Annotated in this window: 32 protein-coding genes; 10 read left to right on the top strand and 22 right to left on the bottom strand. The window is 65.1% G+C overall.

Features of this window, described 5'->3' with window-relative positions:
- Positions 1–554: 554 nt before the first annotated feature.
- From Q0743_RS02625 to Q0743_RS02585, 9 genes are all read right to left on the bottom strand, one after another.
- The gene (locus tag Q0743_RS02625; RefSeq protein WP_298240039.1) at positions 555–1,952 is read right to left on the bottom strand and encodes a tetratricopeptide repeat protein; all 1,398 of its coding nucleotides are present in this window, start codon (positions 1,950–1,952) and stop codon (positions 555–557) included.
- A gap of 454 nt (positions 1,953–2,406) precedes the next feature.
- Positions 2,407–2,799, bottom strand: coding sequence for a type II toxin-antitoxin system VapC family toxin (locus Q0743_RS02620; protein ID WP_298240038.1), 393 nt, complete (start codon positions 2,797–2,799; stop codon positions 2,407–2,409).
- Entirely contained in the window at positions 2,786–3,061 is a 276-nt protein-coding gene (locus Q0743_RS02615) for an AbrB family transcriptional regulator (protein ID WP_298240037.1), read from the bottom strand. The genes Q0743_RS02620 and Q0743_RS02615 overlap by 14 nt, the downstream gene beginning before the upstream one ends.
- Positions 3,062–3,207: 146 nt before the next feature.
- A complete protein-coding gene (locus Q0743_RS02610; RefSeq protein WP_298240036.1) occupies positions 3,208–3,957 on the bottom strand; it encodes a phosphorylase in 750 nt (249 codons plus the stop codon).
- On the bottom strand, positions 3,954–5,906 hold the full coding sequence (gene shc, locus Q0743_RS02605) for a squalene--hopene cyclase (protein ID WP_298240035.1): 1,953 nt from the start codon (positions 5,904–5,906) through the stop codon (positions 3,954–3,956). Before shc ends, Q0743_RS02610 begins: the two co-directional genes overlap by 4 nt.
- A gap of 65 nt (positions 5,907–5,971) precedes the next feature.
- Complete coding sequence (gene hpnE, locus Q0743_RS02600) at positions 5,972–7,228, bottom strand: hydroxysqualene dehydroxylase HpnE (protein ID WP_298240034.1); 1,257 nt, start codon at positions 7,226–7,228, stop codon at positions 5,972–5,974.
- Entirely contained in the window at positions 7,228–8,073 is an 846-nt protein-coding gene (gene hpnD / locus Q0743_RS02595) for a presqualene diphosphate synthase HpnD (RefSeq protein WP_298240033.1), read from the bottom strand. The genes hpnE and hpnD overlap by 1 nt, the downstream gene beginning before the upstream one ends.
- A complete protein-coding gene (gene hpnC, locus Q0743_RS02590) occupies positions 8,063–8,947 on the bottom strand; it encodes a squalene synthase HpnC (protein ID WP_298240032.1) in 885 nt (294 codons plus the stop codon). The genes hpnD and hpnC overlap by 11 nt, the downstream gene beginning before the upstream one ends.
- 187 nt (positions 8,948–9,134) lie before the next feature.
- Positions 9,135–9,368 (bottom strand): hypothetical protein, encoded by a 234-nt coding sequence (locus Q0743_RS02585; protein WP_028135323.1) that lies wholly within the window; start codon positions 9,366–9,368, stop codon positions 9,135–9,137.
- A 460-nt stretch (positions 9,369–9,828) separates the two neighbouring features.
- Here Q0743_RS02585 and Q0743_RS02580 point away from each other — a divergent pair, with 460 nt between their 5' ends.
- Together Q0743_RS02580 and Q0743_RS02575 are read left to right on the top strand one after the other, a co-directional pair.
- Entirely contained in the window at positions 9,829–10,326 is a 498-nt protein-coding gene (locus Q0743_RS02580; protein ID WP_100178900.1) for a hypothetical protein, read from the top strand.
- A gap of 94 nt (positions 10,327–10,420) precedes the next feature.
- Positions 10,421–11,254, top strand: coding sequence for a hypothetical protein (locus Q0743_RS02575; RefSeq protein ID WP_298240031.1), 834 nt, complete (start codon positions 10,421–10,423; stop codon positions 11,252–11,254).
- Between the two features lie 30 nt (positions 11,255–11,284).
- Here the strand turns inward: Q0743_RS02575 and Q0743_RS02570 are convergent, their stop codons facing one another.
- The 4 genes from Q0743_RS02570 to Q0743_RS02555 form a co-directional block, all read right to left on the bottom strand.
- Complete coding sequence (locus tag Q0743_RS02570; RefSeq protein ID WP_298240030.1) at positions 11,285–13,651, bottom strand: MMPL family transporter; 2,367 nt, start codon at positions 13,649–13,651, stop codon at positions 11,285–11,287.
- Positions 13,652–13,859: 208 nt separating this feature from the next.
- Complete coding sequence (eutC, locus tag Q0743_RS02565) at positions 13,860–14,645, bottom strand: ethanolamine ammonia-lyase subunit EutC (protein ID WP_298240029.1); 786 nt, start codon at positions 14,643–14,645, stop codon at positions 13,860–13,862.
- 6 nt (positions 14,646–14,651) lie between these two features.
- Complete coding sequence (locus Q0743_RS02560) at positions 14,652–16,238, bottom strand: B12-binding domain-containing radical SAM protein (RefSeq protein ID WP_298240028.1); 1,587 nt, start codon at positions 16,236–16,238, stop codon at positions 14,652–14,654.
- Positions 16,239–16,377: 139 nt separating this feature from the next.
- Positions 16,378–17,760, bottom strand: a complete 1,383-nt coding sequence (locus Q0743_RS02555) for an ethanolamine ammonia-lyase subunit EutB (RefSeq protein ID WP_298240027.1) — start codon at positions 17,758–17,760, stop codon at positions 16,378–16,380.
- 311 nt (positions 17,761–18,071) lie between these two features.
- On the opposite strand from Q0743_RS02555, the gene Q0743_RS02550 reads away from it, so the two are divergent.
- Both Q0743_RS02550 and Q0743_RS02545 read left to right on the top strand, forming a co-directional pair.
- Positions 18,072–19,811 (top strand): methyl-accepting chemotaxis protein, encoded by a 1,740-nt coding sequence (locus Q0743_RS02550; protein WP_298240026.1) that lies wholly within the window; start codon positions 18,072–18,074, stop codon positions 19,809–19,811.
- A gap of 228 nt (positions 19,812–20,039) precedes the next feature.
- Complete coding sequence (locus Q0743_RS02545; protein ID WP_298240025.1) at positions 20,040–22,082, top strand: patatin-like phospholipase family protein; 2,043 nt, start codon at positions 20,040–20,042, stop codon at positions 22,080–22,082.
- Between the two features lie 63 nt (positions 22,083–22,145).
- Here the strand turns inward: Q0743_RS02545 and Q0743_RS02540 are convergent, their stop codons facing one another.
- The 3 genes from Q0743_RS02540 to Q0743_RS02530 form a co-directional block, all read right to left on the bottom strand.
- Positions 22,146–23,108, bottom strand: a complete 963-nt coding sequence (locus tag Q0743_RS02540; RefSeq protein WP_298240024.1) for an alpha/beta hydrolase — start codon at positions 23,106–23,108, stop codon at positions 22,146–22,148.
- A gap of 141 nt (positions 23,109–23,249) precedes the next feature.
- A complete protein-coding gene (locus tag Q0743_RS02535) occupies positions 23,250–24,464 on the bottom strand; it encodes an acyl-CoA dehydrogenase family protein (RefSeq protein WP_298240023.1) in 1,215 nt (404 codons plus the stop codon).
- A gap of 162 nt (positions 24,465–24,626) precedes the next feature.
- Positions 24,627–25,838, bottom strand: a complete 1,212-nt coding sequence (locus Q0743_RS02530; RefSeq protein WP_298240022.1) for an ABC transporter substrate-binding protein — start codon at positions 25,836–25,838, stop codon at positions 24,627–24,629.
- Positions 25,839–26,033: 195 nt separating this feature from the next.
- On the opposite strand from Q0743_RS02530, the gene Q0743_RS02525 reads away from it, so the two are divergent.
- On the top strand, positions 26,034–27,551 hold the full coding sequence (locus Q0743_RS02525) for a M81 family metallopeptidase (RefSeq protein WP_298240021.1): 1,518 nt from the start codon (positions 26,034–26,036) through the stop codon (positions 27,549–27,551).
- A gap of 79 nt (positions 27,552–27,630) precedes the next feature.
- Here Q0743_RS02525 and Q0743_RS02520 read toward each other — a convergent pair whose 3' ends face one another.
- The 3 genes from Q0743_RS02520 to Q0743_RS02510 all read right to left on the bottom strand — a co-directional run bounded on the left by Q0743_RS02520 (position 27,631) and on the right by Q0743_RS02510 (position 30,591).
- Positions 27,631–28,527, bottom strand: coding sequence for an alpha/beta hydrolase (locus Q0743_RS02520; protein ID WP_298240020.1), 897 nt, complete (start codon positions 28,525–28,527; stop codon positions 27,631–27,633).
- 111 nt (positions 28,528–28,638) lie between these two features.
- Positions 28,639–29,466, bottom strand: coding sequence for an HD domain-containing protein (locus tag Q0743_RS02515; protein WP_298240019.1), 828 nt, complete (start codon positions 29,464–29,466; stop codon positions 28,639–28,641).
- 225 nt (positions 29,467–29,691) lie between these two features.
- The gene (locus Q0743_RS02510; protein WP_298240018.1) at positions 29,692–30,591 is read right to left on the bottom strand and encodes a LysR family transcriptional regulator; all 900 of its coding nucleotides are present in this window, start codon (positions 30,589–30,591) and stop codon (positions 29,692–29,694) included.
- Positions 30,592–30,743: 152 nt separating this feature from the next.
- On the opposite strand from Q0743_RS02510, the gene Q0743_RS02505 reads away from it, so the two are divergent.
- The 5 genes from Q0743_RS02505 (at position 30,744) to Q0743_RS02485 (ending at position 35,868) form a co-directional block, all read left to right on the top strand.
- Positions 30,744–31,895 carry an ABC transporter ATP-binding protein gene (locus tag Q0743_RS02505; protein WP_298240017.1) on the top strand — a complete coding sequence of 384 codons (1,152 nt, stop codon included), beginning with the start codon at positions 30,744–30,746 and terminating at the stop codon, positions 31,893–31,895.
- Entirely contained in the window at positions 31,888–32,835 is a 948-nt protein-coding gene (locus Q0743_RS02500; protein WP_298240016.1) for a carbohydrate ABC transporter permease, read from the top strand. The genes Q0743_RS02505 and Q0743_RS02500 overlap by 8 nt, the downstream gene beginning before the upstream one ends.
- A complete protein-coding gene (locus Q0743_RS02495) occupies positions 32,832–33,668 on the top strand; it encodes a carbohydrate ABC transporter permease (RefSeq protein ID WP_298240015.1) in 837 nt (278 codons plus the stop codon). Before Q0743_RS02500 ends, Q0743_RS02495 begins: the two co-directional genes overlap by 4 nt.
- Positions 33,669–33,696: 28 nt before the next feature.
- On the top strand, positions 33,697–34,977 hold the full coding sequence (locus Q0743_RS02490; protein WP_298240014.1) for an ABC transporter substrate-binding protein: 1,281 nt from the start codon (positions 33,697–33,699) through the stop codon (positions 34,975–34,977).
- A gap of 66 nt (positions 34,978–35,043) precedes the next feature.
- Entirely contained in the window at positions 35,044–35,868 is an 825-nt protein-coding gene (locus Q0743_RS02485; RefSeq protein ID WP_298240013.1) for a phosphodiesterase, read from the top strand.
- Positions 35,869–36,348: 480 nt separating this feature from the next.
- Here Q0743_RS02485 and Q0743_RS02480 read toward each other — a convergent pair whose 3' ends face one another.
- Genes Q0743_RS02480 through Q0743_RS02470 form a run of 3 tightly spaced genes read right to left on the bottom strand, consistent with a single transcriptional unit; the run spans position 36,349 to position 43,046 of the window.
- Positions 36,349–37,227: a transglutaminase family protein gene (locus Q0743_RS02480; RefSeq protein ID WP_298240012.1), complete on the bottom strand. Its 879-nt coding sequence runs from the start codon at positions 37,225–37,227 to the stop codon at positions 36,349–36,351.
- Positions 37,224–39,749: a circularly permuted type 2 ATP-grasp protein gene (locus Q0743_RS02475; protein WP_298240011.1), complete on the bottom strand. Its 2,526-nt coding sequence runs from the start codon at positions 39,747–39,749 to the stop codon at positions 37,224–37,226. The genes Q0743_RS02480 and Q0743_RS02475 overlap by 4 nt, the downstream gene beginning before the upstream one ends.
- Positions 39,750–39,776: 27 nt before the next feature.
- Positions 39,777–43,046 (bottom strand): DUF2126 domain-containing protein, encoded by a 3,270-nt coding sequence (locus Q0743_RS02470; RefSeq protein WP_298240010.1) that lies wholly within the window; start codon positions 43,044–43,046, stop codon positions 39,777–39,779.
- Positions 43,047–43,176: the final 130 nt, after the last annotated feature.

The following is a 43,176-nucleotide window of genomic DNA, read 5'->3' as shown; positions in this document are numbered from 1 at the left end:
GGTTGCCCGCCCTGTCATCATGCGTGTCGCGCCGGCGCTACCGCGTCCACCGCACCCCGGCCCGCATCTCGTGACGATCGCGAAGCGCCCCTCTGGCAGGGCCGGGATGAGCGCTTGATGCCATAAATCCGAAATTCGGTAAAGTGGAATATTTTTGCGGGGAGGGATTGACGGGGTCGCGGGTGTTTTGCCCGACGGGTCATTTTGACCAGCCGACTGGCGCGCCGAGGCTGCCTTGTCCCACGTCGCCAAGGTCTTCAAGACCGGCAACTCCCAGTTCGTCCGATTGCCCATGCATCTGCATTTCTCGTGCGATGAGATCGAAGTGGCGCGACAAGGTGACACCGTCCTTCTACGCCCCCAGCGCAGAGCCGCCGGAACTTGGATCTCGCTTCGAGAAGCCGTTGCGCGCGGCTTCAGTCCCGACTTCACAACCGAGAAACAGGCGAAAAGCTCGTAAGATGAAGCGCGAGTTCTTTGCGAAACCAAACACACCATCAAATTACGGTGACAGTGCGGGACTGTCACCGTAATCCCACCGTAATCCGTCCGGACTATGCGTCTCGTGCGCTAGGAGGCTGCGAGCTTGCCGCCGAGCCTGCCGGCAGCACGATGAGGGTAGACCTGTCGTGGCCGAGAAGAAGATCAACAACCGACCCCGCCTCGACAGGCATCGGCCTCGGCAAGACATGGAGAACCTGGAGCCAACCGCCATCATGATAGCCATCCGGATGGTTGGTAAAGACGACTTCGTCGATAAGGTCGACATGCATCCATTGAACGACGCCGACGGCGGTTCCGGAAGCGATCACGGGGATCGAGACGACCTGCAGTTCCGGTTCATGTGCGGCAGACGTCAAATTCAGTGATGCGATTTCAAAATCGTTCGAAAGCCTCGTCCATTCGGTCATCGTTCCATGGACGGGAAGACGCAGTGGTGCGAGGCTGTTGAACCGCGAGACGTCGAAACCGGACGCCATCTTGACGTGGCTATAGGCAGCGAGCGTTTCGCTTGCCACAAGGCAGCCAATGGCCGTTGCAGCCTTTGGAATGACGATCGCATCTTCGGCAATCAGCCGGCGCCGCGCATCTTCAAACGTGCTCAACACATCCTCAGCCAGGAGATCGCTGGACAGGATCTCGGAGATCAGGATGTCGGCCTTGGTCGGAATATCCTCGCCGACGGAAAGAGTCGTCGAGGATCTGCCGATAACCTTGATCTGCTCGCCATATCCGTTATCGGCGACGATCTCTCGCGCAACGCGCGCGATGGTCGGAACCGTTTCGCAGGTGACGATGTTGGTGGCGCCTTCGCGTGCCGCCATCATCGACAGCAGACCGCTGCCCGTGCCGATGTCGAGGATTTGCGCGCTCGAGCCGCGGATCGCCAAAGCCCGACGAATCGCCCGTTCGAAACAGTCGTTGCGCCGCGTGTCGTTCATCATGGCGATGTGCCAGAAGGGAACGATGGCGGACGACAACCGGCGCAGCTGGTGATAGGCGTTCACATTGTCAGGCTGAAGCCGAAGAACATGGCCGAACTCGATGATCGCTTCATCCTTTCGGCCGATATCAGCCAGTGCAACGGCGAGATTGTTGCGGATGAGCGGATCGTCGGGAGCGAGGCCGGCCGCGATTTCAAAACAGCTCAGCGCCTCGGTCAAACGCCCGGTCCTGTAGAGCAGCCCGCCCTTCGCAGCCAGGGCATTAAGGTGATGCGGCTCCATCGAAAGCAGCGTGTCCCAGTAATAGATGGCGCGGTCGATGTGTCCACGGTTCGCAACGACAATTGCAAGAAGCGGCAGAACATCTGCGCTGCGATAATCGTCTAACAACACCTCCAGATAATGCTGCTCGGCGCGCTCCCAATTGCCGGCGCCATGGAATTGCATTCCCCTTTCGAGCGAACGCCGCGCCGAATCCGGAGGCTCCCCAACGGTCTGTTTGCTCATCCCAACTCCGCGTGCCGTCTCAATCGATCAGAAAGCGGACTGAACCCGGCCGGTCTCGCTGCAAGCGAGAGCATTGCTCGGATGCATTCCAGATACGCGAGACGAGCATTCCCAGAGATCTCTACGGTGGCCATGCGGGAAGCGTTACGGTCGCTGGAAATGATTCGTCGTGAGTGAGCGGTCGCGTCGATATCTATGCCGTTTCGCAGCTTCGCTCCACCGGCCAGACATCAAGGAAAAGGCCCGGACGCCAATGGCGACCTGGCCTTTCGCATTTGTCCAGTTCGACGAACCGCCTCACGCCGCCTTCGACACCAGCGCCTCGCTCTCGATCAGCGCGCGATGGGTTGAGCTCCTCGCGAAACCCATCGCACTTATTTCGTGGTAGCGTCGCGTCATGACGGGGCACCGTCGCAATCTCCAGTCCCCGCACGTCGATGCGGCATCGCCGCGACTACCGCACCTCGCGCACCCCCTCACGCCTCGCCCTTTTCGCCGCCGTGACGAGCTTGCGATCAAACGTGACGAAGGCCTCGCAATGTCCGGATCGCGTCACATGCAGCGCATCGGCGAAATCCATCCCCCTCTCGGCAAGGTCGAGCGCCGCCGCGACCATCACGCCGTCCTCGACCGTGACGGTCGGAAGTCCCGCGAAGACACGAAGCGCGTGCACGATATCCGCAGCCTGATAGCCGTACGCGCTTCGCAGCACCCATTCGACTTCGAGGAGCACCGTGACGGCGACGAAGACGCTCTCGCCGTCGATCAAGGCACGAGCACGTGCGGATTGGGTGGCGTGATCGCCGGTCAGGTAGCGGACGATCAAATTGGTATCAATCGCGATCATGCCGGCGCCTGGCTTCGGCAAGCACGCTCGCGTCCATCTCTTCGAGCGTTTTCGGCTTGCCGCGATACGCCAGGACGCTGAACACATCCTCCGGCCGCGTCGCGGCAAAGGCCGGTGCCGGCTTCAACAGCACGCCCTCCGCCGTCTCCTCGACGGTGAGCCGCGTTCCCGTCCTCCACTCCCGCCGCTGGCGAATAGTGCTGGGCAGGACGACCTGTCCCTTGGTGGAGACGATGGTGGTGAGCTTGTCCGTGTCGGCCATGACCTGACCTTCCGATGTAAGACAAATGTAAGATAGGCGCAGCCGGACTTCCGTTCAAGCGGCTCGGACGACGATCCCGCAGGTCAAAGAAAAGGCCCGGTCACCTGACCGGGCCTTCTCTATATTCTCAGCTCTGCGTCCCCGGCTCACGCCGCCTTCGACACCAGCGCCTCGCTCTCGATCAGCTCGGTGCCGATCAGATAGTCGCGACAGCCACGCAAGGAGCGCAGGGCGCGGTTGAAGTCGATACCGGTCGAGACCAGGGCATGCAGCGTGGCCGGATTGCGCACGATGCCGCGCAGCACGGCGGCGAGGTCGATCTGGCCGTTCGGCTTGATGGCGGCGCGGGCGAGTGCCGGCAGCGCGCGGTGGGCAGGGTCGCTGATGACGCGAACCGCGGCAAACGGTAAGCCGGCCTCGGCGGCATAGGCAGCCGCGATGTGGCTTTCCATGTCGACGGCCGACGCGCCCGTCTCGGAGTGCAGCGCGGCCTTGCAGGAGCTCTTGGTGACCACTTCCTCGGCGCCGGCGAGGCTGCCGCGCACCACGCGGCGGCGGCCCGAGGTCAGGCGGTCGATGAGGTCGTCGCCGAGCGAGAGGCCGGCGGCCCAGCGGGTGTCGCCGTCCAGCACCTCGGTCGCCAGCACGACGTCGCCGGAGCGCAGGCTCGGGTCGAGCCCGCCGGCCACGCCGAACGAGATCACGCCGCGAATCGTCTCGGGATCCACCACGGTCAAAAGCGCCCGCAACTGGGTCGGGCTGCTGGATGAGCAGATGACGGCCATGCCGGGCCCGGCCGCAATGCGGGCCTCCTGCACCAATCCAGTCACGATCAAGATCGGCCGCGGATCAATGGCATTGCCCGCGGTAAGATAGTCCCCCGTCCCCAAAGTCACATTCCGACCCCTACCACCCTGCTGTTGGTGCTCCGCAAGTTCCGATACCGCGCCAGTGCCCACAGCGGAAAGAACTTTGGGTAACCATGATACCGCAGATAGAACACGCGGGGGAAGCCTGTGGCGGTGTACCGCTGCTCGTCCCACAATCCTTTTTTGTTTTGTGTTGCAATCAGGTACTCCACCCCGCGGGCGACGGCCGGGTGATCAACCTCGCCTGCCGCCATCAGGGCAAGCAAGGCCCATGCCGTTTGCGAGGCGGTCGAGGGGGCGGCCTCCCATCCCCGGTAGTCCAGCCGGTAGCTGACGGCGTCCTCGCCCCAGCCGCCGTCCTGGTTCTGGATCGAGGCCAGCCAGGCCGCGGCCTTGCGAATCATGGGGTCGTCGTGGCGGACGCCGGCCATGTTGAGGGCGCAGAGCACCGACCAGGTTCCATAGATGAAGTTCATACCCCAGCGGCCGTACCAGGACCCCTCGGGGTGCTGGGTCTTGCGGAGATATTCCACGCCGTCGGCGACGTGCTTGCTGGTCTTCTCGGTCTCCCCGAGCTGGGCCAGCATCGAGATGCAGCGGGCGGTGACGTCCTCGGTCGGCGGGTCGAGCAGCGCGCCGTGGTCCGAGAACGGGATGTTGTTGAGGTAATATTCGAGATTGTTGACGTCGAAGGCGGCCCAGCCGCCGTCGTCGCTCTGCATGCCCTCGATCCACTCCCGGCCACGGGCGATCGCGGCGTCGTAGCCGGTCGCGCCGTGCTCCCGGCGCATGCGGTCCATCGACATCACCACCACGGCAGTGTCGTCGAGATCGGGGTAATGGGCGTTGTTGTACTGGAAGGCCCAGCCGCCCGGGCGGACGTCGGGCCGCTTCACCGCCCAGTCGCCCTTCACCTGAAGCTCCTGCCGCGGGATCAGCCAGTCGAGGCCCTGCTTGGCCGCAGGCACCGCCTTGTCGCCGCCGGCCTCCAGCAGCGCATGCGCGGTCAGCGTCGTGTCCCAAACCGGCGAGACGCAGGGCTGGCAATAGGCCTCGTCGTCGTTGATGACGAGCAGCTTGTCGATGCCACGGCGCGTGATCGCGCGCGGCGGAAAACTCTCGTCCTTGCCGAGCGCGTCGTACATCATGACGATGTTGGCCATGGGCGGATAGATCGCGCCCATGCCGTCCTCGCCGTTGAGCCGCTCTTCGGTGAAGGCGAGCGCGGCGTCGATGGCGCGCTTGCGAAGGCTCTTCGGAAACATCGGCTCGACCACGCGCAGGATGCCGTCGAGCGCGCGGAACAGCACGAACCAGGCCATGCTCTGATGCGGCGCCTTCGCCGTCATGCCGATCGAGCGCGGGTCCTGCAGGAACAGTTCGTCGATGCCGACACCCTTCGGATTCTTGGCCAGCGGCTTCAGCGCGGCAAGCACCATCAGCGGCACCATGGTGGTGCGCGCCCAGTAGGAGATCTTGTTGAGGTGGAACGGCGACCAGAACGGCAGCAGCACGATCTCGATCGGCAGCACCGGCACCGCGCGCCAGGTCACGACGCCGTACATCGCGAGCAGGAAGCGCGTGAAGACGTTGCTGTTGATGGCGCCGCCGCGGGCGTGGATCGCCTCGCGCGCACGCACCATGTGCGGCGCGTCGATGCTGTCGCCGATCATCTTCAGCGCGAAGTATGCCTTCACGCTGGCGCTCATGTCGAACTCGCCGTCATGCACCAGCGGCCAGCCGCCATGGGCGCCCTGGATGCGGCGCAGGTAATTGGCGATCTTGGCCTCGAGCACGGTGTCGACCGGCTCGGCGAGATAGTGACGCAGCAGGACGTATTCGGCCGGAATCGTGCAGTCGGCCTCGAGCTCGAACACCCAATGGCCGTCCGCCTGCTGGAAGTCGAGGACGCCTTGGGTGGCCGACGCAATGCTCGATTCCAAGGTCTCGCGGCTGGTCGCGTTCACGGAATCCATGTCGCTCGATTGCTCCGATAGTCGATTGAAAGTTGACCGGGACATTTGCCCGTCAGGGCCGCCTCTCAGGATCCTTTGGCGGCCAGAACCAGATCGGCGGCGCGATCACCTGATCGCACCGATCCTTCGATGGTTGCAGGCAATCCCGTAGCAGTCCAATCCCCCGCAAGGAACAGGTTTTTCAGCGCCGTGACCGGCCCCGGACGCAGGGCATTCTGGGCCGGCGTCGCCGCAAATGTGGCACGGCGCTCGCGCACGATCTGCCACGGCGGCAGCTCGCCCGACACGCCACCAGCCTTGCAGACGTCGTTCCAGATCGCCTGCGCCAGTTCCTCGCGCGGCATGTCGACGAGACGATCGCCATTGCTGATGGTGACGGACAGGCGGTTCGGGAACGCGAACAGCCACTCCACGACGCCGCCGATCACGCCGAGGATCGGCGCCGAGCCCGGCGGCGGCTCAACGCGGAAATGCGCGTTGACGATGGCGCGGAATTCGGTCGGCGCCTTCAGGCCCGGCAAGAGGCTGGTCGCCGCGCGCGGCGGCACCGCCATCACGACGACATCGCCGTCGGCGAGCTGAATCACGTCCTCGCCGCCGAAATTCAACGCAGCCGCCCTGCCGTCGCTGGTCGTGAACGAGCGCAGCTCGTGGCCGAGCTGAACGGTGTGCCCTCGATCCTGCAGAAACTTCACGGCGGGCTCGATCAGCACCGCGCTGAGGCCGTCGCGCGCGATCAGGGGACGGCAGGCCTGCCCGCCCGCAAGCAGCGTCTCGCGCACGATGGCGCCGGCGAGGCCCGCCGAACCCTCGGGCGGATCGACGTTGAGGGCTGCGAGCAGCAGCGGCTGCACCAGGCGCTGATACAGGATGCCTTCGGTCGGGATCGACTTGCCGACCAGGGTCTCCTCCGACGCCCAGATCAGCGGCGCCAGCTTCAGATAATCGGTGAGACCGGTGTCGGGCACGCGGCGGCCCTCGTCGAGCACCCAGGTCGGCAGCCGGCCGGTGCCGAGATCGATCTGCCAGCGCTGCCCGGTCTTGATGTCGACGAAGGGAAACTGCGCGCTCTCGGGGCCGACGAGGCCGGCCTCGGTGCCGATCGCACGCGCATAGGCGCGCGCATGGCTGTTGCCCGACAGCAGCAGATGATTGCCGTTGTCGATGGTGAGGTTGGTGGCGCCGTCGAAATAGGACCGGCAGCGGCCGCCGGCCTGGTGCGTCGCCTCGTGCACGGCGACCTTGTAGCCGGCATTGGCGAGCCGCACGGCGGCGGAGAGGCCGGAAATTCCAGCGCCGATGATGTGAGCTGTCTTTTGCATCAGATGAAAGCGTAACGGAGCAGGATCAGGATGCGTGTGATCTTCGACACACGCACCGGCTGGCGCGGCGCGTTGAAGCCGCGCGCGATCAGGAGGTCCAGAATGGAGTGGTAGTATTTCGACATGATCCGCGGCGCGCGCACGGTGCGGCGCTTGTTGCGGTTCATGATCTCGTCCGACTTCTCGAAATGCGCCTTCGCCCGCTGCGTCAGCGGCATGCAGACCTTCGGCAGCGCGCGCTCGGCGATCACGCGGTTCGGATCGTCGGAGGTGATGCCGGCATGCAGCAGCGCCTCGCGCGGCAGATAGAGCCGGCCGAGGCCGGCATCCTCATCGATGTCGCGCAGGATGTTGGTGAGCTGGAGCGCGCGGCCGAGATGATAGGCGAGCTGGATGCCGTCCTCTTCCGGCAGGCCGAACACCCGCACCGACAGCCGCCCCACGGCGCTGGCGACGCGGTCGCAGTAGAGATCCAGCGTCGCCATATCAGGCGCGCGGATGTCCTGCGGCACGTCCATCTCCATGCCATCGACGATCGCCAGGAAATCCTCGCGCTTGAGCCCGAAGGTCTTCACCGAAGCGACGTAGTCCTTCAGCCGCGGCGGCGGATTGCCCTGATAGAGCGCGTCGATGTCGTTGCGCCACTCCTGAAGCGCGGCGAGTCGCTCGTCGCGCGGACCGTCGGAATCGGCGATGTCGTCGACCTGGCGGCAGAAGCTGTAGATCTGGAACATCGCTTCGCGCTGGTCATGCGGCAGGATGCGCATCGCGGCGTAGAACGAGCTGCCGGATGCGGTCGAGCCGTAATTGGCATTGGCGCCGGGCGCTGTCGCCTCAAGCGTCATGGGCAGTCCCCGGTCTGGAAATGGCCTTGCGTCCGATCGCGCGGCGGCCGGCCTCACTGAGCATTCCCGCAAGGCTGAAGACGAGCAGTTCGAACTTGTTCAGATGCACCCGCTCGCGCAGGGGATCGCGCACCTTCAAGAGGCGCACGATGCGGTCGGCATAGGCCTGGATCACCGCGACGTCGATGCCGAGACGGAAATCCCGGATCTCCGCAGCCAGCCGCCTGCCCTCGTCGAGCAGCGCTTCGTTGCGCGCGGCGAGCGACTGCAGGCAGGCTAGCATCGCCGGCGGCGATTGCGGCAATCCGAGCTGCTCGACCGAGGCGCCGTGTGCGGCCAGCGCATCGCGCGGCAGATAGACACGGTTGAGCTCGCGGAAATCCTTGCCGCAATCCTGAAGATGGTTGTTGATCTGCAGGCCCGCGCAGAGCGCATCCGACGCGGCCCAGGTCGAGGTGCTCTCGCCATGGACGTCGAGCATGAAGCGGCCGACCGGCATCGCCGAGTAACGGCAATAATGGATGACCTCGTCCCAGTTCTCGTAGCGCAGCTTGGTCACGTCCATGCGGAACGCGATCAGCACGTCGAGCGCGTGGCGCGGCGCCATGCCGCGCTCTGCCAGCGCACGGCGCAAGATGACGGCCTCGAGCTGGGTGTCGCCCTGGCCGAGCAGTTCCGCCTCGAGCAGGTCGAGATAGGCAAGCTTCTGGTCGGCCGGGAGCGTCGCGTGGTCGGCGACGTCGTCGGCGGTACGGACGAAATTGTAATAGGCCAGGATCAGGGCGCGATGACGCGGATGAATGATCCAGGACGCGACGGGAAAATTCTCGTCGCGGTCACCCTTGCCGGATCGCAATTCGCTCGCAGAGGTCATCGAGGGCTGGTTTACAATCGTTTGGACAGAAAGGGCTTCTTCGCTCGCGGGCTCATGCCGGCGATCCGCCGCGGCCCCCATATAGGGGAATACGGCCGCAAAACCAATCCTGTCTCTCGACGGCCGCCCTTCCGCGGATCGGGCCCGAAAAGGCGGCCCTCAAGGCCGCCTTTGGTGGGCCAGTGGCTTACTGATTGTGGTTCTTCAGGACCTGGTCGCAGGCCTGCGAGATCTTGGACCGGTTCTCCTTGAGACAGGCCAGGATGGTGAAATCGCCCTGGTCGATGACCGGACGGCAGAACTTCTGCACATCGCGCGTGCAGGCCTTCTGCTCGGCATCCGTGCCGCGTCCTGCCTGGGCGAATGCCGCGGTCGAAAGGGAAGCCGACAGCAGGGTGAGAGCGACGAGAAGCTTACGCATTGTATTCCTTCATTCTGGCGGCAGAATCGCACCGGACCCGGACCGCACGGGACGGACGACCGGAACGGATTGTTCTGATGGCAAGTCGCCGCTTCCAAAGCGGCCTCAGAGAAGGCACAAGCACTGGCAAATGCGGCCAAATTGGCGCCGCGCCCACCAAATCAGGACTTCCCTCAACCTTCATTGACAGATGTAAGCGGTTGATACTACGTCATAATTCAGACGCACCGCGTTTTAATGCAGACCTGTTGCAGCGCTGCATCTGTCCGCAGCTCGTTTCCGGCCAGAAACATGCCGAAACAAGGCAAATCAGCGGATTCGGGCCTGGCACGCGGCGACGTGAACCACCATCTCTGGCGCCCTGGCTTTGAACCTGACACTGGCTCGGAGCACTAAACTTTCGATGTGGCGAGACGTTATCGCGCGTAGGCGGGCGTCGTTCCAAAACGGGATATTTGAGATGACATTCTTTGGGCGATCTGGACTGGCAATCAAGGCAGCCGGCATTGGGGCGGCGCTGCTCTTCTCGATTTCGGCGAGCCACGCTCAGTCCTCCGGCCCGTTTGCCGGTTTCGACGGTGCATGGACCGGCACCGGCACGGTGTCGCTGTCCGACGGCTCCACCGAGCGCATTCGCTGCAAGGCCGACTACAAGGTCGCCGGCAGCGGCCTCAATCTGAAGCAGGCCCTGCACTGCGCCTCCGACAGCTACAAGTTCGACCTCACCAGCGACGTGACGAGCCAGGGCGAGCGCATCTCGGGCAATTGGAGCGAGTCCAGCCGCAACATCTTCGGCAATCTGCAGGGCACCGCCGGCGGTGGCCAGATCGACGTGTTTGTGGAGGCCAACGGCTTTGCCGCCAATCTCTCGCTGCGCACCAACGGCAGCAAGCAGACGGTGCAGATCTCCTCCAAGGGCGAGATCCGCGGCGTCAACATCACCATGACGAAGAGCTGAAACTCTCGTCTCGGCTGAGAGGCATACGGCCCCCGGTTCTCGCGAGCCGGGGGCTTTTTGCTGACACGAACTGATCCGGGACGGACCTGCCGAGATGGACCCGATACGCAGACATCTGATCAAGGCCGCCGGGCTCCTGATAGCCACCCGTGCCTTCGCCGACGATCCGCAGGGAGCGAGCATGCAGCCCTCGTCCGTCAAGCCGCGTCACGTGCTCTGTTTCCTCGGCAAGAATGAATGCCTGCTGCAACCGCCGAAGACCGTGGCCAAGACGATCGCCGATTTCGGCTTCGAGATCGACCGCACCTATTCGCAAGCAAAGCCCGATGCGACCATGGCGCGGTCGTTCGGCGTATGCTGGGACCGTGTCTTCCCGAAAGCATGGTCCGCGGCCGACGAGGCCGCCGTGGCCCATCACAAATCGGTGCTCTACGTGCTGAGCCCACGGATGGATCAGCAGAAGGCAACCGCCCATTCGGCCGCGGCGCTGCAGATCGTGGACGAGATGTTCGACGCGGGCGCCGTTGCCGCAAAAGGCGAAAGCGCCGGCATCGCCCACGGCGTGGCGCGGTGGCGCAGTCTTGCCGATCAGGCCCGCAAGGGCGCGAAGACCGGCCAGGGCCTCGGCATGACCCCGGCCCTCACCAAGGCTTGCCGTCTTGCCTTCGCCAAGCGCCCCCTCGCCGGCGATCGCTACTTCGAGACCGTCGGCTATCACCTCGTCGGCCTGCCGGAGGTCTATGTCGCGAAATCGCGCGGCAACGAATGGTCCGCGGTGATGCTGATGGACGAGATCGCTGGCGCCATGGCGGAGCACGGCATCGAGGCGACGCTGCGTGACCGCAAGCTCGCGCTCTCGCGCGAACAGGACTACGGCGAGAGCGATTTCAAGTTCAATCCGTACGGGATCGTCCGCGTCGATGCGTGAGTGCGCGGCGGCGTTCGCCGCCCGCCCCGCTCAGATTGCCGGCTTGTCGGGGCCCTGCAGCTTCGCGTGCAAATTGATCAGCCACATCGCCGTCGGCCTGAGGATGAAGAGGTCGGCAACGAGGGCCATGACCATCGAGAAGGCGCTGAGCCAGCCGAACAGCCGCAGCGACGGCAGGTCGGAGAACACGGTGACGACGAGGCCGCAGGCCAGCACCACCGTGGTCAGGATCAGCGCAGGTCCAACCAGCACGGTGGCGCGTTCGACCGCAAGCGCCGAACCCACGCCGGGCTTGTTCTCCAGCCGCAAGCGGTTGAGGAAGTGGATGGTGGCGCTGAGGCCGAGGCCGAACGAGACCGTGAGCGCAACGACGCTGGCGAATTGCAGCCCCTCGCCCATCGCCCACAGCACGGTGCCCGACATCACCACCGGGAAGATGCCCGGCAGGATACAGGCGAGCGTCACCACCCAGGAGCGGAAGGCCAGACCGATGAAGATCGCGACCAGCGCGAATTCGATCGTGAGGCCATGATTGAGCTTCTCGATCATGCCGGCCGAGTTGCGCGCCGCGATCGCAGCAAGACCCGTCACTGCGATTTCGTAACCGGGATGCTTGTTGCGGACGGCATTGAGCTCGGTATCGAGCTTGTCCACGATCGGCAGGAGCTGGCTGGAATCCTTGTCCGGCACGCGGCCGGCGACCACGACGGCGTCCTGCTGGGCGTCGATGAAGCGCCGCACCAGATGCTCGGGGATGACGTTGACATATTCCTTGAGGGTCGCGACGTCGGCGCTGCCGGCCTTCTCGGCCAGCCAGCGACGCAGCGTCTCCAGCGACCAGACGTTACCGACACCGGCCGCTTTCTCGACAGTCGCATGCACATCCGCGATGGTCTGGAGCGTCTCCGGCGAATACAGCGTCTCGCCCTTGGGGAACGCAATGAGCACGTTGACTGGGTTGGCTCCGGTGAGCTTGGCATCGAGCCGGTCGCTCGCGGCAACCGCCTGGCGCTTGTCCGGCACCTGGTCGGCGAGCCGGTAGCGCGGCTCCAGATTGGCGTAGATGACGCCAAGGCCGCCGACGAACAGCACCGCGATCAGGCTGAACAGGCCGGGCCGGCCCACCATGCGCACCGCGATCCAGTAGCAGAAATTGCGCAGCGCCTGGACGCCGGCATCGGCGCCCTGGAACTTGACCGCGAAGACCTTCTCGTTGCGCACGAACAGCACGCCGAACACCGGCACCAGCGACAGCACCGCGACCAAAGCGATGATGGTGGCGGCAAGGCCCGCCTCGCCGAACTTGCGGATCAGGTCGGAATTGGAGAACTGCAGCGCGATGAAGGAAATGCCGGCGGTGCCGTGCGTCAGCACGCAGGCTGGCCCCACCACCAGCACCGCGTTCTTGAACGCGGTGAACTTGTCCTGGCCCGCGATCAGGCGGTCGCGCGCGGCAAAGGTGAGCTGCATCGAGTCGGAGAAACTGATCACCATGATGAGCGGCGTCATCACGTTCAGGAACATGTTGAGATTGAAATTGGCCCAGCCGAGCGCGCCCAGCGCCAGCAGGATCGCGATCATCGGCGGGAACGCCGCCGCGATCATGAACGAGATCTTGCGGAAGAAGATGATGGCGATGACGCAGCCGGCGAGAATGCCGAGGATGTTGTAGGTCAGCCCGTCGCGCTCGACGGCATTGCGGATCTCGAGCTGCATCACCGGCACGCCGGAGAGCTGCACGTTGAGGCCGGTCTCGCCGAGATCCTCCTTCATCAGCGCGCGGATGTCGCCGACGGTCTTGGTCAGCTTGCTGGAGGCGACGACCTCCGGATCGAGCGACAGCACGATCAGCGCCAGCGTGCCGTCTTCAGACAACAGCTTGCCGCGGATGATCTCGTTGTTTTTGACGGTCTCGATGAACTTGTCGTAGGCGGCGCCTTCGGGCAGTTCGGCCGGAAACAGTGCCGCCGGCAGCTTGCCCGGCGCCGGCGCCTGGCGCGCCGAGAACAGCGAGACGAGGCCACGCGTACCCTCGACCAGCTGCATGTCCGTGACGAAGTCGCGCAGCTTCTCGAGATTGTTCCGCGCCAGCAGGTTCTTGCCTTCGACCACGACGAGGACGTCGAATTCCTCGGCCGGGAACTTCTTCGTTACCTCTTCGTACTGTTTGAACTCGCGGGTGTCGGAGCGGAACAGCTGCGACAGCGAATCGTCGATCTTGATACGGTGGATGCCGAACACCGCGCCGACGATCAGCGCGAGCAGGACAATGCAGGAGACGATCGGCGCCCGGACGGCGATCAGCCCGAGACGTTCCAGCCCGAAGGCGATCGAGGACGCAGGTCCCTGCTCGACCTTGTCGACATGAACCTCATTCTCGCTGTGCTTTTCGAGCATGCCTTATCCAGTTCCTAAATCGGCTCGGTGTTGAGAGCTTATTGCGCCCCGCGAACGGCTTGAAAACGCCATACCAATGGGAGGCTTGCCCCTTGAAAATGCGCGGAAAATCGCCGGCAGCGGTTTAGCAGGTCAATCACCCCTCTCGCAAGCAGGCGAAGTGTGGGCAAATCGATCAAGATGCGGCGATTTCGGGTCCTGCTCCCGGTCATCCGGGCGGGATTGTGCCAATTCGACGCGGCGCGCGGTCCGCGCTCTCGTCCTTCAGCGCCACGCCGCTGACCTCTCGGGCCAGCCCCTCGCGGACCAGCCAGGCAATCTTGAGCGCGGCCTCGTCATGGCTCAACCCGGCGTGGTGGATGTTGGACACGCAATTGCGCTCGGCATCGGTGCGGCCGGGCGTCGGCGCAAAGGTGAGATAGGCCCCGAGACTGTCCGGCGCCGACAGGCCCGGCCGCTCGCCGATCAGTGTCACGACCATGCGTGCGCCAAGAATGGCGCCGATCTCGTCACCGAGCGCAACGCGCGCGCCTGAGGCGACGACGACATGGCCGAGCACGACGTGCTCCCCTTCCGCGAGCAGCGGCAGCAGGCGCCGCACCAGGACAAGCGCATGGGCGTGGACCGCCGCCGCGGACAGGCCGTCGCCGATCACGAGCGCGAGCTGGCACGGCGCCGAGGCCGCTTGCCCCAGAGCTTCGACCGAGCGGGGCGCGAGCCTCCGTCCCAGATCGGGTCGTCGCAGATAGTCCCTGCGGTCGACCGCCTGGCTGCTCACCTCGGTGACGGCAAGGCCAAGCGCGCGGAGGTCGGCGGCCAATTGCGGTGCGTCGAAAGCGGCGTGCACCGCGTCGCGGGCGCGGGCATGGTCCAGCGTGAAATCGAGCAGCGCCTTCGTCGGCACGCTTGCGCCGCTGCGCCCGAGCGCGACGCGCGCGGGCGTGAACGTCCGTAGATCGAGGGTCGGACGGCGCGGCAGAGCCGGATCAGACACGGCGCGTCATTCGGCGGGAACGGCGGCTTCACGCAGCCGGATCGAATAATTCGAGGCGTTCTGCCTGCCGCTGGAGGCCGCCCGCGCAAAGGTGATGAGGTGGTGTGCGATCAGGGTGCAGCCGATCAGGCCCTCGAGATCGCCGCGCTTGATGCGCCCCAGCGCGAACTTCCAGAACACGCGCCTGTAATCGCCGAGCACGCCGACCTTCCAGAAGATGTTCCGCAGCATGACGAGGCCACGGCGGATGTTGGGCCAGGTCTTCATCTCGTCCGGCACCGGCATCTTCAGGCGGTGCACATAGACGTTGTCGCATTGATGCTGGAAGCGCGCGAAGACCTTCTCGGGCTCGTAGGCGACGGCCATGGCGTGCTTCCAGGACGCGACGACCTCGTCATAGGGCAACAGAAAGTCGACGTTGGAATCGCGCCCCTCGTCTTCGACCAGCCGCCCCTCGCGCTCCAGCCGGTCCCACAGCGGCGTCTTCGGCAGCGCCTGAAGCAGGTTGATCGTGAGCAGCGGAATCCGGGACTCCTCGACGAAGGCGAGCAGCGCCTCCGAGGTGTTCGGCTTGTCGGTGTCGAGGCCCATGATGATGCCCGAGACGACCTCCATGCCGTAGGAGTTGATGGTGCGCACGCCCTCCAGGATCGGGACCATCATGTTGTGGTCCTTCTGCATCGCCTTCAGCGCGTCGGGGTCGGGCGTCTCGATGCCGCAGAAGATGGTGATGAAATAGGCCTCGCGCATCTTCTCCAGGATCTCGGGCCGCTTGGCGATGTTGAGCGTTGCCTCGCAGGCGAGCCGCACCACATAGCCGGTCCGTTTCTGCCATTCGATCAGATGCGGCAGCAGGTCCATCGCCGCCTTGCGGTTGCCGATGAAATTGTCGTCGACGAAATAGACCGTGTCGGTCATGCCGCATTCGCGCAGGCGGTCGAGCTCGGCGATGATCTGCTCCGGCGACTTGATGCGCGGGTTGCGGCCGTAGAGGCCCGGGATGTCGCAGAACTCGCACTGATAGGGACAGCCGCTGGAATACTGGATGCTGCCGAGCATGTATTTCTTCACGTCGGCGAGTTCGTAGGCCGGGATCGGAAACTCCGTCATCGGCACGCGGTCCTTGGTCGTGAGGACCACTTGGCTCTCCGGCCGCGAGGTGTCGCGCGAAAGAATCTCGATCAGCTGGTTGGTGGCATCGCCGAGCTCGCCGACATGGAGATAGTCGAACGAGGGATAATAGTCCGGACAGGCGCTGACGGAGGGACCGCCGAGCGCGACGGCCAGGTCGAATTCATGCGCACGGCGGCAGATGTCGTTCATCTGCTGGCGCTGGATGTGCATGCCGCTGACAAAGACCGCTTCCGCCCATTCGAACTCTTCCCTCGTCGTGCGGCGGAGGTTCTCGTCGACGAACTTGACCTGCCAATCCGGCGGCAGATAGGCGGAGATCAGCAGCAGCCCCTGCGGGGGCATGAAGGCGCAGACACCGTCGGTCAGGGGATAGGAATGCTCGAACGTACCGAACGAGGACGTGTAGCGCGGAAACACGCAGAGAATCCGCCGGGCCGTTCCGTTGCTTGCAGCTCGCATCTAAGCTCCCCCGCCACGACTGATGTTGCGGAAATTGCCAGCCAGACACATAGCGTAATGCTGCCGCCGGAATTTCTCAATATTGTGGCACAAGCATAATTCAGGAGGATGCAGATAGTTTCAGACGCTTCGTACCGCCTCAGGCGATCAGCCGCGAGGCAAAATCGGGCAGCAGGCCGGAATCTCCGGCAATCCGGAAATCGGCGCCCGTGATGCCCGACCGCGCCAGCCAATCATCGAATTCCGGCGCGCGGCGCAAACCGAAGACGTCTCGGACATAGAGCGCGTCGTGAAAAGACGTCGACTGGTAGTTCAGCATGACGTCGTCGGCCCCGGGGACGCCCATGATGAAGGTGACGCCGGCGGCGGCGAGCAGCGTCAGCAGGTTGTCCATGTCGTCCTGGTCCGCCTCGGCGTGGTTGGTGTAGCAGATGTCGATCCCGAGCGGCAGGCCGAGCAATTTGCCGCAGAAATGATCCTCCAGCCCGGCGCGGATGATTTCCTTGCCGTCGTAGAGATATTCCGGGCCGATGAAGCCGACCACGCTGTTGACCAACAGCGGGGCAAAGGCGCGGGCGACCGCATAGGCGCGCGCCTCGCAGGTCTGCTGATCGACGCCGTGATGGGCGCCCGCCGACAGCGCCGAGCCCTGCCCGGTCTCGAAATACATCACGTTCTGCCCGACCGTGCCGCGCCGCAGCGACAGCCCGGCTTCCTGCGCCTCCTTCAGCAGGGCAAGGTCGATGCCGAAACTGCGATTGGCGGCCTCGGTGCCGGCGACCGACTGGAAGACGAGATCGACCGGCACGCCCTGCCCGATCAGCGACAGCGTCGTCGTGACATGGGTCAGCACGCACCCCTGCGTCGGGACATTCAGCCGCGCGATGATCTCGTCGAGCAGCCGCAGCAGCTGCGCGATGACGGCCGGATCGTCGCTCGCCGGGTTGATGCCGATACAGGCATCGCCGGACCCAAGCAGGATGCCGTCGAGGATCGAGGCGGTGATGCCCCTGATATCGTCGAAGGGATGGTTGGGCTGCAGCCGCGTGCTCATCCGGCCCTTCAGGCCGATGGTGTTGCGGAAGGCCGTGGTGACCGCGCATTTCCGCGCCGCCAGGATCAGATCCTGGTTGCGCATCAGCTTCGAGACCGCGGCCACCATCTCGGGCGTGAGGCCGGGCGCGAGCGTCTTCAGCACCTCGGGCGTGGCGGCGTCCGACAGCAGCCAGTCGCGGAAGCCGCCGACCGTGAGGGATCCCACCGGCGCGAAGGCCTTTGCATCATGGCTGTCGATGACGAGACGGGTGACCTCGTCGACCTCGTAGGGGATGACGGCTTCCTGGAGGAATTGGGCGAGCGGAACGTCGGCGAGCGCCATCCGCGCCGCGATCATCTGCTCGGCCGTGCCGGCGGCGATCCCGGCCAGCCGGTCGCCGGAGCGGGGCGGCGTCGCCTTGGCCAGGAGATCGCGCAGGTCCGGGAAGGTGTGGGTCGTGGCGTCAATGGTGTGGCGGTAGACCAAGGGCCTCTCCGGGGTTCGTCGGCCGGTGGCCGAGTCCAATCGACCCCGGCGGCCAGCATCAGGAAATACGCGCCTTGCGGCCGGCATGCACGCCGATGTTGGAAACAGTCCCGAACTTCCCGGCGCGATCTGCCGGATACCGATAGGCGCGCCGCAAATGACTGGAAAACCTCACTTTTTCGCTGCAGCGCGGCAAGTTCCGCTGGGCGGCATGTTAACGCGGCGTCCATCTTCGTTCTGCATAGTTTTGCATCAATTTGTACCGTCGCGCTCACCGGCCACTCCAGGCCATGTCCGGGCTCCTTTACACCATGACATCAGTTCGATCTGGGAATGCCGCCAGGCTCGCTGGCCGCTTCACGCTGGCCACCAAGCTCTACGCCATCTTCGCGCTGTTCGCGCTGCTGACGGCGGCGATCGCCATGCTGTCCGACTACAACAGCCGCCGCGGCGCCGACCTGACCAGCGCAATCGAGACGGCGAACGCCGCCGCGCTGAACGTCGAGCGCGTCAATTCGCTGGTCTATGCGGTGGTGATGGAATCGCGCGGCGTCTACATGTCGACCGAGCCGAAGGTTGTGAAGAAATACGGCGACGGCCTGCTCAAGTTCAACGCCCGGATCCTCGACGTCGTGAAGCACTGGGAGACCATCGTCAGGGCCGACGATGCCGAGCAGTTTGCCACCTTCAAGAAGCGCATCGAGCAGTTCGTCGAGTTCCGCAAGGAGCTGGTGCGCCGCGGCGTCGAGATCAACGCGGCCGCCGGCCGCGAATGGGGCGACAACGACGCCAACCGGGCCGTGCGTTCGGCACTGAACAAGGATCTCGAGGCGCTGTCCAAGGTCTATGCCGAACGCGCCAAGCAGATCGCGCGCGAGACGGAGACCAACCGCACCCTCTCCTTCGTGCTGACCTGCCTCGGCGGCGTGGCGCTGGCCCTGGTCGTGGTCGGCATCGTCATCATCGCCCGCTCGGTCGCCCGGCCGCTCGCCAAGATCACCGCCACCATCAATCAGGTCGCCGACGGAGCCCAGGACGTCGTGGTGCCGCACTCCGACCGCGCCGACGAGATCGGCGCGCTGGCCCGCGCGATCCAGGTGTTCCAGGAGGCCATGGGCCGCAACCGCAACCTCGCCTCGCAGGTCTCGCAGGACTCCGCCGCGCGCGAGGAGCGCGCCCGCCACATCGAGCAATCCGTCGAGCAATTTCGCGAGGCGATCGGCGCCATCATGCGCGGCCTCAGCGACAACGCCTCCACCATGCGCGAGACCGCGCAGACCATCACCCGCGTCACCGCGGATGCGAACAGCCGTGCCGGCACGGCGGCGGGCGCCACCGAGCAGGCCTCGCACAACGTCACGGCGGTGGCGGGCGCGGCCGAGGAGCTGTCGGCCTCGGTGGTGGAGATCGGCCGCCAGGTGCGGCAGAGTGCCAGCGCGGTCGAGCAGACCGGCCAGCGCACCGAGAAGTCGATCTCCGAGATCGAGAGCCTCGCCGCGGCCACGCAGCGCATCGACGGCGTGCTCAATCTGATCCAGGCGATCGCCGAGCAGACCAATCTGCTCGCGCTCAACGCCACCATCGAAGCCGCGCGTGCGGGCGAAGCCGGCCGCGGCTTTGCCGTGGTCGCCCATGAGGTGAAGGCGCTCGCGGGTCAGACCGCCAAGGCGACTGCCGAGATCAGCGAGAACGTCGCGATGATCCAGTCCTCGACCCGCAACGCGGTCGACGCCGTGCGCGAGATCGGCGGCGCGGTGCGCGAGATCAACGAGGTCACCTCGGCGATCGCCGGCGCCGTCGGCCAGCAGGACGCCGCCACGCGCGAGATCTCGTCCAACGCGCAAAGCGCCGCGCAAGGCAACGAGACGCTGGTCGCCAACATCACTTCGCTGCGCGATGCCATCGGCGAGACCGACACGGCGGCAGCTTCGGTGCTGACGGCCGCGAGCAGCCTGACCGAGACGGCGGACACGCTGTCACGGGAGGTGGAGACGTTCTTCCAGAACCTGCGCTCGGGCGCCCCGGACGGCCGTATCGCCAGGGCGGGATGACGGCGCGGACGGCTGCACCCGCAGTCAATGGGGCCGCGCCGACAAAAAGCGCGAAAACAACCCCATGCACAGTAGCCGGCGACAACTGAATCAATGGGTTAGCTGTCGCCGCAATTCCAATCGGATTCCATGAACGAGATTTGACGCGTCGGGCAAAGCAACCGCATGACGTCATGATGGCGATGGTGCGCTGGCAGCGCCCTCACGAGCTCGCCTTGCACGCCGGAGATGATTCAAGCTCCGCTTGATCTTGATCAACATGTCGCCCGCCCGGTGCCGAACAAGATACAAAAACTGCGCGGTGAAGGCATGGCTCGAACGCGTCGATTTCGGTTCGCACTGGCAATTTGGCTCATCACGACGCTGGCCATGGCGTGGTGGATGTGGCCGCGACAAGCCCCGCCGACGACCCGGGTCATATCTCCCGAAGCGATCCTGAACATCAAACAGGAAGTGCGCCTCAGAAACGACAGGTGGGAAGCCGAGGACGCAATCAGCCGCCTGACCCCGTTTCCGATACCGGATGTGAGCGACTCCTTTCAGCGCGACGTGTCGGCGATCATCGAACAGCTTCGCAAGGAATTGCTTGCAAACAACGCAAACGGCATTGCTGCCTACAAGGCGGATCTGCTCAGCCGGGCCTCTTTGCTGGGCGGCTCCGGTCAGATGATTGACCGCGCGTCCGCCTTTCTCGCAGCATACGACGGCGAACTCTCCCCGTCCTTGAGAGGAGAAGTGGCGGAAGGCGCAGATGCCGTGCGCCAGGCGCTGCATGGCAGCGATTGGGACAGGCTGCGAGCCAGCCACGACGCGCTCTCCTGGCTGTCCAGTTACAGGTTGATGCTCGTTACGGCAGCGTACTCGGAAATCAAGTCGGTCGACAGGCTTGGCTCCAACGTGAACCCCAAGCTGCGGCAACAGATAGAGGCGGCGATCGATCCGGTGCGCCAAGCATTGAAGGGCGATAGCTGGGACGACGTCGCCGAGCAGTATCAACGGCTCCCAAGACTCCACACCTACCCCTCGCATATCCTGAGCATGGTTCAGGATGGTCGGGCGACCGCCGAGGCGCTTCAAGCGTCGGAGAAGGCAGGTCTCGTGTCGGCGCTTGACGGCGTAGACACGGCTCTACGGGGGGAGAGCTGGGAAGAACTCTTCACCCGGGCGCAAGACGTCCTGGCGGCCCGAAACAAGATCATGACCGAGCTTGGCGGCCGGGTCGTGCCGCCGTGCGTGCGAATACTCTCCATCGACGGCGGCGGCATTCGCGGCATCATTCCGGCGATCATTCTGTCGGAGCTCGAAAGCCGCGCCAAGGCGCCAATCGCGAAGCTGTTCGATTACGTCGTCGGAACGTCGACCGGAGGGATCATCGCGCTTGGCCTGGCCGCGCCCGACCCCAACAATCCCGGAATGCCGCTGCATGCGGCCAAGGAGCTTGTGGCGTTGTACAAGACGGAAGGCGCGAAGATATTCCCCGACACGTCACTGAAGCCGGTGAGCTGGCTGTTCGGGCCGAAATATCAGGCACAGGGAATTGAGCGCGTCCTAAAAGGTTACTTTGGCGACGTGCTGCTCAAGGACGCCCTCCTGAACGTGGTTGTTCCCGCTTACGCGATCGAATCACAGGATCGATCGGAGGGCGCAAGGCTGTACCGTCACGTGTTCTTCGACAATTTCAGAGACGATGGAGCTTTTATCTACATGTGGGAGGCAGCCCGCGCCGCTTCCGCCGCGCCAACATATTTTCCTCCTTTCGAAGTTCCCGCACCGCCTCCGATCGGCCGGGTTGCCTTGATCGACGGGGGCGTGTTTGCAAACAATCCTGCGGTCTATGCACTTTCTATCGTCAAGCGACGCGAATATGCGCTCTATGGCCCTCGCGCGAAGCCTTATGACGCAGCGCATCCGATCCTCATGCTGTCGCTTGGCACGGGACGTGCGCCTCAATCGATGGCTTTCCAGGACGCCTGGGGATGGGGAGGCCTGCATTGGCTCGGGCCCCTTCTCGACATCACATTGTCGGATCCCGGAATTGAGGATGAAGCACAACAATTATTGGGGTACTCCGATCTCTATTACCGGATGCAGCTCACGCTCACCACATCGACGGCCGCGCTCGATAACGCCAGCGAGGGGAACATCAAAGCGCTGGGAGATGCCGCGGATCGATATATCCGCGACAATTCGATCATGTTCGACAAGGTGGTGGCACAGCTCAATCGACAAAGGCCAGCGGACTGCAGACCACGGATCGGCCCGTTTGAGTGATCGACCTGATCTTTCGCCAGCACGCTGCGCCAAGGCGGCGGGAGCCTGGGAGTCCCGCACCCGTCATTTCCCGTCGAGGAACGCGCGCACCTTGCTCACGGTCTGCGCCGGCTGCTCTTCCATGATCCAATGTCCGGAGCCCGTGATGATGCCGCCGTCGACCTTGGTGCCGACTTCGCGCATGATCGCAGCTTGCTGATCGCCGAAGGACTTTTCGGCGCCGAGGGCGAGGATCGGCATGTTCAGCTTGGTCGCGGCGAACACCTTGTTGTCCGCGGCGTCCTTCCCGAACGCGGCGAACTGCTCGAAGGCGTAGTGCATGTTGCCGGGCCGGGCGTACAGCTTCGCATAATGGTTGCGGGTCGCTTCGTCGATCGCCTTGGGATCGGCCGACAGCTCGTTGTAGAACCGGTCGAGATAGATGCGCTCGCGGCCCTTGACCAGGCGATCGACATCGGGGCCGCGGAAATTGAAATGCCACAGCATCGGGCTCTTCAGGATTTCGTCCCAGGGCCCGATGCCGGGCAGCGGCGCGTCGATGACGACCCATTTGGTGATGCGATCGGGATATTGTGCAGCGAGCGCATAGCCCACCATGTTGCCGATGTCGTGCGTCACCAGATCGGCCTTCTGGACCTTGAGCTTGTCCATGACCATGGCGATGTCGACGCCCTGGGTCTTCTTGTCGTAGCCGCCGGCGGCCTGGGACGACAGCCCCATGCCGCGCAGGTCCGGGACGATCACGGTGTGGTCCTTGTAGAGCGCCTTGGCGAGCGGCGCCCACATGTCGCCGGTGTCGGCGAAGCCGTGCAGGAGCACCACCGCCGGCCCGTGTCCGCCAATGCGGACATGCAGCGTGACGCCGTTGACCGACATCCGTTCGATTTTGAAGTCCGGGGGAAAGGGTTCGACGGCTGCGAAAGCTGACGGGCCGCTACAGACCACCAGCATCATCAGGATGGCGGTGCATATGGCCGCGACGGATCGCGCGCCGGACGGCCGGCCGCTGGGGACAAAACTGCGCATTGTTGACCTGCTCGCTCATGTGCCGAGCGCAACAACGTCGGCAGTGACGCACCAAAGAATCTGATGCATCAAAGCACACCATCTTACCTTCTGACCAGACGCGAGCGTCGGTTTTTGCGCGATCGCCCGAAAAGCTGTGCGCTACCCCATCACCCCGCCGCGCTTGATCAGCTCCTTCCCCACCGCGGCGAGATGCACCTGGTCCGGGCCGTCGCCGATGCGGATGAAACGGGCGTAGACATAGGCGCGGGCGAGGAAGGTATCCTGCGAGACGCCGGCGGCGCCGTGGATCTGGATGGCGCGGTCGATGACGCGGGCGGCCATGCCGGGCACCACGATCTTGGCGGCGGCGATCAAATCGCGCGCGGCCTTGTTGCCCTCGCGGTCCATCTTGTCGGCGGCCTGCAGCGTGAGCAGCCGCGCCTGCGCGATCTCGCAGAAGGAGTGCGCGATGTCCTCGCGCACCGAGCCCTGCTCAGCCAGCGGCTTGCCGAAGGCGACGCGGGACACGGATCGCTGGCACATCAATTCGAGCGCGCGCTGGGCGCAACCGATCAGCCGCATGCAATGGTGGATGCGGCCGGGACCTAGCCTCCCTTGCGCGATCTCGAAGCCGCGGCCTTCGCCGAGCAGGATGTTCTCGGCGGGCACGCGGACGTTCTCGTAGACGATTTCAGGGTGGCCGCTGGGAGCATCGTCATAGCCGTAGGTCAGCATGTCGCGCAGGATGCGCACGCCGGGCGTGTTCCTGGGCACCAGGATCATGGATTGCTGGCGATGGCGGTCGGGATCGTCGGGCGCGGTCTTGCCCATCACGATCAGGATCTCGCAATCCTCGTTCATCGCGCCGGAGGTGAACCACTTGCGCCCGTTGATGACGTAGTCGTCGCCATCGCGCGTGATGGCGCACTGGATGTTGGTGGCATCGCTGGAGGCGACCTGCGGCTCGGTCATCGAGAAGCCGGAGCGGATGCGGCCCTCCAGCAGCGGCTTCAGCCAGCGCTCCTGCTGCGCCATGGTGCCGTAATTCGCCAGCACTTCCATGTTGCCGACATCAGGCGCCGAGCAGTTGAACACCTCGGGTGCCCAGAGAATGCGGCCCATGATCTCCTTCACGGGGGCGTATTCGAGATTGGTGAGGCCCGGACCATGCTCGCCGGAGAGAAACAGATTCCACAGCCCCTGCTCGCGCGCCATCTTCTTCAGATCCTGCAGCACAGGCGGCGTCTTGTAGCGCGCCGCTTCCGGCTTGACCTGCTCGTAATAGAGCTCCTCGACCGGCTCGACATGTGTTCGCATGAACTGCCGAACGCGCTCCTGCAGCTCGAGCGAACGGGCGGAATGTTGAAAGTCCATGGGGGTCTCCCGCTCGTTGATCTTCGAGTCAGTCTCGTAGGGTGGGCAAAGCGAAGCGTGCCCACGTCCTATTTCCGTATTGAGCAGGCCGTGGGCACGGCGCAAGTGCGCCTTTGCCCACCCTACGGCACCGAACTCGCGGAGAGAGTCCGGCTCGCCCCCTCACGTCCCCTTCAAGAGCTCGCTTGCCACCACCCAGTCGTTGCCGTCGAACTGGAGCATGTAGCCGTCCTTGATCGGGCGGAAATCCTGCGGCGTGGTGTTCAGCGTAATGCCGGGCATCAGCAGCGACAGCGGCACGTTCTTCAAATTCGCCGCCTGCGCCATGATGTTCTCGCGCGTCAGATTGTCCTTGCATTGCCTCAGCAGCACCACCAGCGCCTCGGCGACGGTGTAGCCGTAGAGGCCGGCGACGTTGTTGACGTCGGCATTGGGCAGGCGCTTCTTCATGAAGTCGATATAGGCCGTCATCGCCGGATCGTCCTTCGGCTGCTCGACGAAGGGTTTGAGCGAGCCGAGCGAGAGCACGCCCTTGCCGGCGTCGAGGCCCGCCGGCGCCATCACGGTCGCCTTGTTGGCGCAGCCCGAGGCAAGGAAACGCGTCGGCTGCCAGCCGACCTCGTGGGCCTTGCGGATCGCCTGCGCGCAGGCGCGCGGCGTCACCGAATAGATCATGAAGACGTCAGCCTTGGTATTGGCCAGCGTCAGCACCTGGGAATCGACGGTGGGGTCAGTGACCTCGAAGCTCGAGGCCATCGCGATCGCCTTGTCGGCCTCAGTGCCGAGCGCCTCCTTGACGCCGCGTAAGTATTCCTTGCCGGCATCGTCGTTCTGGTAGAGCACCGCAAAGCGCGCATTCGGGTTCTTGGCGCGGGCATAGGCGACGTCGATCGCCGCCTCGCTGGTGTAGTTCGGCGCCCAGGGCAGCGCCATCGACCACGGCATGTTGGCGGGGTCGTTCCACTTCGAGGCCGAGCTGATCAGGAAAAGCTGCGGCACCTTGTTGCTGTTGAGATATTTTGCGATCGCCGAGCTCGGTGCCGTGCCCATGGTGGCGAAGATGAAGGCGACGCCATCGCCCTCGACGAGGCGCCGCGCGGCCTCCATGGTCTTGGGCGGCGAGAACGCATCATCCAGCGAGATCAGGTTGAGCTTGCGGCCGCCAACGCCGCCTTTCTCATTGACCTCGTCGAAATAGGCGGAGATCACCTTGCCCGTGATACTGAGCGGCGAGGCCGGCCCGCTATAGGGCATGGTGTTGCCGATCTTGATCTCGGTGTCGCTGACACCAGGGCCGTAGGATTTTTGCGCCGAGACGGGTGTCGACAGGCAGGCGGCAGCCAGTGCCGTGGCCAGGACCAAAGCGGCTTTCATGGTTTCTCCCCGATGATTGTCGTCCGCGCGGACGAACGCGCGGCGCGCTGCTTTTCGTCAGCGCGTCAGATCAGCGGGGTTCTGCATAGCGGTCTTGCGTCAAGTTGCTGGTGGCGCAGGCCGATTCGATGCTAGCGAAATGTCTCGTGAGGACGCGAGACCGGGCGCGGCTTCCATGAACAACAAGGAGCCCTCATGAGCCAGACGCGACGTGTGCTCTCCGCGCAGATCGCCCACGAGACCAACACGTTCTCGATCGTCCCGACCACGCTCGACGATTATCGCAAGCGGCTGTTTCTGCTGGGAGCCGAGATCGCCCCCGCGCTCGGCGCCACCAGGATGGAGATCGCCGGGCATCTGGCTGCGGCCAAACGCTACGGCTGGAGCCTGGTGCAGCCGATTGCGGCCTCGGCCACGCCGTCCGGCAAGGTGACGGCCGACTGCTGGGCCGAATTGCAACGCCTGCTCTACGAGGCCTGCACGACGGGACCGTTCGACGGCGTCATTCTCGCACTGCACGGCGCGATGGTGACCGAGACCGACGACGATGCCGAGGGTGCGCTGCTGGAAGGATTGCGCAAGCGGCTCGGCGAGACGATCCCGATCGCGGTGACGCTCGACCTGCATGCCAACGTCACCGAACGCATGGGCAAGCTCGCCGACATCATGCTGCCCTACCGGACCTATCCGCATATCGACCAGTACGAGACGGCATTGCGCGCGGCCGATCTGCTGCAATCGGCGATGGACGGCAAGATCCGTCCGAAGGTCGTCCACCTGCAAGGACCGCTGCTCGACGGATGCAATCACGGACGAACCCAGGGCGGCGTGATGAGCGATCTCTTGGCGCGCGCTGCGGAGATCGAGACACAAACGCCCGGCCTGCTCTCGGTCGACGTCTGCGCGGGCTTCAGCCGCTCGGACATTGCCGAGGTCGGCCCCAGCGTGCAGGTGACCTACGATGCCTCGCACAACGCCGCCGAGACTGCGGCGCGGCAGGTTGCGGCCACGCTTTATGACGAAATCTATCGCCGCCGCGCCGAGGTCACCGTCGCGGTGCATGATTTGCCGACGGCGACGCGGCTTGCCGCGGAGGCCGCGACCGATATCGCCGATACCCGTCCCTTCGTCATTTCCGACTACAGCGACAACCCGGGTTCAGGCGCCTATGGCGACGGCGTCCGCCTGCTGGAGGCGCTGCTGAAGGCCGACGTCAAGGGCGTGCTGCTCGGCGTTCTCGGCGATCCCGAAGCTGCTGCTCGCTGTCATGCCGCAGGTCTCGGGGCCAGCCTCGAAATCGTTGTCGGCGCCAAGCGCGATCCGGCAAGCTACGGGCCGCCGCTCACGCTGACGGGACGCGTTGCCGCACTGTCGGATGGTGCCTTCGTCTGCGAGGGACCGATGAATGCCGGTCAGCCCATGACGCTCGGCCCCTCCGCCCTGCTCGAGGTCAACGGCATCTCGATCGCGCTGTCGACCAACACGCTGCAAACCTATGATCAGGAAATGTTCCGAATTCTCGGCGCCGAGCCGGCGCAGTTTCGGGTCGTCGCGGTCAAGTCCGCCCACCACTTCCGCGCCGCTTTCGGGCCGATGGCCAAGCAGGTGATCCTGGCCGACAGCGGCGGCCTTGCCACCAACGACTACACGACCCTCATCTATCGCAGGGTGCGTCGCCCGATCTGGCCGCTCGACGAGATGCCGCTGGATTGATCCGGCAAAGCATCGGGATAGCACTGGCACCGGGGACGACAGGCGCAGCAAAGCAGCCGCCGGCGGCAGCAACCTTGACTCAGGCCTGCTCCGCCGCCTTGCGCACGTCGCGTACGGCCTGCGCCCAATCCGCCGGGCGTTCCTGCGGCAGATTGTGACCGGCGCCTGCGAACACGCGCCGTTCGAACGAGCCTTCGAACTTGCGTGCGTGATGGGCAGTACCGGGATTGACGCCGTCGCTGTCGCCATCGATCGCAATGGTCGGGACGCGGATCGGCGGCTGGCCGGCCAGCTTCGCCTCGATGGCGGCATAGGCGGGATCGCCCTCCACGAGCGCGTAGCGATGGCGGTAGGAGTGGATCACGACGTCGACGAAATCGGGATTGTCGAACGACATCGCGCTTTTCTCGAACGTGGCGTCGTCGAATGTCCATGTCGGCGACCACATTGCCCAGAGCTGGCGCGCAAAGCCGCGCCGGTTGCGCTCCAGCGCGCGGCGGCCACGCTCGTTGTGGAAGAGATATTGATACCAGAGCGCGGCCTCTTCCGGCGGCGAGGCCGGCTCCATGGCGCGGGCGATGTTCTGGATGTTGTAGGAATTGCCGGAGACGAGGCCGATCACCCGCTCCGGATACAGCGCTGCGACCACGCAGGCCGCACGCCCGCCCCAATCATAGCCGCCGACGATCGCGCGCTCGATGCGAAGCGCGTCCATGAAGGCCAGCAGATCGGCGCCGAGCGCGGCCTGCTCGCCCGAGCGCAGCGTGGCAGCGGAGCGAAACCGCGTCGGCCCGTAGCCGCGCAGCCAGGGCACGAGAACGCGCGCACCGGCCTCTGCGATAGCAGGCGCGGCCTCGGCATAGGCGTTCACATCGTAGGGAAAGCCGTGGCCCATGATGCAGGGCCAGCCGTCGGGCGCGCCGTATTCGCGATAGGCAATGTCGAGGACGTCCGTGGTGACGGTTTTTTCTTGCATGGTTTTCTCACGGCGTTGAAGGGCCGCAGCCCGGATCAGCGCAGCGACATCCGGGACGTTGCACCACCGGCCCCGGATATCGCTGCGCTGATCCGGGCTACGAGGGCACCGCTATCTCTGCGGACCGGAGAGCGAGATGTCGCGCTCGGCGCGGAACACGTTGCTGTAGAGATTGGCGATCCATTGCCGGCCGATCTCGGTCTTGTTGAGATAGCCGATCTCGGTTTGGATGTGCGGTGCGACGCTGTTCCAATAGAATTGTGGATAGCGGTTCACGATGTCGGCCGGCGAATCGTAGCCGAGCTGGCGGTTCATGCCGACCTCTTCGAACTCGTAATAGAGTGCGTTGGCCTTGCGCAGATAGTTGGGATCGCCGAGCTGGCCGATGAAGTCGGCCGCGCGCAGGATCGAGGCCTCGTCGTCATATTCCTGGCCCTCGCGGGCCGGAAAGCGCGTCCCCTCGATGGCGCGGGCAACGCGCTCCGGATCGACGCCGGGAATATGCCGCAGCCGCCGCGTTACGTACAGCTTCGAGCGGTCGACGTGATACATCAGCAGGCTCGCGTCCGATGCGCCGCGCGGCAACGAGACCTTGTTGTCGGCCGCGTCGATGACAAAGCCGTCGGAATCGTCCTCCTCGAACAGTCCGCGCACATAGCCGATGTCGTGGGCGAGGCAGGCGATCAGGACATGGACGTAATCCTCGGCCGACAGATGGGTGTGAAGGCTTCGGCCGCCGAGGATGGCCTGGGCCGCCAGCGTCACCAGCATCGTATGCTCGATGTTGTGATAGAGCGCATCGCTGTTGCCGATGCATTCCATCGCGGTGCGGGTCGCGCTCTCGACGATATTGGCAGACGCCTCATCGTACCGGCGACGCATGAACTTCCCGAGGAAGCCCTCGAGGGATTCAGCCGCTAGTCTCGGCAAGGTTATCATGGATGCAGCCCCGGCCGCCGCTCTTGTCCCATGCCATCTCCCGACGTCTTTGTTGTTCTCGACGCGGTGCCAGCATAGCCCATCTTGGGCCTGCTGACCAAATTCCGTAGCAAAAATTCGTAAATATGTTACATTCCCGCTGCGCAACAATACGGTTGTGGTTATGCTTCACCACAGCCTGAAGGCGACCCCGCCGGAAGGGCCGGGGCTTTCCTGCCTGTCGCTTTACGGGGCGGACAGGATGTCGGCGCCGTCCGCCGAGCGCGACAGGCTTCTGGCCAGATAGAACAACTCGACCAGCTTGCCGCGTTTGCCGGCCAGCGAGAAGATGTATTCGGGCGATTCCGCCTCGATTTCCGCGATCGCCACCTTGGCGATGCGATCGATACGGCTGGAGCCGTGCTCCCAGACAAAGCCGACACCGAGCCGGTTGGCGACCGCCTCCAGCATTCCCTCGCGCGTGTTGACGACGATCGCCGGACTGGCGCGCAGATTGACCGCGCGAAACGCCCTGTCCACGACGCGCTGGGTCGCGGAATCCCGGGTTCGAAACACCAGCGGATATTGCATCAGGCTGACGGCGGACACGCGCGATTCCCGACTGAGGTCGTGAACGGGATGACAGATCGCGACCACGCGTTGCTGCACGCAGGGCTCGCGACGGAAGCGATTGTCTTGCGGCACCTCCGGCAGCACGGCGACGTCGACGCGCTGGTCGACCACCGCCGCCATGATCGCAGACCAGCTCCCGATCTCGATGTTGATCTGAATCTTCGGATACAGATTGCGAAACGCCGCGATCAGCGCCATGCCCGGCATGGCGTTGCCGAGCCCGATGCGAAGCTCACCTCCCGACAGCTCATCGCGCTGCTCGAGGATGGCCTGCGCATCCGCCTCGAGTGCCTGCATACGGTTCGTTGCGGCGTAGAGTCGCCGGCACAGCGGCGTCGGTATCAGGTTCTGTCCGTGGCGGTCGAACAGCGCAACGGCGAACTCGGCCTCCAGATCGCGCACCAACTGCGCGACGGCGGGCTGCGACACGCCCAGTTTCCTTGCCGCGGCGGCAAAGCTGCCGGTGTCGAACACCGCATTGACCGCCCGGACACGCGACGACGTCAACGCCACGACAACAACTCCAAGACCGGCATCCCCGCTTCAGAATGCAGCAAAAGCAAAACCTGGGATCAACATAAGCAACGCCATTAACCGTAATGTGAATGTCAGATGGCCGCCTTAACTCCTCGTGCGCCGAAACGGGCAGCAGGGGACCAGCGCGAATGGCGCAAATCGAGCTTTCCACGATCCGCAAATCCTTCGACGGGACCGACGTCCTGAAAGGCATCGATTTCCGGATCGAGGACGGCGAGTTCATCTCGCTGGTCGGTCCTTCCGGCTGCGGCAAGTCGACCCTGCTCCGCATCATCGCCGGGCTGGAGCCGCAGAATTCCGGCCAGGTCCGTATCGACGGCCGCCCCGTCGACGGCATTCGCCCAAGCGCGCGCAATCTCGCGATGGTCTTCCAGTCCTATGCGCTGTATCCGCATTTGAGCACCTTCGACAACATTGCCGTACCGTTGCGGATGCGGCGCCTCTCCGCGATCGAACGACTGCCGCTGCTCGGCCCGCTGCTGCCGGGCCGACGCGCCAAGGAACACGGCATCCGCGCCGACATCGCGGCCATCGCCGAGCAGCTCGACATCGCGCCATTGCTGCGGCGCAAGCCCGGGCAATTGTCCGGCGGACAGCGGCAACGGGTCGCAGTCGGGCGCGCCATGGTGCGCGAGCCCCTCGCCTTCCTGTTCGACGAACCGCTCTCCAATCTCGACGCAAAGCTGCGAGTCCACATGCGCGCCGAGCTCGCCGAGCTGCATCGCCGCCTCAAGACGACCTTCGTCTACGTCACGCACGACCAGGCCGAGGCGATGACCATGTCGAGCCGGATCGCCGTCATGATGGGCGGAGAACTGATTCAGGTCGGAACGCCCGCGGAGATCTACAACGACCCCGGCGACATCCGTGTTGCCGAATTCATCGGCAGCCCCAAGATCAACATCCTTCCCGGCCGTGTCTGGAAGGACGGCGGCATCGACGTGCTGGGATCCGCGCTGCGGCTTGCGTGCGGCGCGACGGCGGGCGAATGCCGTGTCGGCGTGCGCCCGGAGCGGATCGACCTCGGCGCCGGACCGTTCTCCGGAAACGTCGTCCATCTGGAAAATCTCGGTGCGGAAGCCTTCGTACACCTTGCGATCGAAGGCGCCGGGTTGCGCCTGATCGCACGGCTCGCCGACGTCAGGCATTTGCCCGCGATGGGCAGTCACCTCGCCTTCGGCTTCGCGTCCGACGCGGTGCAGGTCTTCGATTCCATCGGGAAGCGGATTCCGCTGAAGGTCGAGCAGGCCGAGCGTGTCCGAGAGCCCGCCCATGTCTGACGGGGCGATGACCATCGACGCGGCTGCCGTCCCCGCCCGCGCGGCAAGGCGTACCCTGCCCGCTCATGGCAGCCGGCGCACATATTCCGCTTACGCGCTGGTGGCGCCGGCCGCCGCGCTCATGCTGGTCATGCTGCTCGGTCCGCTCGCGGGCGTGATCGCCCTCTCCTTCACCGATTATCAGCTCGGCGCGCCGCATTTTTCCTGGATCGGGCTCGCCAACTACCAGGACCTGTTCGCCGACAAGGTGTTCTGGATCGCGCTGCGCAACACACTGACTTACGTGGTGGTCGTGGTACCCGGCGCCGTGATCGCAGGCCTTGCGATCGCGCTGCTGATCCAGAGCGGCACCAGCCTGCGCAGCCTTTATCGGACCATCTATTTCCTGCCCGTGATGGCGACCCTGATCGCGATGGCGGTGGTGTGGGAATTCATGCTGCATCCGCAATTCGGCCTGGTGAACGGACTGCTGCGCGGCGCGGGCCTGCCGGCCTTCGCCTGGCTGCAGGATCGCAGCACCGCCCTCTATGCGCTGTGCGCGATCGGCATCTGGCAGGCGGTCGGCTTCAACATGGTGCTGTTTCTCGCCGGCCTCGTCTCCATCCCCAAGCAGCTCTACGAAGCGGCCGAGATCGACGGTGCCTCGAGCGGCTGGGCACGCTTCCGCCTCGTGACCTGGCCGATGCTCGGCCCGGTCACGACCTTCGTCGTCGTGGTCTCCGGCATCCGCTCCTTCCAGGTGTTCGACACCGTGCATGTGCTGACCAAGGGTGGCCCGTCCAAATCCACCGAGGTCCTGATCCACACCATGTACACGGAAGGCTTCGAGTTCTTCCGCTCAGGCTACGCCGCAGCGATCACCGTCGTCTTCCTCGTGTTCGTTCTCGCGCTCACATTGATCAAGTCGAGGCTCGCCGATCGCGGCGTGCATTACACATGAGCAACACACATTCCGTCTCGCTCCAGGCGGTCCTGCGCCATTTGCTCCTGATCGCGGGCGCCGCGATCATGCTGGCGCCTTTCATCTGGATGATCTCGACCGCGTCAAAGCCGCAGACCGAGGTTTTCTCCAGCGAGCTGCATCTGATCCCCTACCGGTTCGCGCTGTGGGACAATCTGCGCGAGGCCTTCGCCAAGGCCAATTTGCTGCGCTTCCTGCTCAACGGCGTCATCGTCACGATCTCGATCTTCGTGCTGCAGGTCATGGTGGCGCTGCCGGCGGCCTATGCGCTGGCAAAGCTTCGCTTCCGCGGCCGCGACACGCTGTTTGCACTGGTTCTGTTCGGGATCCTGATCCCGCCTCAGGCGACCGCGATCCCGGTCTTCCTGCTGCTGCACAAGGTCGGCCTGCTCGACAGCTATGCGGCGCTGGTCCTGCCCTTCACGATCTCGGCTTTCGGCATCTTCCTGATGCGCCAGTTCTTCAAGACCGTACCGGACGATCTCGTCGATGCCGCCCGCATGGACGGCATCTCCGAATTCGGCATCGTCTGGCGGGTGATGCTGCCGGCCGCGATCCCGGCCGTGACGGCCTTCGGCATCTTCTCCGTGGTCGCGCACTGGAACGACTATTTCTGGCCGCTGATCGTGCTCAACAGCGAGCAGCTGCGCACGCCGCCGCTGGCGGTCGCGCATTTCCGCAACAACGAGGCCGGCACCAGCTACGGCCCGCTGATGGCCGCGGCGATGGTGATCATCGCGCCGCTGGTCATCGCCTTCCTCTTTGCCCAGCGTCGCTTCATCGAGGGCATCACCCTCACCGGGATCAAGTAACCGCGTCACCTCAAACAGGAGTCTATCCATGCTGAAGTCCATCATCGCCGCGGCAGTTCTGTCGCTCGTGGCCGGCTCTGCGCTCGCGCAGACGAAGACCGAGATCGTGATGCAGTATCCCTATCCGGAGCTGTTCACCGAGACCCACAAGCGCATCGCCGAGGAATTCGCCAAGGTCCACCCGGAGATCAAGGTCACCATGCGGGCGCCTTACGAATCCTACGAGGACGCCACCCAGAAGGTGCTACGCGAGGCCGTGACCAATCAGATGCCGGATGTGTCCTTCCAGGGCCTGAACCGCATCCGCGTCCTGGTCGACAAGAACATCCCGGCCCCGCTCGATGGGTACATCGCCGCTGAAAAAGATTTCGACAAGCAGGGCTTTCACCAGGCGATGTACGACATCGGCACCGCCGGCGGCAAGGTCTTCGCCCTTCCCTTCGCGATCTCGCTGCCCATCGTCTACGTCAACCTCGACCTCGTGAAGCAGGCCGGCGGCGACGTGGACAATCTGCCGAAGAGCTGGGACGAGCTGCTGACGCTCGCCAGGAAGATCAAGGCACTCGGCAACGACACCAACGGCGTCACCTATGCCTGGGACATCACCGGCAACTGGCTGTGGCAGGCCCCGGTGTTCGCGCGCGGCGGCACCATGCTCAACGCCGACGAGACCAAGGTCGCCTTCGACGGACCGGAGGGCAAGTTCGCCATCAACATGATCGCGCGGCTCGTCAACGAGGGCGGCATGCCCAACCTCGACCAGCCGTCGATGCGCGCGGCGTTCGCAGCCGGCAAGACCGGCTTTCACGTCACCTCGACCTCGGACCTCAACAAGGTCACGCAGATGACCGGCGGCAAGTTCGCCTTGAAGACGATTCCGTTCCCGGACGTGGCCTCCCCGAACGGCCGGCTGCCGGCCGGCGGCAACGTCGTGCTGATCCTCGCCAAGGACAAGACCAAGCGCGACGCAGCCTGGGAAGCGGTGAAGTTCTGGACCGGCCCTAAGGGCGCCGCGATCATGGCGGAGACCACCGGCTACATGCCGCCCAACAAGGTCGCGAACGACGTCTACCTGAAGGACTTCTACGTCAAGAACCCCAACAACTACACCGCGGTCGGCCAGCTCCCGCTGCTGACCAAATGGTACGCCTTTCCCGGCGACAACGGCCTGAAGATCACCGACGTGATCAAGGATCATCTCAACTCGATCATCTCGGGCGCCCGCGCCAAAGAACCCGAGGCCGTCCTCGCCGACATGACGGCGGACGTGCAGAAGCTGCTGCCGAAGACCACCGGCGCCGCGCGCTGATCGTCAAGACGTCAACCAAGCACGGGGCGCCGACGGCGCCCCGTGCCGCAAGAACGGAGACAAGCGATGAAGCTGCTGCATCTGAGCGACATTCACCTGACGGCACCCGGCTCGACCATCGGCGGCCGCGATCCGCGCGCCAATTTCGAGCGCGCGCTGGCGCATGCCCTGCAGGACCATCATGACGCCGAGTTGATGGTGATCACGGGCGACCTCTCGGACTGGGGTGAGGCCGCCGACTATCAATGGCTCAAGCAGCGCCTCGACGACTATCCGCTGCCGGTCCGGCTTTGCATCGGCAACCACGACCGGCGCGCCGCCTTCCTCAGCGTATTCCCCGACCTCGCCGACGACAACGGCTTCGTCCAGGGCGTCCACGATACGGCTGCCGGCCGCTGCCTGTTTCTTGACACCGCCCATCCGGAAACCCATGCCGGCCGCTATTGCGACGATCGGCTCGGCTGGCTCGAGGCACGGCTTGCCGAGCATGACGGGCCGTTCCTGCTGTTCATGCATCATAACCCCATGCCGGTGCATCTCGCCCCGCTCGACCAGATCCGCCTCTTGGATGAGGCTCCATTCCGGCGCCTCGTCGGCCGCAACCGTTCAAAGATCCGCCACGTCTTCTTTGGGCATTGTCACTTGCCGCTGGCCGGCTCGGTCGCAGGCGTTCCGGTCTCGTCGCTGCGCGGCACCAACCATGCCAGCTATCCGCTGTTCTCCGAGACCACGCTGCTGAGCGCGTCCGACCTGCCGCAATCCTATGGCGTGGTGTTTTTCGGCGACGACTATGTGACCGTGCACATGGTGGAATACGGCTACGATGGTCCCATCCGCGTCGAAGGTTCGCCCGACTATCAGGCCTGGGATCGCGAGACCATGGTTCGGTGATCGGCGAACGCCGACCGCTTCCAGGGCGTGACTGATAACCCCTGCACTTCTTGCAGGGTCCGCTCCGCCCCCGTAACGGCGTGTTGGCGTCCATCACCCCACGTCGGAGATGCGCAAGTTTTGGCCTGATAGGAAAAAAGGCCGCCAACTGAGGCGGCCTTACTTCCTGTTCCAGATTATCCCGACGTAAACACCGAAGCATACGAGACCTAGGCCACCCACTATGGCGACCTCCGTAAGGCGTGGGAAGCCAGCAATGGCCCATGCCAGACCGCAGGCGATCAAGATAGCGGCTTCGACGATGAGTTCAGCTATTGAAGCGGTTTTGAACAAAGACACACTACCGTCAGGTTGCTCTGACATCGTAAACCGAAATTAGGACACCCTCAAACGTCTGTTCCGGGTCTCAAGCCGCCGATCCCACTCTAGATGGCTAACTTCCGCTTTGCGTTGGCAAGCCGACGCTCATGCGCCCACGCCCTACTCCACCAGCACCACGTCGACGGCGACGCCCAGCTTCTGCTTGGGCGAGCCGACGATGATGCCGTCGATCGGCGAGACGTCGGAGAAGTCGCGCCCGATCGCGAGCACGATGTGGTCGTTCGCAACCAGCAGGTCGTTGGTCGGGTCGAAATCGACCCAGCCGAGATCGGCGCCGCACCACAGCGACACCCAGGCATGGGTAGCATCGGCGCCTTGCAGCCGCGGCTGGCCCGGCGGCGGAATGGTGCGCAAGTAGCCGCTGACATAGGCCGCCGGCAGACCCAGTCCGCGCAGCCCCGCGATCATCACATGGGCAAAATCCTGGCAGACGCCGTGGCGGTTGTCGAACACCTCGGCCAGCGGCGTCGAGATCACCGTCGCCTTGGGGTCGTAGCGAAACTGGTCGCGGATGCGATGCATCAGATCGACCGTGCCTTTGAGGATGCCAGTGCCCGGCGCAAAACTCTCGGCGGCATAGGCGCTGACCGCAGGCAGCACCGGCACGAGCGGGCTCGCAAAGACATAGCCGACCGGTGAGGCCGGCCTGAGGCTCGTGGCTTCGAAGGCAATGTCGCGAACGCTCTCCCAGGGCGGGCTCGGCGCATCGCGCGCCGGCGGCTCGCGCGACACCGAAACACGCGAGCGCGAGTCGATCCGCAAGTTGCGATGGGCCGTATCGATCACGACGCTCTCGGTCAGCGCGCCGAAAAAATCGCGCCGCACGGTCCGCTCGGCCGGGCGCGGGCGGATCTCGACACGATGCGAGATCAGGTCCTGGCCGCCACCGCTGCGCGGCTCCAGCCGCAGCGTGCAGCGGGCGAAGCTGACCGGGTTCTCGTATTCGTAAGTCGTGACGTGACGGATGTCGTAGATCACGCCAGCCCCGTCAGCTTTTCCGGCCGGGCCGCGTTGGGACCGTGCGGGAAGTAGTGCTGCCCGATCGCGTCCGCAAGGCTGAGCAGGTCCTGCTCCAGCGCGAACAGCGTCTTGACCTCGAGCTTCTCGGCTTCGGCCGTTGCAAGGGTCGCCTGCAGCGCCACCGCGAGCCGCTGCGGCTTCTCGATCAGGCCGTGCTCCTTCAAGCTCGGCAGCGCGGCGATGTGCTCGTTCAGCGTCGTCACCTGGAATGCCACCGAACGCGGATTGTAGCCGTCGAGCACGGCAAGGTCCCGCACCGGCGCCAGGATCGGCGCGAGCAGATAGCGCGAGCGGTAGGTGATCTGGCAATCCACCAGCGTCAGCAGGATGTCGAGATCCTCGTCGCCGGCCTCGTCATAGGCGAACTGGCGCGTGAAACGCATGGTGTTGATGGCGCGCTCGGTGCGGCGGCCGATGTCGAGGAAGCGCCAGCCGGCGGCGCGGTTCATGTTCTCCTGCGCAAGGCCGGCGAAGCTCGCCAGCTCCTGCAAGGTCAGCTCGGCCGCGCTCACCACGCTGTCGTCGTCCTCGACCTCGTAAGCGAGGCGCTCGGCCATCTCGGTGATGACCTGCCAGGCATCGGGCGACAAACGCTCGCGCAAGGAAGTCGCCGTGCGCTGCGCCGCGCGCACCAGCGATAGGGCCGAGCCGAACCGGTCCGGGCTCTGCAGCGCTTCGGCGACGACGCGTCCCGGCGCGGTGCGCGAGACTTGCGAGACCGCGCCCCAGGCCACCAGCAGGCGCTGGATGCGTTCGGCCGCTTGCTGCGAGGCCGCGGTGCCCTTGTTGGGCCCGCTCGGCGAGCCCAGGGCGCGCACGAGGCGCAGCGTCGCCTCGGCGCGTTCGAGATAGCGGCCGAGCCAGAACAAATTGTCGGCGGCCCGGCTCGGCAGCACGCCGGCGATGCGGCGGATGCGGACCTTGTCGGTCGCCGGCAGCAAGGTCGCGGTCGAGACCTGCTTGTCGGAGACGATCCAGACGTCGGCGGCACGCGCACCGTCGCCCATCGACACCGCGCGCGCGTCGGCCTGTTCGGCGATCCGGCAGAAACCGCCGGGCATGATGGCCCAGCCGTCCGGCGTCGCCGCGGCGAACACGCGCAGCACGAATGGACGCGGCGTGATCTGGCCCTGCTCCCACACCGGCATGGTCGAGAGCCGCACCACCTCCTGGCCGACATAGTCCATGCCGCGCGCGCCGATGGCATCGACCAGGCGCTGGCGGTCGCTCGCATCCAACTCGCTCGCGAGCACCGGCCCGTTGTTGCCGAAACCGGGCACGCCGCGCCGGTAAGCGCCTTCGATCGCGACCTCGTCGAGCCGCGCCAGCACCTCCTCGCGCGCGCTGCGCTGGCCGCACCACCAGGTCGCGATATGCGGCATCTTCAGCTCTTCGCCGAGCAGGCGGCGGCTGAGCGCCGGCAGGAAGCCGAGCAGCGCGCGCGCCTCCAGCACGCCCGAGCCCGGCATGTTGGCGACGACGACGCCGTCCTTGCGCAACACGTCGATCAGGCCGGGCACGCCGAGATGCGAGGACGCATCGAGCTCGAGCGGATCGAGCGAATTGGAATCGACGCGGCGGAGCAGCACGTCGAGCCGCTTCAGGCCGGCGACGGTGCGGATGTGGATGCGGTTGTCGCTGACGGCGAGATCGTCGCCCTCGACCAGGAGGAAGCCGAGATAGCGCGCCAGCGTGGCGTGCTCGAAATAGGTCTCGCTGAAGCTGCCGGGCGTGAGCACGCCGATGCGCGGTTCATCGCGATCGGCGCGCGCGCGCAGTGAGTCGCGGAACGCCTCGAAGAACGGCGCGACGCGCGGCACGTTCATCGACTTGTAGAGATCGGAGAAGGCGCGCGAGAGCACCAGGCGGTTCTCCAGCGCGTAGCCCGCCCCCGACGGCGCCTGGGTGCGGTCGCCGAGCACCCACCAGCGCCCGTCAGGACCGCGGCCGATGTCGGCGGCATAGAGCGACAGATAGCGCCCGCCCGGGGGCGGCACGCCGCAGACGGGACGGAGGTATTCGGGGCTGCCGGCGATCGCGGCCGCCGGCAGCGCGCCCTCGGCGACCAGCCTGCCCTCGCCATAGATGTCGCGCAGCACGCGCTCGAGCAGCTCGGCGCGCTGGGTGATGCCGGCGCATAGCTGCTGCCAATCGGCCTCGCCGATCAAAAGCGGCAGGTGGCTCAGCGACCAGGGACGGTCGGCGCTGTCGCCGGGAGCACGGTAGGTGACGCCGGCCTCGCGGAGGTGGCGATCGGCCATGCCGAATCGCCGCTCGATCTCGTCGGGGGCGAGCGCGCCGAAAGCATCGAAAAAGCGGCTCCAGACCGCGCGCGGGGCGCCGTCCGACCCTAAGAACTCGTCGGGGATGCCAGGCAGGCGGTTATAGTCGCGGACCCATTGCGCGAAACGGCGCTGGCCCTCACGCTGGCCTTGCGCCCTGCCCGCCCTGTCGTTCTCTTCGGCTGCGCCCTCGGCCATGCGCCTCTCCCTGCCCCACCATCATACTCATTGCAGGAGCGGAGTCCGCAAGTCGAGGGTCAGCGGGAACTCACTTGTGCGTTCCTCGGGGGGTGGCTGGACCGGGCCCGGCGTATGGCCATGGTCCTGGAAGCGCGCCAGCCGCCGCGCCTCGGCCTCATAGGTGTTGACCGGCTTGGTGTCGTAGTTGCGACCGCCGGGGTGGGCGACGTGGTAGACGCAGCCGCCGAGCGAGCGGCCGTTCCAGCTGTCGATCAGGTCGAAGGTCAGCGGCGCATGAACCGGAATGGTCGGGTGCAGGCCGGAGGCCGGCTGCCAGGCCTTGAAACGGACGCCCGCCACCGCCTCGCCCGAGCGCCCGGTCGAGGTCATCGGCAGGCGGCGGCCATTGCAGGTGACGATATGGCGGCCCTCGACGAAGCCCTCCGCCTTGACCTGGAGCCGCTCCACCGATGAGTCGACATAGCGCACGGTGCCGCCGGCCGAGCCCTCCTCGCCCAGCACGTGCCAGGGCTCCAGTGCCTGGCGCAGCTCCAGCGTGACGCCGCCATGATGGACGCGGCCGAAGGCGGGGAAGCGGAATTCGAGCTGGGCCAGATACCATTCCGCCTCGAACGGATAGCCGAACTGCTTCAGCTCGGAGAGAACGTCGAGAAAATCCTCCCAGATGAAATGCGGCAGCATGTAGCGGTCGTGCAGCGCGGTGCCCCAGCGCACGAACTTGCCGGTCTGCGGCTCGCGCCACATCTTCGCGATCAGCGCGCGGATCAGAAGCTGCTGCGCCAGCGACATGCGCGGGTCCGGCGGCATTTCGAGCGCGCGGAATTCGACGAGGCCGAGACGGCCGGTCGGACCATCCGGCGAATACAGCTTGTCGATGCAGATCTCGGCGCGGTGGGTGTTGCCGGTGATGTCGACCAAGAGATGCCGGAACAGCCGGTCCGCCAGCCACAGCGGCGTCTGATAGCCCGGCGGCGGCACGTGCGAGAGCGCGATCTCGAGCTCATAGATGCTGTCGTGACGGGCTTCGTCGATGCGCGGCGCCTGGCTGGTCGGGCCGATGAACAGGCCGGAGAAGAAATAGGACAGCGACGGATGCCGCTGCCAGTACAAGACCAGACTCTTCAGCAGATCGGGCCGGCGCAGGAACGGCGAGTCCTGCGGCGAGGATCCGCCGACCACGACGTGATTGCCGCCGCCGGTGCCGGTGTGGCGGCCGTCCACCAGAAAGCGGTTGGCGCCGAGGCGCACCTTGCCCGCGTCCTCATAGAGACCGGTGGTGATATCGACCGCCTCGCGCCAGCTCGTGGCCGGCTGGATGTTGATCTCGATGACACCGGGGTCGGGCGTCACCTTGATGACCTCGATGCGCGGATCGAACGGCGGCGGATAGCCCTCGACATGGACTTGGAGCTGCATCTCCTCGGCGGTCGCCTCTAACGCGGCGACCAGTTCGAGATAGTCCTCGATGCGCTCGACCGGCGGCATGAAGGCGCAAAGCACGCCGTCGCGGACTTCGACCGACATCGCGGTGCGGACCGGGATCGACGTGTTGAGATGCTCGGGCGTCACCCGTGGCGGAGCTTCCGGGCGCGCTTCGAGCGTGAACACCGGAAGCTTGCCGCGCGGCTCCATCGGGTCCCGCTCGATGACGTAGGGATATTGGTTGGGCGGGACGTAGCCGAGCGAACCGATCGGCAGGCGCAGGCCGAGCGGTGAATCGCCCGGCGTCAGGAACAGATGATTGCGCCGGAGTTGCCAGCGCTCGCTGCGCCAGCGCGGCGGCGCGTTCCAGCGCTGCACGGGCAGCACGAAGCCGCGCGGCGTGTTGAGGCCCTGCTCGAACACGCGCGCCATACGCGCGCGCGCCTCCGGATCCGACAATTTGGAATCGGAGGGATCGACGTTGATCGGAAGCTCGGCTTCCTTCTGAAGCCAGAGCGCGGTGTCCTCATAGGCCGGCATGATGTAGCCGGGATCGAGCCCGAGCCGCAGCGCCGCGCCCTCAATGAAGGTCTCGGCGTCCTTCGTCTCGGCGCGGCGTGGATTTTCGATCCTAGCGATGAGATCGCCATTCTTCCAGATCGGCACGCCGTCCTTGCGCCAGTAGAGACCGAAGGCCCAGCGCGGCAGGCTCTCGCCCGGATACCATTTGCCCTGGCCGTAATGCAGCAGACCGCCGGGCGCGAAACGATCGCGCAGGCGGCGGATCAGATCGTCGCCAAGCGCGCGCTTGGTCGGGCCGACCGCTTCCGTGTTCCACTCCGCCGCTTCGAGGTCGTCGACCGAGACGAAGGTCGGCTCGCCGCCCATGGTGAGCCGTACGTCCGCGCTGGCGAGATCGCCATCGACCTGCTCGCCGAGATCGTCGAGCCGCGCCCAGGATTCGTCGGAGAACGGTTTCGTAATGCGCGGCGCCTCGCGGATGCGGCGGACGCTCATGTCGAAAGCGAACTCGACCTCGGCAAAGCCGGCCCCGCCGGAGATCGGCGCGGCCGAGCGATAATGCGGCGTGGCGGCGACCGGGATGTGGCCCTCGCCCGCGAGCATGCCGGAGGTCGCATCGAAGCCGATCCAGCCGGCGCCCGGCAGATAGACCTCGGCCCAGGCGTGCAGGTCGGTGAAGTCGCTCTCCACCTCCGGCGGCCCTACGATCGGATCGATGTCGGGGCGAATCTGGATCAGATAGCCGGAGACGAAGCGCGCGGCGAGCCCGAGATGTCGGAAGGTCTGGATCAGCAGCCAGGCGGAGTCGCGGCATGATCCGGCGCCCGAGGCCAGCGTTTCCTCCGGCGTCTGCACGCCCGGCTCCATCCGGATGATGTAGCGGATCTTCTTCTGCAGCTCGCGATTGAGCTCGACCAGGAAGTTGACGGTGTTCGGAGCGTCCTGCGGGATCGTATCGAGATATTTCGCGAACAGCCGATCGGGCTTGACGGTTTCGAGATACGGCGCGAGCTCGGTCTTGAGATCCTTCGGGTAGTCGAACGGAAAACTGTCGGCATAGGGCTCGACGAAGAAGTCGAACGGGTTGACCACGGTCATCTGCGCCGTGAAGTCGACCTCGAACTTCAATTCGGTCGTCTTCTCCGGAAAGACGTAGCGGGCGAGCCAGTTTCCTTGCGGATCCTGCTGCCAGTTCACGAAGTGGTTGGATGGCGTGACCTTGAGCGAATAGCTCAGGATCGGCGTGCGCGTGTGCGGCGCCGGGCGCAGGCGGATGGTTTGCGGTCCCAGATCGATCGGGCGGTCGTATTTGTAGTGCGTGACGTGATGCAGTGCGACGTAGATCGACACGGGGTGCGGTGCTCCAGCAGCTTTTTTGAGCAGAACACCTGAGGTCAAAGCGATCAAGCACTAACAACGGGCAGCGCGTGCCTAGGAAGTATCCGGGCTAGCGGACAGTCTCGTAGGGTGGGCAAAGGCG

The organism is uncultured Bradyrhizobium sp. (assembly GCF_936943645.1).
Taxonomy (GTDB): Bacteria; Pseudomonadota; Alphaproteobacteria; order Rhizobiales; family Xanthobacteraceae; genus Bradyrhizobium.
This window is presented reverse-complemented; position numbering and strand designations above follow the sequence as displayed.

Bases quoted from the DNA above. Each gene is read 5' to 3' on its own strand.
- Q0743_RS02490 (WP_298240014.1), top strand. From the start codon at position 33,697: ATGCTGAAGTCCATCATCGCCGCGGCAGTTCTGTCGCTCGTGGCCGGC.
- Q0743_RS02625 (WP_298240039.1), bottom strand. From the start codon at position 1,952: ATGAGCAAACAGACCGTTGGGGAGCCTCCGGATTCGGCGCGGCGTTCG.
- Q0743_RS02620 (WP_298240038.1), bottom strand. From the start codon at position 2,799: ATGATCGCGATTGATACCAATTTGATCGTCCGCTACCTGACCGGCGAT.
- hpnC (WP_298240032.1), bottom strand. From the start codon at position 8,947: ATGACCTCTGCGAGCGAATTGCGATCCGGCAAGGGTGACCGCGACGAG.
- Q0743_RS02525 (WP_298240021.1), top strand. From the start codon at position 26,034: ATGAGCCAGACGCGACGTGTGCTCTCCGCGCAGATCGCCCACGAGACC.
- Q0743_RS02515 (WP_298240019.1), bottom strand. From the start codon at position 29,466: ATGATAACCTTGCCGAGACTAGCGGCTGAATCCCTCGAGGGCTTCCTC.
- hpnD (WP_298240033.1), bottom strand. From the start codon at position 8,073: ATGACGCTTGAGGCGACAGCGCCCGGCGCCAATGCCAATTACGGCTCG.
- Q0743_RS02530 (WP_298240022.1), bottom strand. From the start codon at position 25,838: ATGAAAGCCGCTTTGGTCCTGGCCACGGCACTGGCTGCCGCCTGCCTG.
- Q0743_RS02475 (WP_298240011.1), bottom strand. From the start codon at position 39,749: ATGGCCGAGGGCGCAGCCGAAGAGAACGACAGGGCGGGCAGGGCGCAA.
- hpnE (WP_298240034.1), bottom strand. From the start codon at position 7,228: ATGCAAAAGACAGCTCACATCATCGGCGCTGGAATTTCCGGCCTCTCC.
- Q0743_RS02570 (WP_298240030.1), bottom strand. From the start codon at position 13,651: ATGCTCGAAAAGCACAGCGAGAATGAGGTTCATGTCGACAAGGTCGAG.
- Q0743_RS02520 (WP_298240020.1), bottom strand. From the start codon at position 28,527: ATGCAAGAAAAAACCGTCACCACGGACGTCCTCGACATTGCCTATCGC.
- Q0743_RS02550 (WP_298240026.1), top strand. From the start codon at position 18,072: ATGACATCAGTTCGATCTGGGAATGCCGCCAGGCTCGCTGGCCGCTTC.
- Q0743_RS02500 (WP_298240016.1), top strand. From the start codon at position 31,888: ATGTCTGACGGGGCGATGACCATCGACGCGGCTGCCGTCCCCGCCCGC.
- Q0743_RS02540 (WP_298240024.1), bottom strand. From the start codon at position 23,108: ATGCGCAGTTTTGTCCCCAGCGGCCGGCCGTCCGGCGCGCGATCCGTC.
- shc (WP_298240035.1), bottom strand. From the start codon at position 5,906: ATGGATTCCGTGAACGCGACCAGCCGCGAGACCTTGGAATCGAGCATT.
- Q0743_RS02585 (WP_028135323.1), bottom strand. From the start codon at position 9,368: ATGCGTAAGCTTCTCGTCGCTCTCACCCTGCTGTCGGCTTCCCTTTCG.
- Q0743_RS02580 (WP_100178900.1), top strand. From the start codon at position 9,829: ATGACATTCTTTGGGCGATCTGGACTGGCAATCAAGGCAGCCGGCATT.
- Q0743_RS02615 (WP_298240037.1), bottom strand. From the start codon at position 3,061: ATGGCCGACACGGACAAGCTCACCACCATCGTCTCCACCAAGGGACAG.
- Q0743_RS02485 (WP_298240013.1), top strand. From the start codon at position 35,044: ATGAAGCTGCTGCATCTGAGCGACATTCACCTGACGGCACCCGGCTCG.
- Q0743_RS02560 (WP_298240028.1), bottom strand. From the start codon at position 16,238: ATGCGAGCTGCAAGCAACGGAACGGCCCGGCGGATTCTCTGCGTGTTT.
- Q0743_RS02575 (WP_298240031.1), top strand. From the start codon at position 10,421: ATGGACCCGATACGCAGACATCTGATCAAGGCCGCCGGGCTCCTGATA.
- Q0743_RS02535 (WP_298240023.1), bottom strand. From the start codon at position 24,464: ATGGACTTTCAACATTCCGCCCGTTCGCTCGAGCTGCAGGAGCGCGTT.
- Q0743_RS02505 (WP_298240017.1), top strand. From the start codon at position 30,744: ATGGCGCAAATCGAGCTTTCCACGATCCGCAAATCCTTCGACGGGACC.
- Q0743_RS02545 (WP_298240025.1), top strand. From the start codon at position 20,040: ATGATTCAAGCTCCGCTTGATCTTGATCAACATGTCGCCCGCCCGGTG.
- Q0743_RS02495 (WP_298240015.1), top strand. From the start codon at position 32,832: ATGAGCAACACACATTCCGTCTCGCTCCAGGCGGTCCTGCGCCATTTG.